Raw genomic sequence first — 57,671 nt, forward strand, 5'->3', positions numbered from 1 at the left:
ACGCGCGTTGAGGGACGACGGCCGCCCGCACGTCTACACAAACAGTTCGTCGTCACGTTTGCGCGTCTACTCGCTTTCGCTGGATCGACTATCTTATCGTAAAAGTGTAACCAAGTCGCGCGCGTGGAGGGCCGTGGGTCGCCCATCGGCTCCGCCGGCCGCGCTCAGCGGGAATTGCTGAGTCCCGAGCAAGCGCGGGGCGAGGCACACCGCGTCGACGGTCGCAGCGACATCTTCAGCCTGGGTGTCGTGTTCTACCAATTATTGACCGGACGCAGGCCGTTTCGCGCGGAGAACAGCCAGGGCCTCCGCGAGCAAATCATCCGCCTGGAGCCCAAGCCGCCTCGTCAAATCAACGACGACGTTCCCAAAGAGCTGGAACGGATCTGCCTTCGCGCGTTGGCCAAGCGGGCTAGCGACCGCTACACCACGGCCAAAGACCTGGCTGACGACTTAGGGCACTTTCTGGCCCTCTCGCCCCAAACGGCGCTGACGTACGATCGGGGCGACTTGCCCGCCAGCGCCGCCGCCGTGCTCGACCGCACCTCCACCAAAGTGGGCCCGCTGGCGTCCACGCCGCCCTCGGTGAGCCAGCCGATGCGGGTCGTCCCCAAAGGGCTTCGCTCGTTCGATGCGCACGACGCCGATTTCTTCCTCGATCTGCTTCCCGGCCCGCGCGACCGGAATGGGTTGCCCGGAAGTATCCGCTTCTGGAAAGACCGCATCGAAGACGCCGATGCCGAAAACTCATTTGCGGTCGGCTTGATCTACGGCCCGTCTGGCTGCGGCAAGTCGTCGTTGGTCAAGGCGGGGCTGCTGCCCCGCCTATCGGACGGCATCGCGCGGATTTACGTGGAGGCGGCGCCCGACGAGACCGAGGCGAGACTGTTGAGCGCGCTGCAAAAAAAGTTTCCCATTCTTTCCTCCTGCGCGAATCTGAAACTGGCGATTGCGGCTTTGCGGCGCGGCCAATGCGTTCCCGCCGGCCAAAAAGTGCTGCTGATCCTCGATCAGTTTGAGCAATGGCTGCACGCCGAGAATGACGCCGGCGAACTCGTGCCCGCCCTGCGACAATGCGACGGCGCTCACGTGCAGTGTCTGGTGCTCGTGCGGGACGACTTCTACGTCGCCGTAAACCGTTTTTTCCAACAGTTGGAAATTCCGATCGCGGAAGGCCACAACTACGCCTTGGTTGATCTGTTCGACCTGGACCACGCGGCCAAGGTCCTCGCGGCCTTCGGACGGGCGTACGGCAAGCTACCCCTCGACGGCAAACTCACCGCGCCACAGCAAGCCTTCCTGCGCAAAGCGGTCGGCGGTCTGGCGGAGGAAGGAAAGGTGATCAGCATTCGGCTGGCGCTATTTGCCGAGATGATGAAAGGACGGCCGTGGAGTCCAGAGAGCTTGCGCGACGTGGGCGGTACTCAAGGCGTCGGCCTGACGTTCCTGGAGGAGACGTTCAGCGTCAAGAGCGCGCCGCCGACGCACCGAGTACACGAGCAAGCCGCACGAGCGGTGTTGCAGGCACTTTTGCCGCACTCGGGGACCGACATCAAGGGACAAATGCAGCATTACGACAAGCTGTTGGAGGTCTCTGGTTACGCGGGCCGGCCGGAGGCGTTTCGGGCGTTGCTCGACGTGCTGGTGAAAGACGTTCGATTGATCGCGCCGGCGGAACGGGAAAGCAGCGGGGAGACGAGCGCCGCCGCCACGGATTCTTCGGGCGCCAAGTACTACCAGTTGACGCACGACTTCCTGGTGCCTGCGCTGCGCGATTGGCTGACGCGCAGGAAAAAAGAGACCCGCCGCGGGCGCGCGGAACTTTGCCTCGCCGAGCGAACAGAGATCTGGAATGCCCGGAAAGAGGTCCGACATCTCCCATCGCTCTGGGAGTATTTCACGATCCGTCTCCTCACGCGTAAAAAGACTTGGACGGGGCCCCAGCGGCGCTTGATCGCGGCCGCGACTCGACATTACCTGTTTGTCGGGACGGCTGCGGCCGTGCTGGCTGCGATCGCGCTGGCGGGCGGTTGGCAAGCGTGGCAGTGGAACCTCGACCAACAACAATCGCTCCAGGCCAGAGCACTTCTGGAGCGTGTGCTTGGCGCCGAGACTTCGCAAGTGCCTGAATTGCTCGTCGAGCTTGAGCCGTTTCGCAACCGCGTCACCTCCGATCTGCAAACGATCGTCGCCACCGCGTCGCCGGCCAGCAAGCAACGCTTGCACGCGAGCCTGGCGCTGCTGTCGAGCGATCCCGCCCAGGCCGCCTTGCTCCAGGAGCGATTGCTTCGTTCTTCGCCTCAGGAGGTCATGGTCATTGGAAGCGCTCTGGGCAAGCCGGCCAGCGAGTTCTTCTGGCAAGCCCTGGAAGGCGACCGCGATTCAGCCGACGAACGGTTTCGCGCAGCGGCCGCGCTGGCCCACCTCGCCGGTAACGACGCGCGGTGGACCAAGATGGCTTCATTCGTAACCGACAACCTGACCAGGCAAGACGCGCTGTTTCTGAACGGCTGGATTGACGCACTGCGGCCCGCCGGCGGAAAACTGGTCGAACCGTTGTGCGCGGTGTTTAGCGACACGAACCGCAGCTCTTTGGAGCGGACCCACGCGGCCCTCGCGTTGGCGGAGTTTGCCGCCGACGATCTGCCGAACCTGACGCAGTTGCTCGTCGAGGCCGACGCGGCGCAGTTCGCGGCGATTCTCCCAAAGCTTGAGCAACACCGTGAGGAAGCGATCCAACTGTTGAAGCCGATGGCTACGATGCCGCCCCAGGCCGTGCAGAAGCCCTTCCGCTCCGAGGTGCAGAAAGACGCCGCCGCAGCCAGACAGGCGAACGCCGCGATTGCCGTGGCCCTTTTGGACCGGGCCGATGGCCTTTGGCCCCTCCTTGGATACGAAGCCGATCACCGCTTGCGGACCTATCTCATCCACCGTATGGGACCGCTCGGTGTTGATGCGCGTCAGCTCGTGGAACGATTGGGTGTCGAGCCTGATTCGTCTGCGCGGCTCGCTTTGCTGCTGGCGATGAGTCGCCTTGCTCCTGACTCGCTGGCGGCCGGGCCGCGAACGACGGTGATCGAGACGGCCGCGGCACTTTACGAGGGCGATCCCGATCCGGGCGTTCACGCCGCCGCCGATTTCCTCTCGCGCCGCTGGAACGACGTCGATCGCCTCGGCGACTTGACCGCAAACCACGCTGACCCGCCGCAATCCTCCAAGCCCGCTTGGTACGTCGATCATCACGGCCACACGATGGTGGTGATACCGGGGCCCGTCACGTTCGAGATGGGCCCGCAGCCGGATGAGAGCGGGCACTACGAGCACAATGAAAAGCTGCACCTCGAACGGATTGGACGCCGCTTCGCAGTCGCATCCAAGGAGGTCGCCGTCGAGCAGTTTTTGCGCTATGATCCGAACCACCAGTGGGACGTCAATTACACCGTCAAGCCTTACGGCCCCGTCAACAACGCGAGTTGGTACGACGCGGCTAAGTACTGCCGCTGGCTGAGCGAACAAGAAGGCATTCCTGAGGACGAGATGTGCTACCCGCCGTTGCCGGAAATCAAGCCCGGCATGCGTCTCGCGGAAGGCCACGTGAGCCGCGCTGGCTACCGCCTTCCCACCGAGGCCGAATGGGAATACGTCTGTCGAGCAGGCGCCGCCACGTGCCGCTTCTTCGGAGAGTCGGAGGAATTGTTGAACGAGTACGCTTGGACTTTCCCCAACTCTCAGTTCCGTGGCCCCGATCGAATCGACTCGCGGTATCGCGCCCGCCCTGTCGGCATCCTCATGCCAAACGATTTGGGAATGTTCGACATTCTTGGCAACGTCTGGGAATGGTGCCAGGAGAGCTATCATGACTATATTGTTTACGACGATGGCCGACCGACCGACGACATGGAAGACCTGGCGGTGCTCGGCGAGGGCCAACAGGCGCGTGTCATGCGAGGGGGTTCGTTCCTTTACCAACCCAGGGATGCGAAGGCGGCTTACCGCGATTACCATCGGCCCGAGAGGCAGGCGCCCTACCTGGGTTTCCGCGTAGCGAGGACAATAAGACCGTAAATGAAGTATATGAACCGGCCGCAAGTGAATCGCGCATGAGGGCGCCGGTAAAAAAGAGGCATCGCGGAATTCACAAGAATTCCGGCGATCGGTCGTTTTTGTGCAACCCACTTTTGACATCTCTGTGAAAGGACCCTTCTATGGCTTCTCCGTTGTCACCCATTCAGATTCAGCATCTGCATCTTGCCGGCACGGTGTCCATTCCTCGGCACTTCCCCGAGCTGGGCCGAATCTGGTATTTACCGGAAGGCGCTGAGGACGACGATGAGAATCGCAAGACGCCGGTACTACGTGTAGAGCACGCACTGACCCACACTGCGAGTGTCACGCGCACCTGCTTGCTTGAGGAGGTGCGGGCGGTTTTCGTCCCCAAGAAGCCTTCCAAGGTCGATCTTAAGAAGGGTCGCTTCCTCTTGGGAGCGGAAATCGCAAATGCCTGGCCGCACCTCAAAAAGGACGCAGACGGCGCGGTGCTCGGCATCGTCCACGTCTTTGAAACGGCACGCACGCACACGGAAGTATCCATGGGCCTGACGGCAATTCAAAGCGTCGAATTTTCGCCCCCACAGGGCAAGCTTTGGTGTGAGTAAACGGGAGCGTGGCGGATGACCCACCCCACAGTCGACGTGATCGTGCTCAGCCGCGACGCCGGGCCGTTGCCGCCGGACCTTGAGTCCGCGCTACGGCGCCAGCAAGGGGTGCGCCTGATCGTCCACCGCGTCATCGGAGCGGCGGCGCCGACGGAGGCGAACCGCTGGCAAACGATCGCCCGCGCCAGAAACAACGGAAAATCAGCCGGCACTTCACCTTGGGTGATGTTCTTGGACGATGACGTGGTGCCCGACGCGTACTGCGTGCGCCGGCTACTTGAGGGCCTCCAGGCCCGCCCGGCCTATGGCGCGTTGGCGGCCGACTATCTGGGAGAATCAGGCGGCAACGTGCGCGGCCACGTTGGCATGGGCGCGACGCTTTTCCGCCGCGGCGTGCTGGCGCGGCTGCGCTTCCGCTGGCGCGCCGATCGTTGCGAATGTCAATGTTGTTGCGACGACTTGCGTGCCATGGGCATTGGCATCGCCTATTTGCCGGCGGCCAGAGCGCGGCACCTCGCGGCGCCTGGCAAACATTCTGCGGCGGGCATCGCACCTGCCGAAGAGCAACGGGTCGAACTGCACAAGCAAGAGGCGGGCTCAGTGTCTCTCGAGCGGCCCGAGCCATCGGCCGGCGACGCGCCTGCTGCGGGACACACGACTACCGCGGCGCCCCGCATACTCGCCGCGTTCGACCGCGCCCATTACGGTCTATTCCGCGGCCAGTTTCTCGGCTCGTTACGTGCTCGCGGCAATCATGAGCAGGTCACCGCGGTTGCCTACGGCCTGGATCCCGGCGAGCTGCACGTGTTGGCGTCGCAGCCGAACGTCGAGGTCTGTCCGATCGCGGCCAACGGCGTCGTGCCGGCCGTGCGGCGGCTCCACGATTTTCAGACCGTTTTGGAGCGGTTGCCGCGCGAAACTCCGGTTGCCTATTGGGACGCGGGCGACGTGGTCTTCCAGGACTCGCTGGCCCTGCTTTGGCAAGAAGTCGCGGCGCATCCGGATAAACTGCTTGCCGTGCGCGAGCCGCAGGGCCATCCGCGGAACCCGGTCGTCGCGGCTTGGACGCTTTCGATCCGCGACGCCCAAGCCCGCCGCCGCGCCTTTGACCTGCTTTCCACCAGGCCGTTTCTGAACTCCGGATTCGCGGCGGGCACGGCGGCGACCTTGCTGCGCTATCTGCGCGGGGCCGAGCGGCTGCGCGCTGGCCGCGAATTGGCCGGATCGGCCGATTGGGGCGACCAGACCGCATTGAACCTTTTTTGCCACCTGAATCCCCAAAGCTGGCGCGAAACTGAAGAGGGATGGAATTATTGCCTCTGCGGGCGACGGCGCGGCGAAGTCGCCCTCCACGACGACGGACGCTTCTTCAGTCGTCGCGGCACGTCCGTGCGCGTCGTTCACGGCAATGCGCACTCGATGGCCCAATACCTGCTTGCGCCTCAACTTCTCGGGCCACGCGAGTCGAGTACGGAGAAACAGCATGAACGCCCCATTTCAGGAGTGCCACAAGCCTCCCTGGCCGGCACCTCGGTGGAGCAGTGGTTATCGCTCTTTCGCGACGACGTGCCACGCGGGCTGCCGGACGGATGGGAGCGTTGCCGCGCCGTTTGGGAAGCCCATCGCCGATTGGCCCGTGAGTGCCTCAACTCCTTGCCCCGTTATCCGGAACAGTTTGACGGTCGCGGCATCGTGATCTGCGCCGGCGGCATTCGCTACTTTGTCTGCGCCTATGTCGCGGCCAAGATGCTCCGCCACCTCGGCTGCTCGTTGCCCATCCAGTTCTGGCACCTGGCCGATGAGATCGACGATGAGATGCGATCGCTGGTGGCGCCGCTCGGCGTGGCCTGCATTGATGCCGACGCCCTTAACCGGCGGCGCAGCCGACCTTACCGCATCCTGAAAGGGTGGGAGCTGAAATCTTTTGCCATCTTGCAATCTCCCTACCGGGAGGTGTTACTGCTCGACGCCGACAATGTACCGGTCGTCGACCCCAGCTTTTTGCTGGAGACTCGCGAGTTTCGCGAGCGCGGCGCGATCTTCTGGCCCGACGACGTGTTCCCGTTTGCGCCGAATTCGCCGGTCTGGGAAATCTTCGAGGTGCCGCCGCGCCATGAGCCGCAGTTCGAGAGCGGTCAATTGGTGATTGATAAGCGGCGCACCTGGCGGGCGCTGAACCTGGCCATGCACTACAACGAGCACTCTGACTTTTACTACCGCCACGTTCACGGCGACAAGGAAACGTTCCACCTCGCGTTCCTGCGAACCAACACGCCGTTCGCGATGCCTTCGAGGCCGGTCCACGGGCTGGCGATTCACGGTGTGCGTACCGCCTTCTGCCAGCATGATTTTGCCGGGCGGCGCGTATTTCAGCATCGCATCGGCGACAAGTGGCGCTTGGACGGCAAGAACCGCCACCTCGCCGACTTCTGGTTCGAGGATCTTTGCCGCTATTTTATCGACGAGCTTGCCGCGCGCTGGTCCGGGCGGCGCTCTGGTCGCCGCCGACTCGCGAGCACCGGCGCTGATCGCGGCCATACGATTGGTAATGCTCAGTTACCTTGAAAAACTCACGGCCCGTGCCGCTGTCGGCGGAGTCTGTGGAGGGAAGGGGGGTGACCAAGGAGAACGCCGAGCGGCTGCTCCTGGACCGGACACAGCGCCGGACTTCCAGGTTGCGCGGGCTGCTGGGTGTATGACAAGCGGCGACGTGCGGTGTAACAGTTTAGTTCCCTGACCGTGGCTTCGCGGCGGTGGGCAGCCCCTGGCCGCCCGGCAGAACCCGCCGTCCCCAGAAAACTGGGCTTGGGCGACTTCGCCCGGACAGGCTACGTTAGCGGCACCCGAGGAATGGATGCCCGATGAAGTTCTGCTTCTATCCAAAGCACGAGTACGCCTGTCGCAACGTAAGTCACGGCCCGCATGTGGGTGGAGCCTCGCTCGGTACGCTCGTCTTGGCCGCCAGTGATCACGACGATCACTTTAAAATGGTCTATGGCCAGTTGGATTTCGAGCGTGCGCGGAACACGGAGCTCGTCGCGGAAAACGAGCAACTCCGAAAGGAACGTGACCAACTCCGCCTGGAACTGAAGCTCGAAAGGCAAAATAAATTTGCCTGTGGCCACGATGACAAAAGCGAAGGCCAAAACGCGGACGCCCGTCAGACTGCCGCAACCCCCGATGCCAAGTCGGCACGCAAGCGCGGGGCGCCGGTCGGGCATCCGGGCTGGTTCCGCCCGACACCCACCGTCTACGATCAACTCGTTCTCGTCCCTCCGCCCGAGGCCTGCCCGCACTGCCAAGGCGCGGTGCGGCTTTATGAAAACGCCGCCCCACACGATCACTTCCAAGAAGACATCGTGGACCATCGACACCAGACGACGTGCTTCCGTCACGCGAGCGGACGTTGCCTTGGCTGCCGCCGGTTTGTCCAACAAGCCGGCCCCGGCGAAGTTCTGGGCAGCCGCATCGGGCCGCGCATGCGGGCCTTGGCCATCTATCTGAGAAATGACATTGGCATCAGCTACCGCAAGGTTCCGCAGGCGCTCGAGGAAATGTTGGGGTTTTCCTTCGTGCCGGCTTCGCTGATCGCTTTCGAAAAAGTGCTGGCCGAGCTGGTAGAACCCATCTCGGAAGACATTGCTAAAAAGATCGGCAGGCCCGGCTTCTACGGCATCACGGCGAGTGGCTGGTGTTCGTGGACGATCCGCGCGTTCCTCCGACGAACAACTTGGCTGAGCGGAAACTGCGGCCGTTGGTGGTGCTGCGCAAGATCACGTTCGGCCATCGCCAGGAGGCGGGCGGCAAGCGGATGGCCAAGATCATGACGGTCAAAGAGACGGCGAAAGCGCACGGGCACAAGGCCAGCGACTATTTCTACTATCTGCAGACGCATTCCGCGGAGCAGTCTTTACGGCGACTTTACAGCGGCCCTTGGTAAAGCTTCGCCGAACCGGTACGCGGGCCCCGTACACCAACCCGAAGCGCCAGCGAGGAACGTGAAAAGGCGGCAAAACCTCGCTTGCGCTTCGGGTTAGTGTGAAAATGGGAACGGGTTCGGCGAAGCTTGACGGCCCTTGAGGGCTCAGTGTGGCATTGGGCGCGGCGATTGAAAAGAAGTCGCCGCGTTGGCGTGCTGTTCCTTTGCAGCCGCCGGTGGTGCATGAGTAACGGCGCCGCGCCGATTCTGTCGGGACACCTCGCATCGCGAAGCGATTGCCGAGGCGTCGTCTGCTGCGCGTTTGCATCGAGTTTCTCTGGTGTGTTGTCGCGAGCGCGGCGGTTGACCGTGGCAGCGAGGCGTTCGATTGCCTGGCGCCGTGTCGCAATCTCTTTACACCGCCTCCCCCGGTGCCGATGCGCGGCCCGACCGCGCATCGCGGCCCGGCCACGGTCAGGAGGCTAAACTGTTACTTTCTGGCCTGCAGCCTAAGTGGCGGCAAACGCCCGAACAAGCCCAAGCGGGCCGCCGAATGGACGCCGCATACCGGGTCGTGTGTACCGTGTACCGGGCGCGGCGAAGGGCCGGGCGGAGGTCGTTCCGCCCGGCCCGGAATCGCCGGCTCTTATTGGCAAGACCGCTGGTTGCCAGCAACCGCGTCAGGGGCCAACGTTGTCGTCGCTGGTGGAGGCGTGGTTGCCCTTGATGACGGTTGAGGCATCGCGGCTGAACGTCCCCAGGGTGTAGACTCCTCCGCCGATGCCCGTCGCGCCCTCGGCCTCGTTCAGGGTCACCAGGTCCTTCGTCATCGCCAGGCTCGACGTGGCGTCGTTGTAGGCGCCGCCGCCCAGGCCGGCGCCGCGGTCGCCGCCGTCCGCCTCGTTCAGAATCAGGATGCTGCGGTCCACGGTGGTCGAGGCGTTGAGCAGGTTGGCGATGCCGCCGCCTTCGCCATTGCCGCCGCCGCCCCCCTGGGCCAGGTTGTCTTCGATCTCGCTGTGGCTGACGCTCACGGTGCTGATCGTGAAGTCGCCGTAGTTGGGGGAGTTGAACGTGCCCAGATAGTTGAAGATGCCTCCCCCCGCGCCGAGGCCGGCGAAGACCGCCCCGGCGCCGGCGGCCGTATTGTGGCTGCCGCCGCGTGCCCGATTGTGGTCCAATTCGCTGCCGCTGACGGTGGCCGTGCCGCCCGCGTAGTTGGCGATGCCCGCGCCGGCGCCGGCGCCGACCAGGCCCGCTACGCTGGCAGTGCCGCTGTTGTTGTCGCCGCCCTCAGCCTCGTTTTGGGTGAGGGTGCTGCCAGTCACCGTGAGCGTGTTCGGGCCGTAGAGGTTGCCGCCGTAGCCCGTGGCGATCGCGCCTCCCAGGCCCTCGCCGGCCAAAACCACGGCGCCGGCGCCGGCGTTGCCGCGGCCGCCCTGGACCTCGTTGTGGTCGAACGTGCTGTTGGCGATGGTCGCGGTCGTTCCCACCTCACTGTAGAAGCCGCCCCCCTCGGCGCCTCCGACGCCGACAATGTCCGTCGGATCGTTGACGATCGAGTTGTTTCCCCCGATCGCCTGGTTGTGGCTGAAGGTGCTGCCCGTGACGTTCATGCTAAAGCTGTTGGCAATCGCGCCGCCGAAGCCATAGTCGACGAACGGAGCCGCGTTGCTTACGCCGCTGTTGCCGTTGCTGCCGCCAAGGGCTTGGTTGTGGTCGAACGTGCTGCCGGAGATGGAAGTGGTGCTATCGTTCTGAATGGCGCCTCCTTGTGCGACCCCGACGAACGGCCCGGTCCCGCCGTTGCCGCCAATGGCCTGATTTCCGCTGAAGGTGCTTCCCGTGATCGTGGCCGACGCTGTTATGTAGATGATAAGACCGCCGCCCACGCTTGTGTTGCTGGGCGTGTTGTCGCCTCCGCGGGCGACATTGCCGTTGAAGGTGCTATCGGTGATGCTCGTAGGCACCGCGGTAAAAACGCCCCCGCCCCCGCCTGCACCGTCGCCGCTGTTGTCGCCGCCCCGCGCCACGTTGTCGCTGAACGTGCTGTCGCTGATCGTGGCACTACCCGCCAGGATGTAGACGCCGCCGCCGATCGCGTCGCCAAAAGCCGACGCGCCGCTGCCGCCCAGCGCCTGGTTGCCACTGATCTGACTGTCGGTGATCGTCAGGTCGCCGCCCAAGCTCCGCAGGGCACCGCCCCGCGCACCGTTGGTGGCACTTTCGTAGGCCACGTTATTGCCTTATAGCGGGAGAGAAAGCGGTTACTGAGGATATAGCCTCTGAGCGTGCTGAAGAATTGAGCACTACGGCCAACTGGTGGTCTACTCGAACCTCGCCGCGCACGGCTGCCGCAAATTTGCGCCAGCCGATGAAACACGAGGTTTTTGCCCTCGATTGACCTGATAGAGGGTTTTTTGGCGGCTGCTCAAATGATGTGCATAGTGGTCATCTGGCTGCCTGTTCTTTGAGCACTTCTATTGTTCGTGCGGCGAACCAGCCCGCCGGCGTTCGTCGAGCTGGTGTGACAAACCGAAAAGATCCGGTCCCAAACCAACGGCGCGGTAGAACAACGGAAACGATGCGGGGCAGCGCCCGCCGCAGATCCATGCCAAGCCAGCCGCGCGGTAGAACGAGAAGAATGACAGAAAGATTACAGACAAAAAAATGAACGCGACGGTCGTGAATCCAAAATCGAAAATCGAAAATCCAAAATCCAAAATCACCCACCCCCCCAGATTTACCGTTGCGGCCACGGTTTCAAAGGCGGAGTTGGCATTGCCGCAACCTGTTTGAGGCAATGGCTTTAGAACAAGGATTCAACCTGATGCGAGTTTTATTTTGACAACGGTAATTGTTTTTCCGCAACGGTAATTCCGCGGGCGGCAATTCCGCCGAACCGCCGGCCGTTCGGCTGCTGAAAACGCACGGCCGGGCGGAGATGAGAAAACGAAAACGGCGGTCCGCCGCCGTTCGTGACGAGTCGGGCAGCACGACGCTCAAGCGTCGCGCCGGGTCTTTGACAACTTGATAACGACGCGTTCCGCATGGATCGGCGCGGTTTCGAGGTCCAAAATCGCAACGGCCAACTTGCCGCTACCAACCGAACAAAGCGAATCGGGCTGGCTAAATTGCTCGTTCTGCGGCGAGCTTGCCGATAAGCGAAAGCAGACCAGCGCACCGCTTGAACTCGAACAGCACAGGACGCCTATTCGACATGAGCATTCCAGCACCGCATTTCCTCCTCTTCAGCGAGGCGAGGGGGAAAAAAAGGCAGGGCCAATGGAGGTTTGTCCTGCAAGCGGCCGACGGATCGGCGACCTTCGAAGCTGAGGATTTAGAGCCTGAGATCGGCGGCGAACGGCTGGAACTGTTGGCCGTCATCCGCGGTCTCGAGGCCCTCGATCAACCCTCACGAGTCACCCTGTTCACGCCCAGCAAATACGTCAGCCGCGGCATCGCCTACGGTCTCGAAGAGTGGCGCCGCAACGGCTGGAACTGGGAGTGCTTCGGCGAAATGGTGCCGGTGAAGAACCGCGACCTCTGGCAGCGGCTCGACCAAGCACTGAATTATCACAGCATCGAGTTCCGCACTCAGAGGGCCGGCGAAGCTGAAGCCGCCGAGGCCTCCGTAGTGAGCGCCCTCGGTGACGCCACGGGCGACCTGGCGCCGCTTCCCAAAGCCCTCACCGCCCAAGGCAACGGCATCGCCGACAAATCGGCTGTCACCGTCAAAAGCCGCTCGCCAGTGAGCGGTCGCTGGCTCGCCGCCCGACTCGGCCGCTCACTGCGCGAACGTGCGGAAAGCTGGAAGCTACGTTGCGGCCAGCTTGGAACCGCCTTGTTTCCCACGCCTTGGCTCGAGTAGCCGACGCAAAAATGGCCGGCACAGCCTGCCTCACTAGACGAAACTGCCCCAATTACCCACAATCGCTGCTATCGCAAGGAGGTTCTCGTGCGAACGAGCGTACCATTGGACAAGGTCAGCCGGCTTGTTGAAGGCCGGTATGAAAATCCGTTTGAACTATTGGGACCGCACGAGGTCGTGGAGGCGGGACGCCGCGCGTTGGCCGTGCGGGCCTTTTTGCCCGACAGCGCCCAAGCGTGGGTGCTGGATCACGACAATGGCGGCGCGCGGCCGATGCGGCGCATCCATCCGGCCGGTTTTTATGAAGCGATTTGCCCCATGAACGACACCACCAAAAAACAGTACCTGCTGCAAGTCGCCGATCAGCGCGGCAACCGGTCCACCCTGCACGACCCCTACGCCTTTCCGCAACTGCTCTCCGACTACGACCTTTACCTGCTGGGCGAAGGCCGCCACTGGCGGAGCTACGACAAGCTGGGCGCCCAGCTTCGCACGATCGACGGCGTCGACGGCGTGAATTTCGCCGTCTGGGCGCCCAACGCCACCGCGGTCAGCATCATCGGCGACTTCAACAGTTGGGACCCCCGCCGCCATACCCTGCGCAAGCACATTCCCAGCGGCTTCTGGGAGCTCTTCGTGCCGGGCCTGAGCGAAGGCACGCTCTACAAGTACAGCATTCGCCATCACGACGAGGTTTTCGAGAAGGCCGATCCCTACGGCTTCGCCGCCGAGGTGCCGCCGCGCACGGCCTCGAAGGTGGTCGACCTGAATCGCTACCATTGGCACGACGACAAGTGGCTCGCCCAGCGGCCGCAGCACAACGCCTTCGACAAGCCGATGTCCTTCTACGAGGTCCATCTGGGAAGCTGGAAGCGGCCGGGCGACGACCATCAGCGCTGGCTCACCTACCGCGAGTTGGCCCACGACCTGGTCGATTACGCCAAGAACATGGGCTTCACGCACCTCGAACTGTTGCCCATCAGCGAGCATCCCTTTTCCGGAAGCTGGGGCTATCAAACGATCGGCCATTACGCGCCGACCTCGCGCTACGGCACGCCGCAAGATTTCATGTACTTTGTCGATCATTGCCATCAGAACGACCTGGGCGTGATTCTCGACTGGGTGCCGGCCCACTTCCCCCGCGACGCCCACGGACTGCGGATGTTCGACGGATCGAGCCTCTATGAGCACTCCGATCCGCGGCAGGGCGAGCACAAAGATTGGGGCACGCTGATCTTCAACTACGGCCGCCACGAGGTGAGCAACTTCCTGCTCTCCAACGCGCTGTTCTGGCTCGACAAGTATCACCTCGACGGGCTGCGCGTCGACGCGGTGGCCTCGATGATCTATCTCGACTACAGCCGCAACGAGGGCGAATGGGTTCCCAACAAGTACGGCGGCCGCGAGAACATCGAGGCCATCGACTTCCTCAAGGAACTGAACATCCAGACGCACCTGCAATATCCCGGCGTGCTGACCGTGGCCGAAGAATCGACGGCCTGGACCGGCGTCTCGCGGCCGACCTACGTGGGCGGCCTCGGCTTCAGCCTGAAATGGAACATGGGTTGGATGAACGATACGCTCCGCTATATCCATCACGAGGCGATCCACCGCAAGTACCACCACGACGAGCTGACGTTCAGCCTGATCTACGCCTTCCACGAAAACTTCGTGCTGCCGCTCTCGCACGACGAGGTGGTGCATGGCAAAGGCTCGCTGTTGGACCAGGTGCCCGGCGACTTGTGGCAGAAGTTCGCCAACCTGCGATTGCTGTTCAGCTACATGTGGACGCATCCGGGCAAGAAGCTGCTGTTCATGGGCGGCGAGTTCGGCCAGTGGAACGAGTGGAACTACGACACCAGCCTGCAATGGGACCTGCTGCAATGGCAGTCGCACCAGGGCCTGCAGAAGTGCGTGTCGGACCTGAACCAGCTTTATCGCCGCGAGCCGGCCTTGCACGAGATCGACTTCGAGTATCAGGGCTTCGAGTGGGTCGATTGCCACAACGCCGACGACAGCGTGCTGAGCTATATCCGCAGGGCCAAGAACCCGGCCGACTACCTGCTCGTGGTCTGCAACTTCACGCCGGTGGTGCGGCAGGGACATCGCTTGGGCGTGCCGGAGCGCTGCTGGTATGAAGAGATCTTCTCCAGCGACTCGTCGTTCTACACGGGCAGCAACGTCGGGAACTTTCCCGGCCTGATGGCCGACGAGCAGCCGAGCCACGGGCGCCCGGCTTCGATCAGCCTGACGCTGCCGCCCTTGTCCACGGTCGTGCTGAAGCCGCGGCGGTAGGGCTCGTCCGTTCAACCCAAACACGTCCTGCGAGAGGCCGGAAAACGCGGCCAGGCGTGCGATATGCTCGCAGCGCAGCTTGCGTTTTCCGTGCTCTCCTAAAACTCGCGGCCGCGCCGCTGGCGGGGCGGAGGTTTGGGAGCGGGTCGGGGCCCGTCTTCGAGCTCCTCGTCCGGGGCGGGAGCGGGCGCTTCGCCGGCCGCGGCAAAATGCCGGCGCAACTTGTCGGCCTCGACGTTCGCCTTCACCAGCGCCAGCTCCGCCACCGCACGGTCGGTCTTGCCGAGGCTGCCGTATTGATAGGCCAACAGTAGGTGGCCCTCGAAGCGATCGGGGTGCAACTCGACGAACCGCTCCAAACTCCGCAGATGCATGGCAAAGCGCAGCGGCGACGCAAAGTATTTTGAATAGTCGCGGACGAATTTTCCCCATTCGTATTCGGGCGCCGTCGCCAACGCCGCCGCCAGCGCCTCGGTGGCGGCTTCGTAGTTCGAAAGAGCAAAATAGGTCTGCACCAAGAGCGGCAGCGCCCGGCCCTCGCCGGGCTGCCGATCGAGCATGCGGTTCAGGCGGTCGATGGCCGCCTCATAGCGACCGCTCTTGAAGAGCAGCAATGCGGCGTCGAACAGCGCGTCGGACGACGCCGGGCCGACAGGGGGGCCCCCGCCGGCGGCAGGGACGCCTATGCTCTCCCGCGAGTTGTCAAAGGCGATGCTCGAGGCGGTCGGATCGTCGGCATAGACGGGCCGGTACACGTAGCCGTTGCGGCCGGTGGCGATCGTCTGATGGCCGATCGGTTGCCGGGCCAATACGGGGTTCGGCCAGTTTCCCCAATACGCCGCCACCGACAGCGGATCGAGCGGACCCGGTCCTGGCGGCGGCAGCACCACCGTCGTGCCGCGCCGGCCCGAATAGAGCACGCGCGACGGGCCAAACTGTGCCGCCGCAGGCTGGCTCAGCAAACAAGACGCGATCGCCATTGCGGCGCCGGCTGCCAGGCGATGATCGGATTGGCGAATCGACGGCATGCGAGGTTCCTTTCACGAGTCGGACACCTGCATCGTAGCAGTTGGGACGCCTTCGCCACAATGTTTCTTGCTCGTGCCCCGACTGCCGTCTACTGCCTACCGTCTACCTGTGGCGCATAGAATAACGTCATGCCCATCCGCCTCTCCAACCTCCGTCTCGGTATCGACGAGCCAGAAGCCGCTTTGGCCGACCGGCTGGCCACGACGCTCGATGTGGCCCCCAACGACATCCGGCGGTGGCGGATCTTGCGCAAGAGCCTCGACACCCGCGACAAACACGACCTCAAGTTCGTTTATACGGCCGAAGTCGCTCTGGCCGGCGATGAACCGGGCCTGGTGGCACGGGCGTCGCGCCGTGCCCGACACGTTAGCGTCGAGCTTTACGACGAGCCGAGGTTCGAAATGCCGGCGCCGGGCGAACGGCGGCTCGACCAGCGGCCGGTGGTCGTCGGTTCGGGGCCGGCCGGGCTGGCGGCGGCCTATTTCTTGGCCGAGCAGGGCTATCGGCCGCTGGTCGTCGAGCGCGGCCGGGCCGTGCGAGAACGCATCGGCGACGTGCAGGCCTTCGACGCGGGCGGGCCGCACAATCCCGAAAGCAACTACCTGTTCGGCGAAGGCGGCGCCGGCACGTTCAGCGACGGCAAGCTCACCTGCCGCGCGTCCGGCCCCGACGTCCGCCGCGTGCTGGAACTGTTTGCCGAGTGCAAGGGAAAGCCCTCGATTCTCTACGATTATCGGCCGCATCTGGGGAGCAACCGCCTGCCGGCCGTCGTCAAAGCCTTCCGGCGAAAGATCGCGGCCATGGGCGGCGAATACCGCTTCGATTGCCGCGTGGAAGACATCGACGTGGCCGATGGCCGCGTCCGTGGGCTGATGACCTCGTCGGGCTACCTCGCCGCCGCGGTCGTCATTCTGGCCATCGGCCATAGTGCCCGTGACACCTATCAGATGCTCTTCGACCGCGGCGTGCCGATGGTCCCCAAGCCGTTTCAGCTCGGCGTGCGGATCGAGCAGCCGCAGGATCAGGTGAACCGGGCACAATATGGGCCCACGCGGCTGGAAGAAAAGCTGGGGGCGGCCGATTACGCTCTCGTCGCGCGTGGCCGGACGAATCTTTTCAGCTTCTGCATGTGCGCGGGCGGGCAGATCATTCCCAGCGTCTCGGAGCCGGGCCATTTTTGCACCAACGGCATGAGCCTGTCGCGGCGGGCCAGTCCCTTCGCCAACAGCGGCCTGATGGTCACGCTGGAGCCGGCAGCGTTCGGCGGCGACCATCCGCTGGCCGGCATGATGTTGCAGCGGCGCTACGAGAGCCGGGCCTACTCGTTAAGCGGCGAGGCCTATCTTTGCCCGATTCAAACGGCCGGCGATTTTCTCAACCGGCGGCGCACGGACCGGCCGCCGGAGTGCAGTTATCCGCGCGGCGCGGTATCGGCGGATATCCGCGAGTTGGTGCCGCCGCAGGTGGTGGCCGCGCTGGAAGAGGGTCTGCCGATGCTCGACCGGCGATGGCGCGGCAAGTTCCTCGACCACGCGGTGCTGGTGGCCCCGGAAGCGCGCGGCAGCTCGCCGGTGCGTTTTCTGCGCGACGCCACGCTGGAGAGCACGGGCCTGGCGGGCCTTTATCCCATCGGTGAGGGCGCGGGCTACGCCGGCGGCATCGTCAGCGCCGCGCTCGACGGCCTGCGCGCCGCCAAGGCAATCATCAATCGCTACGCGCCGTTGGAAGGAACCGCGCACGCATTCGCTGAAGGAGATCAGGCTTCTTGAGCAACCGATGGAGCCTCCATTCATCACAAGGCAATCTAGGTTGCGGCGCTTTGCCTCGCGTCCAAGGTTCTTCGGCAATGTTCGCCCGCGTTCCGCAAAGTCCCGCACCAGTTCGTCATAGTTGTTGGCTGGAATTGTTGTGATGGACTCATTGAAAAGGTCAAAGCAGCGCCCAAGCTGAATTACCGCTCCGATCACGGCCGGTCGGCCCCGGCGACCGTACTTCTCTTGCGCCCAACGCAAGGCCCGCGCCGGTGAATGCTCCCAGAAATAAATGCCGTGGCCCATTTCCAAACCCCATCGGCCATTGCCTTATCGCACGCGGCAGCGGAAGCGGACGATGCCGCCTTCGCCGGGCTGGACCGCCTGGTCGATCTCCCAACGCAAGACCAGCGATTCGCCCTCGTTCGGCTCGACCGTGAAAACGGCCTTCAGGCTCGATTGAGCGCTTTGCGGCACGTATTCCAGCCGCGTGGTCAGATTGTCGACCAGCACGATGTTGCCCAGCGGCTGGTCGCCCAGGTTGTCGAACCGGAGCGTGAAGTCGACGAATTCGCCCGGCTTCGCCGACTGCGTCGAGGCCACTTTCACCACCCGCAACTTCGGCGAGTTGCGCAGGTCTTTGACGGTGAACACCTCCTCGGTCCGCTCGTTTTGAGTGAGGCCGATCGCCACGCGGCCGTTGAGCACCGCCTGCACCGCCAGATCCTTCGACCAGACGATGGCCGCTTGCGTACTCTCGCTCAAGCGGGCCTTCTCGCGCTGGTCCATGATGCCGTTGCGGATGGCCGACAGGTCTTCGAACGGCAAAAAGGCGTCCTGGAAGCCGCTGGCCACCAGCGCGCTCGACAGCGCGCCGCGGCCCTGACGCCCGCGATAGGCGCTGGCGATCTTGGTGCCCACGCCGCCACGGGCCTGATAGCGTTGCAAACTGCTGATCGGCACGGCCACGCGACCAGCCTTCTGCAAGCGTTGCGGCAAGTCGACGCCGCCGGCCTGAGCGACCATTTCGTTCTCGACGACGCCGTTCACGACCCGCACCGCCCCGAACCGCGGGGCGTAGATGCAGACCCTATTCGACGGCGCGACCAGCGTCCGCCCGTCATGCGAATCGTAGTGGGCCACCGTGTCTTCCAGACCCAGGCCATACAGCTCCCAGTTGGGCGAGACCGCCACCGGCGAACCTTTGTCGCCGCCGTCGCAGAGGTATTCTTCCGGCGGCCAGGGTCTGGCAATGGCCGGCGGCGACCATTCGCCGTGGGCCTGGAACGGCAAAGGCGGACCCACCGGCGCCGGAGGCAACATCTCTTGCCCGGTGGGCGGCGCGCCGGTCGTGGCCGTGGCGGGCAAACCGCCGATCATCGGCCCGGCCGGCACCGCCGGCGCAATCGGCTTCGAGCGGCACGACGCAAGCAAAAGCGTCGCCAGCGCGACGACCGCGCAGCCTCGCCAATTTACAATTCGCAATTTGCAATTCGCAATTTGCAATTTCCCCTTCATCGGCGGGCCCGTCCTCCCGGCATGATCCGCGGCCGGGGCGCGTTGGCCATCGGTCCCGGTGCTTCCTCCTCTTGCCGTTCGTGGGGCAGCCGCTCGATGTATGGCCGAAAAACCGTGAACGGGGCGCCGCCGCCGACAAAGTAGACGTCCGGCCCGCGCTCTTCGTCGGGCACGCGGCCGCCCATCCGCACGATGGCCAGCGGTCGGCCCCAACGGTCGGCCTCTTGCACGGCATTCACGCCCGGCCCGGCGTCGAACCAGTGCTGATCTTGCCAGCCTTCGGCGACCGGCAAAGCCATCCGCGGATCTTCCAAATAAACGACCCGCGTGACGAACTTGCCGTCGAGGGCCAGCTCGATGTCGTCGGCGTTGAACTCGATGGGAACGGGAAACCGCCGCTCCTGCCCGCGGGGTGGATAGAGGCGGTCGATCACTTCGATGGTGGGAAACACTTCCTGCCCTTCGTGCCCCGCGATGTTCGACACCTTAAAGCGATAGACCGGGGCGATCAACAGCCCGATTTCGAGCGGCGTGGCACGCGCCACGCCGAACTGGCCGCGGCTGGCGATCGACACTTTGGCCCCTTCCGGCGCCCGGATTTCGACCGGCTGAAAGTAGCCTGGCAATGGTCCGCCCCGCTGGAGTTGCACGCTTCCAATCGCTCCCGGTGGCACCTGGCCGGCGTGGCGATAGTGCATCGGCGGCTGCTGGCCGGTCGCGGCGACCGCGGTGGCCAGCACGACGAGCATACTCGCCGCGGCACGGGCAACTCGTACCCGAAGCCGCCCTTGCCGGGCCTCGGGACAGCGGAGCTGTGGGACCATTGTCATGCTTCATCGCTCATCAAATTCCGACATCCATGATGGTGGGCCGGCGCTCGCAAGCTCGCTGGTCCCACCCTACGGTGCTTATTCCGGCGGCATCGTATAATCGGGCGCCGCCGGCGTAGGAGCCACCGGGCCTGACACTTGCTGCGTGTAGGCCGGTTCGCCTTCGTATTCGCCGTCGAGGCATTCTTCGCATTCTCCGTCGGTGTTGACCGGCTGATGCTTCTTCTTCCACGGCGGGTGGAAGTTCAACCAGGGGGCGCGGGCCTTCTCGTGGATGTAGACGTGGCGGACCGGCTTGGGATAGCTCATGCCCGGCGACTGCTTCACGTGAATGCCCACTTTTTGCGTCGGCGGAGGCATGTGAACGTGCGTGTGGTTGTGGATGCTGTGGCGTCGCAGGCCGGCCGGAATTCCCAGCGGCACGTGCGGCGGGCCGGGCAAGCCGATCGGCGTGCCGCTCATCGGCATGCCATATTCCGGTGCCGTGACGCCCGCCATGAACGGCGGCGGAGCCGAACCGGTGGGAGCACCGTTGGGACCACAATAGCCCGGCGGCATCATCATGCCCCCTTGCTCCATGCCCCCTCCGCCCATCACCTGCTCCTGGCCGCCCACTTGCAAATCCTTGTTGCCGACGCGAATGATGGCCAAGATGGCGCCGCGGCGGTCGGCTTCGACGATCGGATCGAGACCCGGGTCGAGCCGTGTGCTGACCAACGTCTCCACGCCGGCCAGGGCCAGCTCTTGGAAGTCGGGATCGGGCAAGTAGATCACCTTGGTGACGAAGTTGCCCGACAGAACCTGGTCGAAGTCCTCTTCGGTGAACTCGATCGGCACGCTGTTGTGGGCCAGGTAAGCGTCGGTGCGGGGCAGCGACGGGGCGATCTCAATCGTCGGATAGAGTTCGACGCCTTCCCTGCCGGGAATGTTGGTCAGCTTCAAGCGATAAATGGCCCCTTGCGGAAAGTTGTATCTGCCCGGCGCGACCAGCGGCTCGCTGTCGAAGGCGCCCGGCGCGCTGACGTCCCAGGTGAGGATCATTCCTTCCGGTCCGACGAAGATCAACTGCGTGGCCGGGGCCATGGCGGTGGGGCCGGGATCGCCCAGCATCATAACTCCGGGACCGGGGCCATCGACTCCGGGGCCGGGGTGCATGAGCTGTTCGGCGGGCGGCAGATTCTTAGTGAACGGTGCCTTGCAGCCGGCCAGGGCCGCAACGGCGCAGAAAAGGGCCATTCGATATCTCATTCCAATCCCCCTCGTGTTTGCCCGCTGGCTCGCTCGCGGCGGAAGCATCGGGCATGGGCTAGGTGCAGGCTTTTCCCCGCCGGCCGTGCGGGACGGTCGTCTGGGGCGATAGTGGCGTGGCCCTGTTGCGGCCGCCCGTCTATAATCCCCCGCCTGCGAAGAGCGTCGGCCGGGCCGGCCCTCGAAGCGGCTACGAACATAGCGGCGGCTACCGCATGGCGCGGGCCTTCTGTAATAAATGGTCGGTTTGTCATAACGCGATTCTTTGGCAAATCCCGCAGAACCCTAAGATGGCGCCTTCCCCAGTCCGCTCGATCGCTCCATCGTACCGCGTGAGGTACGTTTTGTTTTGCGGTATTGCCCTAGGGTGGGGCATGCCGGTCTTGCGGGCCGAACAAGCCGCCCAGCCGCAAAGTCAGCCCAATCAGGGGCAGTTGCTGCTGCGACGGGCGCGTGCCGCCCTGGCCGGGCACAGAACGATCAGCGCCAAGATTCACCAGCGGATTCGGCTGTACGACCAGGAGTTGGTCGGCAGCGGCACGTTCGTGCAGGGTCCGCCGGAGCAGAACCTGCTGTATCTCGATCTCACGGTGAAGGTCGATGGCCAAGACTGCTATGTACAGCAACGTTGCGACGGCAAGTATTTCTGGGATCAAAGACTGATCGACGGAGTTCCGAGATTGACGCGCATCGACGTCGAGCGCGTGGCGGCAGCGCGGCGGGCGTCGGCAAGCCGAGCAACCCGGCCCGATTTGGCAGGCGGGACGCCGGCGCGGAGAGCAGTCACGCCTACACCCCAACTGCCCGTGCTGGGCTTGGGTGGCGTGGCCCAGATCCTCGACCAGTTCGAGGCCTGGTGCGTGTTTCAACGGGTGCGCGAGGCGAAACTGACGGGGCCGGAAGAATTGCCCGTCTATCTTCTGGAAGCAACCTGGCGGCCGGAGCGGCTTGTGCAATGGCTGCCCGACCAGCGAGGAGCAGTCGAAAAGGGGCTGCCGATCGATCTCGACAAGCTGCCAGCGGTATTGCCCGATCGAATGATCGTCTCGTTGGGCCGCGACGATCTGTTTCCGCGCCGCATCGACTACGGCGTCAGCCCGTCGCGACGAATCGACTCGCAGCAGTTACCGCTGGTGCAAATCTATTTCGAAGACGTGCAGTTCGACGAGGCGGTCGCCCCGCAACAATTCACCTTCGAGGGCGGCGTGGCGGCGCCCGTCGACGGCACCGACGCCTACTTGCTTCGCGAGGGGTTGTTGGGGAGGTAGCAGACTTGGGGTTCCTTGGCCATACTGGAGCTTGGCTATTTTGGATTCTCGATTTTGGATTTTGGATTGCATGCTGTTAATTGATCACGAAAACACAGCGGCCACGCACTGGCATCGCCTGGCCGAGCAGGCGCTGGCCGGGCACCGCTTGACCCGCGACGAAGCGCTGTCGGTGCTCGATGCGCCCGACGAAGCGTTGCCCGACCTGTTGGCCGCGAGCTATCGGGTGCGGCGGCACTATTTCGGCAACACCGTGCAGCTCTATTTTTTGATGAACGCCAAGAGCGGCCTTTGTCCGGAAGATTGTTCGTATTGCTCGCAGTCGAAAGTCTCGCAGGCCGAAATCCCGCGGTACAACATTCTCAACCGCGAAAAACTGCTCGACGGCGCCCGCCTGGCGGCCGAGCGGCAGTCGAAGACGTATTGCATCGTGATCTCGGCCCGCGGGCCGAACGAGCGCGAGATGGACGCGGTGGCGTCGATCGTGCCCGAAATCAAGCGGCGTTACGGCATGGAAATCTGCGCTTGCCTCGGCCTGCTCACGCCCGAACAAGCCGTGCGGCTGAAGGACTGTGGCGTCGACAAGGTAAACCACAATCTCAACACCAGCGAAGGTTTTTACGGCGACATCTGCTCGACGCACACTTTTCAGGACCGCATCGGCACTTTGCGGGCGGTGCGCGCGGCCGGCATGCAGCTTTGCTCAGGCGGCATCGTGGGTATGGGCGAAGGGCCGGGCGACGTGGTCGACATGGCCTTTGTCCTGCGCGATCTGGCGGTCGAGTCGATCCCCGTGAACTTTTTGAATCCGATCGAGGGAACGCCGCTGGCCGGTGCGAAGCAGCTCGATCCGCGTTACTGCCTGAAAGTGCTCTGCATGTTCCGGCTGGCAAATCCGGGGAGCGAAATCCGCATCGCCGGCGGACGCGAAATGCATCTTCGCAGCCTGCAGCCGCTGGGGCTCTATCCCGCCAACTCGATCTTCGTGGGCGACTACTTGACGACGAAAGGCCAGCCGCCGGAGGACGATTATCGGATGATCGAGGATCTGGGGTTTGTGGTGACGCGGAATGAGGAGGGGGAAATTGCAAATTGCAAATTGCAAATTGCAAATTGACAATTGGTGTTGGTGGCTGGCGCAGAGCTTGGCCGCCAGCGACATGGCGCCGCGACGAAGGCGTTGCCGGCCAAGCGATACCCCGGTGGCGAGGCACGCTAGCGGCTTGGATTTTTCAGCCTAGGCGCGATAGAATAACAACATGACCGCGGAACATTTTGACGGACTTTTAATTGCGGTGCGCGGGCGATCACCCTTTCAACCCTTCACCGTCGAACTCATCGGCGGGCATCGGTTCGAGGTGGATCATCGCGATGCGCTGATTGTGCGCGATGGTGTGGCCGTCTTTCTGCGCCCCGGCATACCCGTTTGGTTCGACCACGAAAGCGTCACGCAAATTGCCGAGGACATCATCGACGCGCCTGAATAACTGCCGAGCTGGGACTCGAAAAGCAAGATGACCGCAGACCACTTTGACCAGCTATTGGACGCTTTGCTGGACCGATCTCAGTTCCAACCATTTACGGTCGAACTGGCCGATGCGCATCGGTTCGAGGTCGACCATCCGCGTGCGATGGTGGTGCGGGATGGGGTGGCAGTTTACTTGCGCCCCGGCGGCGTGCCCGTTTGGTTCGATCACGAAAGTGTCACGCGGATTGACGGCGACATTATCGGCGCAGCCGAGGCATAGGATGCGGCAATGACAATGGGAGGGCCGATGAACGCGCTGAGCCCGCTCGATGAAATCGTCGTTCCGCCGCCGATGCCCGACGAGGTCTATCGCACGAGCTTCCTCGGCGACGAATTCGCGTTTCATGGCCTCAAGCGCCTCCTTGGCGCGGCCGATGTAAGCAAGGCGGGCGACCGAGGAGCCGGGCTCGCCGCGCGGTCCGAAGTCGAACGCGAAGCGGCCCGGTCAATTCTCTCGTCGCTCACGCTGGAACATCTCTACGAGCATCCGCTGACCGACGACCGCGGCCAGGTCGATGCGGTGATGCGCGTCAATTACGACATCGACCGCCCGATGTTCGAGCGCATCGCCCCTTGGACCGTCGGGCAGTTGAAAGACCACCTGCTGCAGGCCCCGGCCGCCGACGTGCAGCAGATCGGCTTCGCCCTGACTGGCGTAATGGCCGCCGCCGTCGCCAAGCTGATGGACACGCACGAGCTGGTTTATGCCGCGCGAAAGTTCCAACGGCCAAGCCGGGCACGCACGCGGCTCGGTCTGCCGGGCACGCTTTCCTCGCGCTTGCAGCCCAACCATCCCAGCGACGACCTGCGGAGCATCACCTGGCTGATCTACGCCGGCTTTTCGCTGGGCGGTGGCGACGCCTTGATCGGAGTCAATCCGGCCATCGACACGGTGGCCAATGTGTCGGCCATCCTGCGGCGAATCGACCAGGTCCGCCGCGATTGCGGCGCGCCCACGCAGGTGTGCGTGCTGGCCCACGTCAAGACGCAGCTCGCCTGCCTCGATCGAGGCGCTCCGGTCGAAATCATGTTTCAAAGCCTGGCCGGCACCGAGGCCACACTCACCAGCGAGTTCGACGTCACCGTCGAGTTATTAGACCACGCCTGGCAAACGATGCGCGATCGCGGCCCGCTGGCCGGGCAAGCCGAAAACTTCATGTACTTCGAGACCGGCCAGGGAAGCGAATACACCTACGGCAAACACCAGGGCATCGACATGACGACCACCGAGGCCCTGTGCCACGGCCTTGCCCGGCGGTATCGGCCGTTCATGGTCAACAACGTCACCGGCTTTATCGGCCCCGAGACGCACGTCGACAACTTCGAGATGATCGCCGCCAATTTGCAGGACCACTTCATGGGCAAACTGCTCGGGCTGCCGATGGGCATGGCGCCCTGCTACACGCTGCACTCGCAGATCACGCTCGACGGGCAGCAGATGGCCACGCAGCTTGTGGCCGCGGCCGGGGCCAATTACTACATGGACGTTTGCCTCAACACCGACCGCATGCTGGCCTACTTCGACACCAGCGCCCACGACAGCCAGACGCTGCGCGAGTTGCACGGCCGCACGACCACGCCGGAATTCTTAGCGTGGGCCGTCGAGCGCGGCATCTTCCAGCGCACGGCCGGCGACATCGTGCGCGGCCCGAACTGGGGCAATCCGCGCATTTTTTGCCGTAGCGAAGCCGAATATCAGTCGCTGCTGCGGGCCACGCCGGCGGTGCCCGGCTTCGCCCACGCCGGTCCGCGGCCCGCCAACGACGTCAGCCGGCAGCTTCGGCTGCACCAGGCCAAGGCGCGCGAGGCGATCCACAGCGAGCTCGATCTCGACCTGCTGCGCCGCCTGGCGCCTTTTCAGGTGCTCCACAGCGAGGCCGCGAACAAGGAACAGCACCTCCATGATCCGGGCCTGGGCGCACGGCTGACGCCGGCCAGCGCGGCGGAGTTGTCGCGCAGCGATTGCGACGTGCAGATTGTGGTCTCCGACGGCTTGAGCGCCGAAGCCGTACACGCCAATCTCGAGGAGTTGCTGCCGGTGATGCTGGATGGGTTGGAGAGCCGGCAAGTGGCGCTCGGCGGGCTGTTCGCCGTTCGTTATGGCCGCGTCAAGTTGGCCGAGGCGATTGCCGAGCGGACGGTGGCGCGGCTGACGGTGCTGCTTATCGGCGAGCGTCCCGGCGGTGATGCCTTGGCGGCCCGGAGCCTGTCGGCCTATCTGCTGTACCAGTTGAGCGAGGCCGGCGAGCGGCAAGCGGCGGCCCGCTTTAGTAACCACCCCGGCATCCGCTTCGAGTACACGGTGGTTTCCAACATATATTCGGGCGGCTTGCCCGCCATCGAGGCCGGCGCCATGCTGGTCGAGCGGGCCTGCCAGATACTGCAGCATCGTGCCGCCGGCAATCGGCTGGAAACGCTCATAGCCGGCGTTGGCGACGAAAACCCCCACCTTTCGAGAAGGAGAAAACGAAGCAAGTCCAAGCCTACCTGAATTTTGACGGTCGTTGTGATGAGGCGATCGAGTTTTACCGCCGCGCGGTCGGCGCCGAAGTGGAATGCCTGACGCGCTACACGGACAGCCCGGAACCGTGCGCGCCCGGCATGGTTCCGCCCGGCTGCGAAAACAAAGTGATGCACTCCCACGCCGCCGCTGAACCTGTATTTGGCCACGCTCACAAAGAACTGACGCGGCAGCCATTGACATTTCCCGAACGGGCCGTCTATTCTAAATGGCCTAACTAGACCGTTATTGGCTTCTTCGATGCGATTCGTCCGCTCTCGCCCGACCGTCTGCACCGCCGCGCTGGCCTATCTCTTGGCCAGCGCGCTGAGCGGCTTGCTGCACAACCACGCGCATGGTCCGGCGTGCGTCGAGCACGGGCCCTCTGATCGTATGCATGGCCATTTGGCCGGCGTCGAGCTGGATTGCGATCACGTGAGCCATGCGGAACACGACGGTTCGTCGCTGCCCGGACCGGCATCCGACGACGACTGTCTGGCCTGCCGGTTTGTCGCGCAAAGCGCGCTGATCCTGCTTCCCCCTCCACAAACGGCCATCACCCCGCTGGTCGTCGAGCTGCGAAGCTCAGTCCCGACCTTCTTTATCGAGCCGGTCCACAAGAGCGGACTGGCCCGCGCCCCTCCGATCTGCTGAAAGCAAGCACCCGTGGTCCTGCGCAAGCGCGCCGCAACGCTCGAGGGCGTTGCTCAAAACCGCGACCGGGTTGCGCCCCTGTCCGTCGCTTTCGTATTTACGTTTACGCTTTCATCCCATTGCGGTTGCGCCGACCGTGCGACCGCGGTACTTCATCGGAGCACTTTCTATGTCTCAAAAACGCCATGCGTTTACCTTGGTCGAGCTGCTGGTTGTGGTTGCCATCATCGGCATCTTGGTGGCGCTGCTTTTGCCCGCCGTTCAGGCCGCGCGCGAATCGTCGCGCCGCAGCTCGTGCGTCAACAATCTGAAACAGATCGGCATCGGACTGCACCACTATCACGACGCCTTCCAGAAGTTTCCTCCCTGCTACGTGGTCTCTCCCCTCAGCAACACGCCGATGGGTCCGGCCGACCCGAACACGGGCGACACGGGTCCGGGCTGGGGCTTCTTGTCGTTGCTCCTGCCGTATGTGGAGCAAGCACCGCTGGCCCAAGCGCTGAACTATAATCTCACCTGTTGGTCGCCGGCCAATGCCCTTCCGGTCAAGACGGTCCTGCCGCAATACATCTGCCCGTCGGCGGTGAACATGGGCAGCCCGCCGATTTACAACGTGATCGACGCCTCGGGCAACACGCTGGCCACGTTCGCACGGGCAAACTACGTCGGCGTCGCCGGGCGGTTCTCGCCTTGGCAACAGTATTTTGATCCGGGGTTGGATCTGTCGACGGTCAATGTCGGTGGATTCTCGGTCGACGGCGTACTTTATCGCAACAGCCACACCCGCATCGCCGACATTCTCGACGGCACCAGCAACACGCTGATGGTCTCGGAAAAAACTCCCTATCACAGCGACTCGACGTGGGTCGGCGTGGTGCCTGGGGGCGTCACCAACCCGACGCCGCTATTCGCCGTCGTCGGGCCCGATCCCTCGTCTTCGCAGGTCAACGTACACACCGGCCCGACGCCGGGCGAGGTTCCGCCCATCATCAAGCCGCCCAGCCAACCTTTGGCGAACACCGACGAGGTCTGGTCGAACCATCCCAACGGAGCGAACGCACTTTTCTCCGACGGCAGCGTAAGGTTCGTCGTCGATACGATCGACAACCTGACGTGGTCCTACTGGGGCACACGCGCCGCGGGCGACAGTCCTCGGTTCGGCCTGTAGTGGTGAAAGGTGAGGTAGACATAATGAAGCACGATTTTGTGATCGCGTGCGCGCTCGTCGCGCTCGTCATTGCCGGTTGCAGTCGGCCGCCCCAGGTGGCCCCCGCCAATCGCAATTTAATCAGCGGGCTGCGGACCGCCGTCTCTTCGCAGCAGAGCCAATGGCTGGATGAAAGCGCGAAGCAGCTCGAAGAGGGCAAGAGCAAGGGAACCATTTCCGAGCAGGAATATGCCGAGTTCGCGGGCATCATCAAGCTGGCGCGGGACGGGAAATGGAAAGAGGCCGAAGCGGAAACGATCCGGCTCGGTCAGGCCCAAAAGCCGACCGCCGAAGAGATTGAGCGAGTGAAGGCGGCGCGGAAAGAGGCCGACTGAAGGCATCTCCCCTGTGGCTTTGCGATTGACTTTCCTATAATGCCGGCATTTCATATCGAGGAAAGCTGAAATGCCGAACGACCGTGGACCCTTGCGTGAAGTCGCCTGGCGGGAAATCTTCCCCTGGTTGCTGCTGGTGCGGGCGTTCCGCGTCTCCATCCAAGCGTGGCAGCTTTTGCTGGCCGCGGCCGGCGTGCTGGCCACCATTTTCGGCTTCTGGGCGCTGGCGCAGGTCTTTGGCGGCACGGATGAAGAACCGCTGAAAGGCTGGCTGGCGGCACCGTTTTATTCCAACTGCCCGTGGCAGGAAGCCGGCGACGGCTGGCCCTGGAAATCGATGGGGCCGTGGCCCGATCTGGAGGGCGTGCGGCTCGTGCCCGACCAGGCCGTCGATCCGACGCACCGTCTTTGGCAACCGGGACCGCCGCAACTCGGCCGTTATCCGAGCAATCCGTTTTTGGGCGTGTGGCGGCAGCTCCGGGCGCCTTTCCGGCAGCTCTTTGAGCGGCGGCTGGGCGTGACGGGACTGGCGTTTCTCTTGTGCTGTTGCATCTGGGCGGCCGCCGTGTGGGCGCTCTTCGGCGGGGCGATCACGCGGCGTGCCGCCCTTCAGCTCGGCCGCGAAGAGAATCTCGGACTGCGAGGATCGTTGCGCTATGCCGCAGGCAAGTGGCGCAGTTATTTCGCCGCGCCGCTCCTGCCGCTGGTGGGCATCTTGATCTTCTCCTGCCCGCTCTTGGTGCTCGGTTTATTGATGAGTTTCGACCTGGGCGTGTTGTTGGCCGGCCTCGTGTGGCCGTTGGCGCTGCTGACGTCGTTGATCATGGCGATGCTCTTGTTGGCGTTGCTCTTCGGCTGGCCCTTGATGTGGCCGACCATCAGCACGGAGTCGACCGACAGTTTCGATGCCTTGAGCCGTTCATGGTCCTACGTCTATCACCGGCCGCTGCACTATTTGTTCTATGCCGCCGTGGTGACGGTGCTGGGCGGCCTGGGATGGCTGTTCGTGGCCTACTTTGCCGACTGGGTGGCCTATCTGCCGGCCTGGGCCGCGAGTTGGACCGCCGGCAGCCAGCGTATGGACGACATATTTGGTAGCGGTACTGACTTGGGAACCATCGGGCGCTGGGGCGCGAAGCTGCTCCATTTCTGGGGTGGTTGCGTGCGGCTGCTGGCGCTCGGTTTCGTCTACAGCTATTTCTGGACCGCTTCGACCGCCATTTACTTGTTGCTGCGGCGCGACGATGACGGCACCGATCTGGACGACGTTTACATCGAGCCGGGCGAGCAGGCTTACGGGCTTCCGCCGCTGGAGAAAGACGAGGCCGGCGTGACGGTTGCACCCGCGTCGGAAGCGGCCCCGACGGAAGCGGCCGTGCCTGGGGCGGGCGTGCCGGGCACCGAAACGGGTCCCGCGCCGCCATCCCATGAGCCTGCGTGAGCCGAGGATGCCCAAACGAATTCTCTGCATCACGGGCCAGCGGCCTGGTATAAAATGGAAGAGAAACGTGGGGAGAAAGAAACGCACGATTGAAGAAGCTATCGCGATTGCCGGACAATGGGGGGTTGAGATCCCGGACTACGTTGAATTCGTGCTGGATGACGCTGGCGTGTTGCGGGGAAGCTTGAACGAGCTTCTTTCCGGTGGGCAAATGGAAACGGCCAAATGTTCCGAAGTTCAGGAACACGAAGACGGGTATGTCTACTGGCGGGACCATGTCCCGACTAAGAGCAAAACTGGCAGGATCGCAATTCGAATTCATCCGGATGTGTTGACAAGCGACGAGGCGATCGTGGCGGTTCTGCAACACGAGGTTTTTGAACTATCGGCGATCTATGACGTGTGTTTGAGTAATCCGCACGAACGAATGAGCGCGAGCGACTATCACAGTCAGGTCCGTACACATAATCCGGGCAACTTTCACTGTCAGGCATGGGAAGTCTCGGATAAAAGAGTCTTGTGGATGAGAGCGGTCAAACATGGTAAATCCGCATAAATTGCTGGAAGCCTACGAACGGGGGCACCTCACCGACATCGGTCTGATACTAGACCTGCTGCGGTTAACCAACATGTCGTCGGTTAAAGACGTTCTGCCAGACGTTCCTGTCCCAGTGCTACGCAAACTCGAGAGATTTGTGAACGAGTATGATGGCAACACGAGAGTACTTGGAGGAGCGCCTCCGGCCGCCCCGACCGTGGCGTTCGTGAGAGACCAATTGCGGGACATGTGTAAAAACGGCAAGCTCGTTCCCGCGCGCGCTCGAGATGAATGCGCGAGTCCGGACGCGCGGCGGGCCGGCCCGACTGGGGACAGGGGCAGCAAAGCGCACGTCCTTGACCTGGTGTCCTCGCCGGCCTTCAGACACAAAGTGGACAACCTTTTCGGCGACCAGGGAATTCGCTTGGCGGAGCACGGTTACCCGCGTCCGCTCGGTCGTAGAACCCCCGCTGACTGGAGGGAATACGAGCTCGAAGAATATATGCGGGCGCTTCCGGTGCCCGGCCACAAGCCGCTGGACCTCAAGTGGTGGATCCCGCATAAGACCGGCATGAACCGGCGACCGACTTGGGACTTGCTCTGTCACATCCTGGTAAAAGGGAAACCGGGCCTATTGTTGGTTGAAGCAAAGGCACATGTGGGAGAAATGTCGGAGCAGGACAAGAAGAGCCGGCCGACCGGCAGTAACGAGTCTCAATGTAACGACCGGCGCATTCGCCATAACATCAGCGAGACGAACACGCTGCTGAGCGGCTTAGGATACGGGCAATTCTCGCTTTCTGTCGATCACCACTATCAGCTTGCCAATCGCATAGCCTACCTAAGCAAGCTTGCCCGTGATGGCATTCCGGTAGTGCTTAGCTACTTGGGTTGGCTGAAATCCCCGGCATGGCCAAGGGACTTTTTCCGAGACCGTTCCGACTGGGAAGAAGTGATGCGAAGGTATACGAGCGGCGTGTTGCCCGGCGATTTTCCCGGCAAGGTGGTCCAGTTCGAAAACGGCGGGTCGATGCAAATGTTGGTGCGCAGCCTTGAGGTGGAAGCATGAATTGACTTGAGAAGAATAAGTCGGACCAAGAGTAATCGCCAGCCCTCCCAATCCAAAATCCAGAATTCCCATGATCGACTGGGCCCGTTTCGCATCGCTCATCCACTTCCACCAGCGGTTTCTGCTGACGAGCCACATTCGGCCCGACTGCGACGCACTGGGCAGCGAGTTGGGCATGGCCGGTCTGCTCGACGCGCTGGGCAAGGACGTGCTCATCGTCAACGCCCAGAAGACGCCGCCCAACCTGGCTTGGATCGACACCGCGCGGCGCATCAAAACGCTGGGCGTCGACGTGCAGCTGCCGGACCTGGCGGACCGCGAAGTGATGTTGGTGCTCGACACCAGCGCCTGGCAGCAGCTCGGCGACATGGCGATCGTCTTGCGGCAAACGACCGCCAAGAAAGCCGTGCTCGACCACCACGTGAGCGAAGACGACCTGGGCGCCGAGGCGTTCAAAAACGTCCAGGCCGAGGCCACCGGCCGGCTGGTGCTGGAAGCCGCCGGATGGCTCGGCGTGCCGCTGACGCCCGAAATCGCCACGCCGCTGTTCGCGGCCATCGCCACCGACACCGGCTGGTTCCGCTTCTCGTCGACCACCGGCGACACCTACCGCTTCGCCGGAAAATTGATCGATGGCGGCGCCAAGCCAACCGAGATTTACCGGTCGCTTTATGAGCAAGACACGCTGGCCCGCTTGCAGCTTATCGGCCGCACCCTGGCCCGCGCCCAGTCGGAGATGGTCGGCAGGCTGATCCATACCACCGTCTTTCAAGACGACTTCAAAGCCACCGCTGCCCTCCCCTCGGACACGGAGGACGTGGTCAACCTGACGCTCACGGTGGCGGGCACGGAAGTCGCCGTGATCTTCGTCGAACAGCCGAACGGCAAGTTCAAGATCAGCTTTCGCAGCCGCTCGTCGTTCGATTGCAGCCGGTTGGCCGAACAATTCGACGGCGGCGGGCACAAGGCCGCGGCCGGGGCGATGGTCGATGGCCCGTTCGACGCCGCCCAGCGCCGCGTGCTTGACGCTGTCCGCGCGGCGATGCGATAATCGACCGCCAATTTGGATTTTGGATTCGGCGTAAGGTGGGGCAAGCGAGCTTGCGAGCGCCGGCCCACCGAGTTGAAGGCGTTAGGCATTGGGCGTTAGGCGGTGCTATTTCAAGCTTTCCCTAAAGGCCCAACGCCTATCGCCCAACGCCTTCGCAAACGGTGGGCCGGCGCTCGCAAGCTCGCTTGTCCCACCTTACGAGTTGCCACGCCGCACAGGCGGTAATCCACAATCCAAAATCGAGAATCCAAAATCGGTTCAGTCCCGCCCCACCATCCCGCCTCAAACTACGCATGTCCGAACCCATTCAGCACACTGAGGCCCCGGCCGGCGCCGGCCGGCGCGGCTTTCTCGCCGGGCTTATCGGTGGAATTGTGGCGATCTTCCCTTTTGCGGCGGGATTGTTCACCTTTTTCAATCCTCTCCGCTCGCGCAAGGGGGCGGGCGCGGCGGACGACCAGCCGGGCAAGCTGGTCCGCATCGCTCCGCTGACGGCCCTGCCCGACGACGGCGTGCCGCGGCAATTCCCGGTGATTGCCGACCGCCAGGACGCCTGGACGCGGTTGCCCAGCGAAGCGATCGGCGTGGTCTACCTTCGCCGGCAGCCGGGCAGCGAAGAGGTGGAGGCGTTCAATGCCACCTGTCCGCACGCCGGGTGCTTCGTGGCCTTCGATCGCTCGCGAGACGTGTATCAATGTCCCTGCCACGACAGCGCGTTCGGCGTTGACGGGCAGCGCGTGTTCGGCCCCAGCCCGCGCGATCTCGATAAACTCGAGGCCGAGGTCCGTCCGTCCGACGATCAGAAAGAACTCTGGGTGCGGTACGTCGATTACTACACCGGCATGGAGGAGAAAATACCCAAGTCATGAGCGGCTTTCTCGATTGGCTCGACGACCGTACCGGCTACCGCGAGCTGACGCGGGCCGCGCTCTATGAGCACATTCCCGGCGGCTCGCGCTGGCGTTATGTGTGGGGCAGCACGCTGGTGTTTGCCTTCACCGCCCAGGTCATCACCGGCATCTTTCTGTGGATGTGCTACAGCCCCAGCAGCCAAACAGCCTGGGAGAGCGTCTTTTACATCCAGCATGAGATGCAGGGCGGTTGGCTGCTGCGCGGGCTACACCACTTCATGGCCCAGGCGATGGTCATCTTGTTGGCCTTGCACCTGCTGCAGGTGGTGGTCGACGGCGCCTATCGTGCCCCGCGGGAAGTGAACTTCTGGCTCGGCCTGATCTTGATGCAGATTGTGCTCGGCCTGTCGCTCACCGGCTATCTGCTGCCGTGGGACCAGAAGGGCTATTGGGCCACGCGCGTGGCCACCAACCTGATGGGCATCGTGCCGGGCGTCGGGCCTTCGTTACAGAAGCTGGTGGTGGGCGGCGCCGACTACGGGCATCAGACGCTCACGCGGTTCTTCGCCCTGCACGCCGGCGTGTTGCCGGGCCTGCTGGTCGTCTTCCTGGTGCTGCACGTGGCCCTGTTTCGCCGGCACGGCATTCACACGCGACAACCCCATCGTCAGCCCGACACGACCTTCTGGCCCGATCAGGTGCTGAAAGACGCGGTGGCCTGTCTGGCGGTGCTGCTGTTCGTGTTGGCTTTCGTGATGCGGCCCGCCTTGACCGGGAACGTTACCGGCGAGAGCTATGGCGATGTTCTGGGCGCGGAGCTGGGCGCCCCGGCCGATCCGGCCAACGAATACTCGGCGGCCCGGCCGGAATGGTATTTCCTGTTCCTGTTCCAGTTCTTGAAGCTGTTCGAAGGTCAGGGTGCGACAGGCGAGTTGCTGGGCGCGATCGTCGTGCCCGGCCTGATCATGACCGTGTTGGCCCTCATGCCGCTCGTTGGCCGATGGCAAGTGGGGCACGTCTTCAATCTGGGCTTTCTGGTGATCTTGCTGGCGGGCGTGGGCGTGCTGACGGCTCAGGCGCTCTATGCCGACCGCATGGCACAGTACGTCGCCAGACCCGGCGACGGAGCCGACGAGCATCACCTGCAGCGGTTCCAAGCGTCGGAAGGCTACTTGCAGGCGGTCGAGCGCGCCGAGCAAGACGCGCATCGGGCGATCGAGTTGGCGAAATCGCCCGACGGCATTCCGCCGGCGGGCATGCTCTCGGTGCTCCGCACCGATCCCAAGACGCAAGGGCCGCGGCTCTTCGACCGCTATTGTGCGAGCTGCCATACGCACGCCGACGCGACTGAAGTGCCCGAAAAAGCGTCCGCGCCCGACCTGACGCAGTTTGCCACTCGGCAGTGGATTACGGGCCTGCTCGACCCCGACCAGATTGCCGGGCCGCACTATTTCGGCGGCACGGAGAAGCACCGCACCGGCGAGATGGTCAAATTCGTGTTCGAGAATTTCGAAAAACCCGAGGCGGCGGACAAGCAGCGGGAACTGCAAACCAAGATCGAACAGCTCGCCGCCGCCGTATCGGCCGAAGCCGCATTGCACGCGCAGGAGTCTTTGGACAAGAGCGATACCGATCTGATCGAGGCGGGACGCGAGCAGATCGCCTCGATCGGCTGCACCGACTGTCACAAGTTCCACGACGAAGGCGATCTCGGCGAGGCGCCCGATTTGACGGGTTATGGCTCATACGACTGGCTGAAAGGCATGATCGGCAATCCGACGCACAAGCGGTTTTACGGCGACCTCAACGACCGCATGCCGGCCTTCGCCGAGCACGAGCACAAGCCGGAGAGCAACATCATCGGCCCCGCGAATCTCGACCTGCTCGTCCGCTGGCTGCGCGGCGACTGGTACGAGCCGAATTAGTGGACGCGGCGTGGCGAGGCCGGCACGGCGGCCATAAAATAGACACGGTGCATTCTGAAGGAGGCTTTCGCATGGCGACCGTCGAACGAATAGTGCTGAGAGGCGAACGCCGGATCGTGCTTTCGCGCATTTCGTGGGAGCTGTATGAGCAGTTGTGCGGAAACGAGGAGAACTGGCACGTCCACATGGCCTACGACAAATGATGATAACTGCTCGTGTCACGCACGGTCCATCGCCCGCCCGGCAAAGACAAGCCTCTTGCCGTCCGGGGTAACCGCAAGCATCAGAATTTCTCCGGGATGCTCAAAAGCCGCTTGCTCTCGACCTGTCGCCGAGAACCTGTTCAATTCCAGGGCCAACGGGCCTGACGCACGCTTTCGCCCCTGTCTCGACAAGCAAGGCGTAACCGAAGTCGCGTGAGATGAGGAGCGTGGCCGTTTTGGCGTCGTCGCGAAAGCGGATGAGATAGCCCCAGTCGTGCTCGCCGCTCGCCGCGTCGGCCCAGTCGAAGCTGTAATCGTTCAGCAGGCTGTGCCGCAGGTGTAAGAAGCCCGGCATCCGGCCGGCGTCGACGCAGTCCAATGGCTCATAGGCGTGCCCGTCTGCCTTGATCGCGTTCGATAGCGCGCCATTGGTTGTGGCCTCCAAGCGGCAGAGCTCAACGTTGGGGGCCCGAACCATGAGGCTCGCTGCCTCACGCCCCCATAGTTCCAGCGGGCGCCGCTGCAAACTTTGCCGATACCACCAGCCACCAGCGGCACCCGCCAGGCCTATCGCGACCACGGCCAGCAAGGCGTATTTACCTGAGATCAGCTTAGGCGAGGGGCCGGCCGTTTGCGCCCTATCCATCGTTCTACTCGCCCCCCATCCCGCCTGTTTTGTGCAGCTCGGCAATGCGTTGCGGCGAATAACCGAGCCAATCAGCCAACACTTCGTCGGTGTGCTCGCCAAGGTCGGGCACGGCTGGGGCCCGAGGCACCGGCTCGTCTTGCCAATGGACCGCTCCGCCCAGCAGGCGATAACCGCGTCCCGCGGAATCGACCGTGTCGAGCACCATCCGGCGAGCGGCCACCTGGGGCGACTGGAAAATTTCGTCCAGCGCCAGCACCGGCGAATGGGGCACTTCGGCCGCGCTCAGCAGCGTCTGCCACTCGGCGGTTGTCCGCTGGGCAAAGAGTTGCTGCAACTGCGGGATGAGGACGTCGCGGTTCTCGACGCGCGCGGGATTCGTGGCGAAACGGGCGTCGGCCGCCAATTCACCGCGGCCAACCGCCTGGCAGAACCGTTTCCATTGCCGGTCGGCGCCCACGGCCAGCACCAGGTGCCCGTCGGCCGTGGCGAAGGCTTCGTAAGGCACGATCTGCGGATGGGCGTTTCCCCAACGCCGCGGCCGCTGGCCCGCGAGCAACGATCCTTGGGCGACGTTCACCAGGCTGGCCAGCGTGCAGTCGGCCAAAGCGAGGTCGAACATCGTGCCCGGCCCGCCCTGGCCACGCCCGTAAAGTCCAGCCAACACGCTGGCCGCGGCGTAGAGGCCGGTGATCACGTCGGTGATGGCCACGCCGACCTTCATGGGCATGCCGTCCGGCTCGCCGGTGATCGACATGATGCCGCCGCTGGCCTGCATCATCAGGTCGTAGCCCGGAACCCCAGCCATTTCCCCCGTGCGGCCGTAACCAGAGATCGAACAGGCGACCAGGTTGGGGTTGAGCTGCTTCAGCCGCTCGGGCTGAAGGCCCAACCGTTGGAGCGAATCGGGCAAAAAATTCTCGACCAGCACATCGGCCTTGCGGATCAGCTCGTCGACCACTTCGCGGCCGGCCGGATGAGCCAGATCGAGTGCCAGCGACCGCTTGCCGCGGTTGCAGGAAACAAAATAGCCGCTTGGCCCGCCGCCGGGCACGAAGGGCGGACCCCACTGGCGCGTGTCGTCGCCCGCACCTGGCCGTTCGACCTTGACGACGTCGGCCCCCAGATCGGCCAGAAGCTGCGTGCAGACCGGTCCGGCGAGCACGCGCGACAGGTCGAGCACTTTCAGGCCTTGTAACGGATAACTCATACCGTAATCTATAACCTACAGCCTAATACCTGTAACCTCGACTTGAAAACCTACGCCATGCCGAATGCCTTTGATCCTTACCGCGAAGCCTTGGTCGTCGAGACGCAAACCATCTGGCCCGACGACTACGACGACTGGGAAGAGGCCGATCGCCAGCGCGTCGCCGCCCGGCTGCACGCCGAGCCGCAAGCGGCCGCCGAAATGGACTATTTGCGGCTGCACACCGGCTTTTGCCGGCAGATTACCGTCACGCCCGCCGATCTTGAGCGCGTCGGCAAATAGGCATCAGGCGTCAGGCAATTTGCAATTTGCAATTTGCTCCGGCGCGCCGGGATGCAATTTCCACCAACCTCCAGCCCCCAGCCCCCAAACCCCCAATCCCTTGCCCGCTCCTTCCCGCGTCTTCGTTCCTCTCGGCGAGCGCAGCTATACCATCGAAATCGGCACCGGCAACCTGACGCAGGCTGCCACGCTGCTGGTCCAACGCGGTGCGACGCACGTCGTCGTGATCACCGACGAACACGTCGAAGAGCCTCAGGCCGCCGCCGTCGCCGCGGCGTTGGCCGAACAGCGCGTGGCCGTCGATCTGGTCGTCATCGAGTCGGGCGAAACGAGCAAGTCGGTCGAAACCGCCCAGGAGCTTTGGGAGAAGCTTCTCGATCTCGACGCCGACCGCAAGACCGTGGTCGCAGCCGTGGGTGGTGGAGTCATCGGCGATCTGGCCGGGTTTGTGGCCGCCACTTATGCCCGCGGGCTGCCGCTGGTGCAGGTTCCCACCACGCTGCTGGCCCAGGTCGATAGCTCGGTCGGCGGCAAGGTGGGCGTCAATTTGCCGGGAGCCAAGAACATGGTCGGCTCCTTTTGGCAGCCGATCGCGGTACTGATCGACACGGAAGTGCTCGCCACGCTGCCCATGCGCGAGTATCGCGCCGGTCTGGCCGAGGTGGTCAAGTACGGCGTCATTCTCGACGCCGAGTTCTTCGGCTGGCTCGAAGCACACGTGGCCCAATTGAACGCCCGCGACGACGATTGCCTGCGGCACCTGATTGCCCGCTGCTGCCAGTTGAAGGCCTGGGTCGTCGGCCAGGACGAGCGGGAACAGACGGGGCTGCGGGCGGTGCTCAATTACGGCCACACGTTTTGCCACGCCTTCGAGACGCTGACAGGCTATTCGCAGCTTCTGCACGGCGAGGCGGTGTCGATCGGCATGCTCTGTGCCTCGCGGCTGGCCGAGCGGCTGGGCCGGGTTGGCACGGATGTCACCGAGCGGCAGCGGCGGTTGCTGGAGTCGCTTGGTTTGCCGATCGAGGCGCCGAGGCAACTCGATCCGGAACGAGTGCTGCGGGCCATGTCGCACGACAAGAAGGTGGAGCATGGCCGATTGCGGTTCGTGCTTCCCTCGCGGCTCGGTCATGTCGAGCTGGTCGGCGACGTGCCGGCGGACGCAGTTCGTGCCGTTCTTGAATGATGCTGGTCCCACCCCACATCGTAAGCGACGCAGTGATACAATGGGGGAAACGCAGATTTCCGAGGGACCTTTGCCATGTCGATTTCGCTTCGCCCGCTGCCGGGCACGACCCGCGACCCGCTCTATCCCGACTCCGACGGCAAACCGATGGCCGAAACCGAGTATCACCTCCTGGCCATCACTCACCTCTACGGCGTCTTGCGACAGTGGTTTCTCCCGAAGGGCGTTCACGTGGCGGCCGATATGCTGCTCTACTATGAGGAAGGCAATCCCTCGGCGGTCCGCGGGCCGGATGTGATGGTGAGCAAAGGCGTGCGGGGAACGCACCTGCGCCGTTCGTTCCGCACGTGGGAAGAAGGCGTCGTTCCCGCCGTGATTATCGAGGTCACCTCGGCCTCGACCAAGGGCGAAGATCAATTCGAAAAGCCGGCGATTTATGCCAGCCTGGGTGTGAAAGAGTATCTGCTGTTCGATCCCGTGGGCGAGTATCTGCGGCCGCGGTTGCAAGGTTTTCAACTCAAAGGCGGGCAATATGTCCCCATGCCGCAGGAGCAAACCGACCGGCTTTCGAGCGCCGAGCTGGGCCTCGATCTGGTGATCGATGCCCACCTGCTGCGGGTCGTAGATCCAGCGACCGGCACTCGCTTGCCGACCAGGGAGGAATACCAGGAACAAGTCAAACGTTTGCGACGCGAGGCCGCGGAGGCGAAACGTGCGACCGCCAAAGCCGGACGCGCGGCGGCCAAAGCCGAACAGGCGGCGGCCAAAGCCGAACAGGACGCTGAGATCGAACGGCATCGCTCGGCCGCTCTGGAAGCCGAAAATGCCCGCCTCCGCGCCTTGCTCCCGCCAGATCAAAGGCAGGGCCAAGAGTAACGCTACTCCGTCTTCAATTCGATGTTCTTCGGCGCCGAGACCGCCAGCGCCACGCCACCGGGGCCTTGGTGGTTTTCGACCTTGATGACAATCGTGTTGCGGCCGGCAATCAAGGGCACTGAGAACTGGTCGTCGGCCTGGCCGAGGGCCCGGTCGCCCCGATATTCGTGGACCAGCTCGCCGTTGACCCACACCTTGCTGCTGTCGTCGCTGCCCAAAAGCAGCCTCGCCGGCTGGTCCGCATCGCTGTCGGCGAAGATCAGAAAATAATTCGTCACGCCTTCCGCCGGCACGCCCAGCCGGTGTGCCAGCTTCACTTGGTCGACGCCCACGAAGCCCAGAGAGTTGTCGGCTTCGACCGCGTCCCAATGGCACGTCTTGTTCGCGGCGCCGGTGTAGGCGGCGTTCAAATCCGGTTTGGCAAGCGTCTTTTCGGGGCCGAAGTCGCGGTCGATCCCGCGCTTGTCCGGGCTGGCGAACGGCCCCAGCAGCCGAAACCGCGTCACCGGTTGCACGCCGCTGGTCAGCGAGGTGAGATACGCCAGCAAGTCGGCCGCGTCCTTCGCCGTCACGTCGCGCAGCACGAGTTCGGGCATGAGCGATTTCCGCTGCGCTTCGAGTGCCTCCACGTCGCCGGCGGCCACCGCAATCAGCTTGCCCGTCGCGTCTTTGAGCACGACCCGCTTGTCGTCCTTTTCGACCAGAAAGCCGGCATACACCTGGCCCCGCGTCGTTTCCAGCAGGTAGGCCGTGTATTCGGGCGCGATCGCCTTGGAGGGATCGAGAATCGTTTCCAGCAGCGTGGCCCGTTCGTATTTCTTGCCGATCATGCTCAAGTCGGGACCGATGGCCGCGCCGACGTTATGAACCCGGTGGCAGTTTTTGCACTGGGCCGCCGAGCTATGAAAAAAGATCTCTCGCCCGCGTGCGGCATCGCCGGGCATCGCCAGAATCTCTTCGGGCTTGATCGCGGCCCCCAATCGCTTCGGCCGCTGGCTTTCAGGAATGAACCGCTCGTACAGCACGCGCACATTCGAATCAGGATGGTTGGCGGCCTTGGCAATGGCCGCTTTGCGCAACGGCGCCGAGAGCGACTGGGCGTCGATCCAGCGCAGAACGACCAGCGCGCCGCCGACCGACGACACCAATTGATCGACCGCCTTGGTCTTCACGTCATCGGCCACGCCTCGGTCGCTCAGCACCCGTTTGACGGCACTCCAGTCTTGCAACTCGACGAGCGCCGAGAGCGCCGCCTGACGCACCACCGCGTCGGAATCGGCCAGCAGCTTTTCGAGCGCCTGCCCGGTGCCGCGAGCATGAAGCCGGGCAGCCGTTTCGATCGCCTTCTGCCGCACTTCTTGGTCGGCCTTCACGTCGGCGGCGAGAGCCAGCACTTCGCCGCCGACCTGCCCAAGCTGGTTGTCGCCGATCAATCGCAGCGCGGCGAGCCGCCGGTCGTTTTTGGCCAGCAGTTCTCGCAAAATGGCGGCCAGTTCCGGCTTCTCTTTGAGGTCTTTCCAGATGCCCGACAGGTTTGAACCGAGCAGGCTCAGAGCCAGGTTTCGCAGATCGGCGCTCGCCTTCTCGTCAACCACGAGCTTGAGCACGGCCGCGCCCGCTTCCGCCGATGCGCTGCCGCCAAGCTGCTTGAGCAAGGCCGTTCGGGCGGCCTCATCGAGATTCGAGGCGGCCAGGCTCCGGGTGGCAAAGTCGGCCGCCTTCTTCGGATCGAGCACCTGTAATAGCGCCAGATTATTCAGCGAGACCTTACCGGCCGATTCCAAGGCGGCATACAGCTCGGCCTTTCGATCGCCGACCGCAATGTTGATCGCTTCAAGCTGATATCGGTCGCTGCCGGCGTAAGCCGACGCCAGTTCGATGAGCACGTGCTGGGCCTTCGTTCCCGAAAGTTTCGGCAGCGCCAAGAGCACTTCGCGTCGCACTTCGGGCGAGGCATCGCCGGCCATCGCCAAGATCGCATCGGCTTGCTCGGCACCGTGCCGGCGGAGAATTCTGACCGCCAGGGCCCGCATGGCAGCGTCGATGCTCTTGAGTTCGTCCACGACCGCGCGCCGGCCATCGCCGCCCATGCGATCGAGCACCCACATCGCCCGAGCGCGATGATTCGGCCCGGCGTCTTTGAGCAGCGCCTTGAGCGCCGCAATGCTTTCGCCGCCGCCCTTCAGCAACCGCTCGCGGGCCAGATACTGCGTGGCCAGATTCGGATTCTGCAGTCCTTCGATGGCGTCGGCCACGGTCTGATACGGCCCCGGCTTGCCGGTGCGAGACAGTTTCTTGCCGTGGGGCCGCAGCAAAAAGATGCGGCCGCGGTCGGGGTCGTTGTAGGCGTGCCCGCCCACGCCGCCGTCGTACCAGTCGGAAACGTAAAGGCTACCGTCGGGCGCGGTGCATACATCGTCGGGCCGGAAGTAATTGTCGCCCTGGTTCGAGACGAACACGCGGCTGGCGCCTTTCATGCCGTACCCGGACTTCTCGTGACGATAAATGCGGACCTCGCGCGGGCCGGGATCGGTGTGCAACGGGGCGTTCTTGTAGTCGGGGCCAAAGGCATCGCCTTCGTAATAGCAGATGCCGCTGGGCGAGCCGAAGCCGGTGACGATCGTGGCCGGCACGAAGCCGGGAATGTGTCCGCGGAAGTGCCAATGTTCGCCGAAAGGCGTGCCCGGCGGCACCTTGGCGGGCGGACCGCCAAACCAGCCGTAATTGCCCCCTTCCATGATCCAGCAAATTCGGGCGCTGAAGTTGCCGTCGTTGTCGTTGTCGCTGCAATACGGCTCACCGAACGAGCTGACGCAAATCTCGTAAGGGTTGCGGAAGTTGACGGCCACCGTTTCAAGCCGGCTGCCGTCGAGTTCGCCGCGGAGCATCGCTCCCCAGCGAAACTCGATGTGCGAGCCGTCGCTGCCGGTGACCTTGAAGCCGGTGTCGCCGTGGCTCATCCACCATTTGTGGTCGGGGCCGAGCACGAGGCTGTGGGCGCCGTGGTCGCTGTTCTTGCCGCCGAAGCCGGTCAGCAGTTTTTGGGGCGCGCCGTCGGCCAGCAGGTCGCCGTTCTTGTCTTCATAGACCCACAGGTCCGGGCTGGTGGCCACATACACCTTATCGCCGGCCACGCAGATGCTCATGGGGGCAAACACGCCTTCGGCGAACACGGTCATTTTGTCTGCTCGGCCGTCGCCGTCGGTGTCTTCGAGCACCTTGATCTTGTCGGCCGGCGGCTCTTTGGCCTTCGACCGATACCACTGGATCTCGGCCACCCACACGCGGCCCTGCGTATCGACGTCGATGGCCGAGGGGTTCGTGATCATCGGCTCGCAGGCGAAGAGCGATACGTCGAAACCGTCCGGCACGACGAGTGTCTTCCGTTCTTGTTCGGCCGGTAGTTGAGCGAAGGCTTGAGCAGCGAAGCCGAGCAGCCAGGAAACGAGGAGGGCGATGCGCGGTAGGCTCATGCGGTGGCGGGGGATGGGGGGTTGGAAGATGACTAACCACTAACAACGGACCACGGACGAACGAGAATTATACCTTCCCCTAGAATCGCTCCGCAAATCGTGTCCAGCGGGCGTCAGTCGGAATTGCTAGACGATGATCTTGTTGCCGAACAGAAGCCGATCGACGTCGGCCAGGCGGAACTCGCGCCGCTTGCCAATACTTTCGTTGACCAGCCGCATCAGTGCCTCGGCTTCGATGAACACCACGCCGCGAATCGGCGTGCCGGTCATGAACCGGGCGAGTTTTTCGAGATCGTCCTGGCGAAAGCCGCGTTCTCCCGGGTTCGGGGGTGTTGGGGGCTGGGCGCTGATTTGCTTGTGAAAAACAAAAATCAATCGCGCCGCCTGGGCCATCTAAGTTGGCAGGGGCCAGCGGCTTAGGCCGACGCGCGAAAACGTCGATGCCGGCTTGTACAAGCGCGGAACCATCTGGCGGCTCTGTATGCAACGCCCTCCGTGGCGTTCCGAGGTCGTGCGAGCTTGGCGCCGACCCCGCTCCGCGGAACGCCACGGAGGGCGTTCCCCACAGAGCGATCCTCGTTTGTGCAAATTTGCACAAACGAGAAAAACCCGAGGGATTTCATCATCTCATAGCTCCGACGAGGGGATGCGGGATGAGGGATGAGGGATGGCCTAAATAAAGTCGCGAGTTCCGCGTTGAGGGGCGTTCCGCGGTGGTCCGGTCCTGCCTTCTCGCACTTTACTCGCCGACTGGCTTGGGCACGTATCGTAGGCATCACGCTCCGCCGTGATGGAACCTTTCGGCCGCGGATCCTGAGTAGAGTAGGCGGGGAGGCCAGCCTCCCCGCCTACTCTACTCATCCGTCCTTTGAGCGCGGTTCATCCCTGATGGCTCATCACTCATCTTGCACGGCCATTGGCTTGCATCGCTCTCGCGATGCGCTCGTCCACCGCTTGGCTGATTCCGGTCCCCCGTCTCTCATCCCTCATCTTTATCCACGGTTGCCTAACCCGGATTATTCATGGCCCCACACTAACCCGAAGCGCAAGCGAGGAAGGGCAACCGACTTACCTCGCTTGCGCTTCGGGTTGGTATGCGCCCAGTCTGCGCTGGAATTCGTGGGGCCATGAATAATCCGGGCTAATATATATGCACAAAATTAGCCGCATGCGTACAGATTAGGCAGTCGCGCGGATTGCCCCCTCCAATTAGGTACGAGATGCTAAAAAACGCCGTGTTTGACCGGCTATTGCAAATTTGCAAAAGCCGTGCGCCGAGGTGCCGCGTTGGACCCCGCGCGGCCCGACTGCTCAATTCTTAGGCACGCCAGCATGGCCGTAAAAGGTGGCAGGAGAAAATCGCCGAAACGATCACCCGCGACCAGCGCCAAGCCGAGCTGCTAAAGCGCGGCGGCTGGAAGGTCTTAAGGTTTTGGGAGCACGAACTGGGTACCGGTGACATGCCCTCCGTCGTCGCCAAAATCACCGGCGCCGTGCGACTGCCAGCGTGATGGCTGCTTTCATCCGCGTTGTAACGGGTTCCGTTCCATGCCCGCCATCATAGCGTAGGCGGGGCGGCATAAAACAAGCCGACGCGCTGGCGGCGAGCCGTCGTGCCCCTGCTTCCCACGCTGCCATGCCCGCCATCATATGACGGCAGCCGGGACGCTCACGCGCCACCCAGATACTTTCCCCATGCTTGCATGAGCCGATCGTGGTTTGCCACAAGGATCCGCTCGATCTGTTGCAGTTCTGGCACCTCAAAACCGTAGTTGCTGGCTAGGCCGATGGGATCGAGCCAGTATTTCGCCTCTCCTGGCTCGCCCGTGATGTGAACGTGCGCTGGCTCCGCGCCTTCGTTGCAGCAGAGGAGGAACCGCAGGCGGTCGATCCGTAGCACCATGAACATGCCCCCATCATAGCGCCGGCAGGGCGGCATACAACAGGCTGGCTCGCAGGCGGCGGCCACGCGACGGCCCGCCGTCAGCCCTGCTGCTCCTGCACTCGCCTGTCTGGCGAACTCGCCAGTTCGCAGCCGAAGGGGTGTCGCCGGCAGCCGTCGCCGGCCAGCGTGTCTTCAGTTCCGGCTTCGGCCTCATGCTCGCATGGCCGGCCAGGTGCCGGCGCGCGAGCGCGCGGCCGAAGAAGGCTCCTGTACGTAACCGGCCGCTTCCTTTAGCTATCAGTGATACAGCGATAGCAAACCACCCAGCAAACCCGTATCAGCCAAAACCAATGCTGGTACTCCAGCAAGGGCGAAAGAGGCTCGCTTTCAAGCCGCGATCGACGGTGGCGGGTATTACGCAGGGGCGACGTCATTTCTGGCGACGGTCTAGTCGTCGCTCGGCCAAAATGGCCAGCGGTTTCGGATGACCGTAGTCTTGATTTCGGCGAAAGGAGTCGCCATGCCCGCCACGATTCTACGCCCGCCCAGGAAGGGCCGCAAGCATTTGTCCGCAGACCCGTTGTACAAGTTGTTGCGTGGAAGTTTTGAGCGCGTGCCTGACCCGCGCCGGGAGGGCTCTAAAGGCGGGTGTCTTGCTTCGCTTCAGGTCAAACGACCGCTTGCGCGCCACTGGCAAAAGGCTGGGTGGCAACGTCGATCAGGGTTTCATCGATTTCGTGCGAGTTTAGAACCGTTTCTCGAAGTCGGCAATGTCACCGGCAGCGGCCGACGAGATGGTTCTCGCTGTCCGGCGAGGAGCGAACCCGCCGACGACGTATCGACGCGGAGTTGAAAGAAGCCGTGAGTACCAACTTGGCGATCAGCAACTCGCAAGAGCCATTTCCCCCATCGCTCTCGACCTTTCCGCCCAAGCCGCTCGCGCAGCGGCGGGCCACCCGCGTTCTCCGTCGTCGTACCAGAAGTGATCGCCGATCGCTTCCGGAGATCCCTGGTCCGCCAGCTCCAGGCAGCATTGTGCGGCCAGCCGCCCACAGTACAACGCCATCGCGGTTTCGACTTCCTGGCGATTCACTTTGTCGGCGCAACGAGAGTTCACGTAACAGCGGTATCGCAGCAGCTTGAACTCACTGCTGACAGCAATCAGTTGCCGGGCAACGACGCGTCTTCGACCCGCATCGTCGTCGGTGAACATGAAGACCACCTGCTTGTTGGCATCGTAGGCATTGGCGAGCACCGACATTTCATTGCAATCGCCGAGACTCAAACACGTCTGGAAATAGGCTCCCATCAGGAAAACGTGGCGCAGGTCGCTGATCAACGCGATCTCCATCGTTCGACCACCAATCACAACCCAATCCGGCTCGGCCGCCAGCCACTGACCGAGATCGACGCCGCGAACAAGCGCCTGGCCCAGCCAGTCGTGGTTTTCGGCGAGATGGCGCTTGTAGTCGCGGCCATGGCAGTCGTGGGCCGCAATCACCTCGCGCAGGCGATCGCGCTCCGCCTCGCTCATGGCGTCAATCCAAAGAGCGAAGTCCCAGTAATGATCGGGCGAGATGAGCGCGACCAGGCCGCCCAGATGCGTCCGGCATGTGGCGAGAGCGAGTTTGCGCATCACGGCGCTCAGGCTCTCGATTCCCAACAACAAGAATGCCTCTTCGGCAGCCCGGCGGATCTTGGCGGCATCCGGCGATGCGCCGGGATCGTTTTCAAGGTGCTGCAATCGTGCTTGCCCGGCGGCGTCGAGTGCGCCGGCTGCCCGGCGGGCGCGCAAGACCTCGCGTTCGCGCTGCCAGCGTTCGTGAACGCCCAGCAGTTTGCGAAGCGACTTGGGGAGCGCGTCTTTTCGCCCGGCGAGCTGTTGATACACGGCGATTCGGTCGAGCAAAGGCCGGAAATCGTCGGGACCTTTCGGGCGGCGGGCGGCTGCCAGGCAGGGAGCAAGCTGCTCGAACCAACCATGCTGCTGGACGCTCGGCAGATACCGGTCGTAAAACGTGGCGCTGAGGACTTTTCGCATCCTGGGCGTGAGCGCGCGCGCCGATACGGAACCCAGCCATGCCAGCCAGGCATGCACAGGCTCAAGGTCTTTCTTGCTTTGAATGCGACCCACCAGCGGTGTCAGTTCATCGCTGCTCAACGGCCAGCCGCGCTGCGTAAAGGCCTCACTGAGACGCCGGACAGCGGGAATGTTCAGACACGAATACACGAGGCTGTACAGTAATCGCTGCTCGCAGGCCCAGGCAGAGTCGGCCAGTGAGTTGCCTCGTGCCAGCAACTGGCGAAGTTGACCGAAGTCAATTTCGTCGGGCGACCCAGGCAATTGATCGACGGCGGCGAGCAGCGCGTCGTATCCGCGCTCGCCAATCTGGTCGGCGAGTTCTTGGGCGGTCCGCAAGAGCAGCGCGAAATCTTCTTTTTCGACCGCTCTGCTAAAGCATCGGTGGGGCAGTGCGGTCGCGCTGCCGTCGGCGGCGGCTAATGCCGCCAAGGCGGCGGGGACGATCTGCCAGCGCTGTCGCTGCGTCTCAGCCAACAGTTGCGAGCAGCGCCTCAGCAACAGGTCGCAGTGCTCCTGGAAGGTGCGGCCGCGGAGGCGTGCGGAGAAGTTACCTTTGCGGACGGTATCGGGAGGAAGTCGCTGGATGTGCAGGGAGACCTCCTTGAGGAGGTTGGGGATTCGCTCCTGCTCGCTGCGCCGTTTCCATACCATCACCGCCTGCTGAAAGCCGCGGACCTGCCCTTGGCAGGAAGCGTTGGGATATGCGGCCAGCAGGCGTGTCGACGCCGACAAAAAGCGTCGCGTGGCACAATCCCCCGAGAGCCAGCAAACCACTCGCGCCTGCCAGGCGATGAGCGGCGTCAGCGGGTGCTCGCGTTCTGCGTTTGCCAAGGCGGCCTCCAGCGACGCTTCGGCAACGGAATCGAGAAAGAAGGGCGCTGCCGCCGGCTCCCCTGCCGCCGGCAAGCTCCGCAAGCCAGTGCCGTAGGGTCTTCAGCCGAGAAGCAAGCCTTTCGATTTCTGTTTGCTCCCGGGCCAGCGTCGTGGCGGGGCGCCGTTTCGCCGGCTTTCGCCGCGTTTCTGCCGAGAGGTCCTTATGCCAGCGGTTCAGTGCGCGGCCAATACAATGCAGCAGATGCTGGCTTAACTCGCCGTCGCAGCCGGGGACGCCGAGATCGCGCGGGGTCGGCGTTTTGGCGAGGGCCGGGCAGCGGTCGAGGCGCGCAAGCGCCTGTTTCAGCTTGTCGTGCGCAACGCGTCCGCGAACGGCGAAGACACGGCCTTCGCCGTTCACGTAGAGCCGCGCATGAAGCACGCGCGCAAGCGAAACGTGCCGCGTATCGCGGGTGGAGGAACGAAACATAGAAGCAACCGTGCGCAGGAGATTGCACGTGGTGCCGGCCGCGCGTGCCAAGGCAGCATGCGGCGCAGAGAAGCGCAACCTCGGGCAAGAAATAGGGACCTACCACCGCCGTCGCCGGATATGCCGCAACCATGCAGCTCCAGCTTTCGCAACGGCGATGACGTTACCGCGTTGCCGAGCGAGTCGCGGCTAACCCACGCGCGGTGGCATGGTCAGCGCGATTCGCTGCGGCAATCGGCGCGATGTGGCGAGCACGTTTTTTCCTTTGCAGCGATGGTGAATGAAAGCGTCACGAGGCCCTGGCTCGGGCTTCGGTCGCATGCGATGGGTGACACGGAGACAGAAGAAAGGTTCGCAGTCGTTGCGGAAATCGCTTTGTCGTGCCCTGCCGGCGACTTGCCCGGCGAGCGCGCAAGACCAGCCGCTCGCCCAGGCGAGCGGCACGCGTAGCGTGCCGGTAGGTGCTGTTGCTGAACAGGCCGGTGGTCCGCCAACGCGTCAACAATCAATGGTACTACCGGGAGGCTCACGCCTCCCGCTCGCCAAGGCGAGCGGCTCTCAACGAAGCGCCAGGTTGGCGACGCGGCTCGTTTCTTGGTCGTCGTTGTCCCACAAGTCGGCCAGGTTGCGGCGAATGCGACGCGCGGCAGTGCGAAGATAATAGCGCCCAATCTGCAGGTCGTGGCTCGGCTCGGCCGCGTGCGTGTCGCCGAGCAGACGGTCCAGCCGGTTCAAGACGCAGCTCGAAACGTACAACTCGATGGCCGCGTCGGCGATGCGGCCAAGCTGGTACTGCCGATCGAACACCGATTCCTGGTGGCGCCGCAGCAGCCGCTCGACGTTCGAGCCGAATACGCCGATCAGCTTGGCCAGGTTCGCCGCGTCGTCCTCCAAAAGGCCCGCTCTCACCTCCACCCTGGGCGGGCCGAACAGGGCGCCCAGCCGACGCGAGGCAAAGCCGCCAATTCTGCTCAGGTTGCCGAACTGGCCAAAGGGGTTCATCACCGCGTCGAGCACGCCCTTCAGCTCCAGACCCACGTCGCGCATGCCGAACAGCCCGACGATGAATGCCCGCAGCACGTCGTTGGCCCCTTCGCCGATCATGTTGATGCGATGATCGCGCAGCAGCCGCTCGTAAGGCTCGTCGGTGAAGTAGGCTTTGCCGCCGAAAATCTGGAAAGTGTCGTTGACGATCTTCCACAGCACTTCGGTGGCGAAGACCTTGAGCATGGCCGTTTCGAGCATGTAGTCTTCGGCGCCGGAGTCGATCAAGGCGGCCGTCTGATAAGTTGCCGCTTCCATGGCGAAGGCGCCGGCCCGCATGTAGGCCAGCTTCTCCTTGACCATCTCGAAGCTGCCGATCGTTTCGCCGAACTGCACGCGGGTGGAGGCGTGCTGGGCGGCGCGGGCCAGGCAGAACTTGGCCGCTCCCGTGCAGCTTGCCCCGAACGTCGTGCGGCCGAAGTCGAGCACCGTCAACGCCACGCGCAGGCCCTTGCCAAGCTGCCCCAAAACGTTTTCCCGCGGCACAAACATGTCGTGGAAGGCCAATCGCGAGGTGGCGGTGCCGCGCACCCCGCACTTTGACATGCGGGCCTCGACCACTTCGAAGCCCGGCATGTCGGGCGTGACGATGAAGGCGGTGATCTTCGTCTCGCTGCTGCCGGCGACCGGCGTGCGGGCCATCAACGTCAGCACCTTGGCCAGCGAGCCGTTGGTGATCCAGCGTTTTTGCCCGTTGATGAGGTAGCCTTTGCCGTCGGGCGCGGGCGTGGCCTTGGTCTGCACGTTGGCCGCATCGCTGCCGGCCTCCGGTTCGGTGAGCGCGAAGGCGCTGAGCCATTCGCCGGAGGCCAGCTTCGGCAGCCACCGCTCTTGCTGCTCGGCCGTGCCGAACAGCACCAGCGCCCGAGGTCCAATCGAGTGGTGGGCATTGACGAACAGCGCGGTGCTGGCGCAGTGGCCGCCCAGCACTTCCAGCACGCGGCAATAGGAAGTCTGACTCAGCTCAAGTCCGCCGCAGCGTTTGGGCAGGCAGGCACCCAGCACGCCCAGCTTGCCGAGTCCGCTCACGACCGAGTCGGGGATCTTGGCGTCGCGGTCGATGGCCACCGGATCGATCTCCGCCAGGCAGAACTGCCGCACGCGCTCGACCAGCTCGTTGGTCTCGCGGTGGGCCGTCAGATCGGGATAGGGCAGAAGCTTGCGGCCGAGATGCCGGCCGAAGTACAGCCCTTTGGCGAAACCAGTCCGTTCGGCGCCGTCGCCGAGCAACTCCTCGGCGTCCTTGATCTGCTGTTCCCGATTCACCGCCATCCTTTGGTGCTCCTGATTCATCGCTCGCTTGCCTGCCAGGGAATCTGACCGCCACGCTGGATCTGCCGCCGCAACTCGGCCGACAACTCGGCCAGCATCTTCCGCTCGGTCTTGGCGACGTTCGTCGTCTCGCGCGGATCCCTGACCAGATTATACAGTTCCAGCGGCGCGAAGGGGCTGTCTTGCAGCAGCTTCCAATCACCGTGCCGATAGGCTTCGATCGTCTTGCCGCCGTAAGCCAACCCTCCTTCGCGGCGCACGAAGTAATAGTCGCGAGGACCGGCCGCGGCCGGCTTGCCCAGCAGCTCCGATAAGAAGCTCGCGCCGTCGATGCCCGCCGGCGGCGAAGCGCCCGCGGCTTCGAGCACGGTTGGAAAGACGTCCATCGTCAAATACGTGCGGTTGGTGTTCGTGCCCGGCGCGATGCGGCCGGGCCAGCGAGCGGCGCAGGGCACGCGCAGGCCGCCTTCGTACATGTGCGTCTTGCCGCTGCGCCAAGGGCCGTTGTTGGCCCCCTCTTCCAACAGGCCGCCGTTGTCGGACGTGAACAGCACGAGCGTGTTCTTGGCCTGCCCGGTCTTTTCGAGCGTGTCGAGCACGCGGCCAATGCCGGCGTCGAGATGCTCGATCAAGGCCACCAGCCGTTGCCGTTTCTCAGGCATCTGCGGTTCGCGAAGCTTGACTTTCTGCAGCCATTCGTCGGGCGGCTGGATGGGACCGTGCGGCGCGTTGAAGGCCAGATAGAGGAAGAACGGCTGCTTCGCTTCGGCCCGCTCCGCCAGATACTCGCAGGCCCACCGGGTGAACAGATCGGTGGCGTGTCCTGCGGGCGAGATGGTCTCGTCGTTGCGGCGCATGAAGTTGTGGCCGTGACGCAGGTGCGTGCGATAGTCGTCCATCATGTCGCCCAGGAAGCCGTGAAAGAAATCGAAGCCGTGGTCGTTGGGACGGTCGGGCCGCTCATAGCCCAGGTGCCACTTGCCCACGATGGCCGTTTGGTATCCCCGCGGTTTCAGCAGCCGCGGCAGCAGGACGGCGTGCGGACTGAGCCGCCCCCACGAGTCGGCGGGCACGTCGCGAATGACGCCCGGCACGCCGACGCGATCGGGATAGCAGCCGCTGAGCAGCGCCGCTCGGGTGGGCGAACAGACGCAGCTATTGGCATAAAAGCTGTCGCAGGTCATCCCCTCGCGAAAGATGCGGTCGATGTTCGGCGTGCGGATGTCTTTGGTGCCGAAGGCCGAGGTATCGCCCAGGCCGAGATCGTCGGCCAGAATGACGAGCACGTTGGGACGGTCGTCGCCCTGGGCCTCGATAGGGAGGCAAAGCTGGCAGACGGTGAGAAGCAACAGGAGGGGGCGGTAGATCACGGTGTCGTCCTTTCTTGGCGAGGGGCATTTGCTGAGGGCCACAGTAATCGGAAGCGGCAGGGGCGGCCAGGGGCCGGGGCGTACCCTGGACCCTCGCGGATTCGGAAAACTTCAGCGGAGATGCTTGCATCCAGGCCGCCGCCGTTATAGGGTGGCGGAAATTTCAAGACAGCGCGTTCTGGGGGATGCACGCCATGCGGATTGCCCTCGTTCTGATCTCCGCGGTTCTCATCGTCAGCCCGGCCTGGGCCAAGAAGCCGCTGCCCGAAAAAACGAAGCTCGACGCCGCCAAGATCGCCGCCCGCGATCGTTACTATAGCGAGCTGAAGGCGGCCCACGTTCCTGCGCTGAAAACCTTTCTCGACGCCGCCGACGCCATCCGCGACGACGACGTGCGACAGGCGGGTCTGCTGTTGGTGATCGCCGAGGCGGCGACGGAAGGCGGCCACGTCAAACTGGCTCTGGAAGCGCAGGACCGGCTTGGGCGGCATTTCGACTATGATGCGCTGGCCGGAAAAGTGAAAGTCATCGAGGCGGCCAGCAAGACGGCCAAGAACACCGATGCGCGAACGACGCTCGTCAACCGCGTGTTGGAATTGATCGACCAGGCGGTTGACGCCGAGCGGTTCGACATCGTCGAGCAGGCGGCCAAGGCGGGCGAAGCGATCGCCGTCAAACTGCGCGACGCGAAGCTGCGCAAAGAGCTGACGGCCAAGCGGACGAAGGCCGAGGCGCGGCGCCGCGAAAACAAAGCCCAAACCGCTGATTTGGCCAAAGCCGAAGCGATTCTCAAGAGCGACCCCGCCGACGGCGAGGCCCATCGCATCGTCGGCGTACAGCTTGCCTGCGGAGACAAGTGGAGCGAGGCGCTGGTTCACCTGGCCCAAGCCGACGATCCCGAGCTGCGCGCCGCGGCCGCCGCCGATGCCGAGCGTCCCGGCGGTCCCGAAAAGGAGGTCGCCATCGCCGACGCCTGGTGGCAACTGGCCGATAGCTTTGAGAACGAAAAGCACCGCGCGGCGTTTCGCGCACGCGCGATTTATTGGTATAGCCGGTCGGCCGCGGGTCTGAGCGGTCTGCGGCGGACGCGGGCCGCACGACGCCCGAAGCTTTCCGGCGAAGAACCGGCCGTCGCCGCCGCCGCTCGCGGCGCCGGCGACGACAATCTGGCCGAGCTGCTGTTGGCGCCAGGCGTGACGTTGCGGCTGGCAAAGATACCCGGCACGAGCGACGAGACGATCAAGCCGTTTTGGTTGGCCCAGACCGAGCTGACCGAACCTCAATGGGCGGTGACGATGGGCGACAAGGCCGAATCGCGCGATTTGCCGAAAGTGCGGATCTCGTTCACCGGCTGCCGGACGCTGTGCCAGCGGCTGAACGGGTCGCCGGCCGGCCGTCGCTATCAGTTCCGGCTGCCGACGCGGGAAGAATTCGTGCATGCCTGCGGAAAGCCCAACACCTACGCGGGCGATTTGGAGGATTATTGCTGGTGTCTCGAGAACTCGCCGGAGAAGCTTCAGCCGGTGGGCATCAAAAAGCCGAACCTGTTCGGATTGTTTGATTCCCTGGGCAACGTTTGGGAATGGTGTGACGACGGCAAGTTTTACGGCTTATCGGCATGGGACACGATCAAGAATCCGCAGCCGGCCTATACTTCGGTGGAATTGCCGAACGACTATCAGGGTCCGCGTGCCGACTACCTCGGCGGGAACGTGGGCGTGCGGTTGGCGGCGGATCTGCGGTAGAAAATGGCCAGCAGACCGGCGACAGGGAGGCCGTGGCTTGCTATACTGCGAGAGTGGTCCAAGTCTGCGCGAGCCTGCTTGAACCGATCGTAAAATCCAGTAGGCTAAAGTCCTTACGGCATTTCAGCCCACCTCGCCCTGTGCGGAGCCAGTGGTCATGGCAACCGATTCGTCGCCTGGCAGCAAGATCGATCTTCCATCGGCCGAGCCGGCCCCCAAGGCCAGGCCCGCCGCCGGCGTGCCGCCGAAAAAGCCGGCGACCAACGGCAAGGGTCTCAATACCGACACGGGCGACAAACCCGCCGCAAAAACGAGCACTACCGCCGGGGCAAACAAGGCCGCCGCAAAACCGGCCGCCAAATCGCCTGCTGCCGACACGAAATCGCCGGGCTTGAAGAAGGCAGCCGCGCCAAGCAAGCCCGCGGGCAAGGTGCCCGCGGCAGGCGACAAGGTGCCCGCGGCAGGCGACAAGGTGCCCGCGGCAAAACAAGCCGCCGGCAAGGCCAAAGTGGCCGGCAAGGCGCCGCGTGACGCGAAAACCGCCAGTTCGACCCGCGAGGAGCTGGAAGAACTCGAAAGAGTCGGCACGCTGAAAATGATCACGCTCGTGCCGGCCTGGATGATCAGCGCCATCGTACACATGGTCATCCTGTTGATTTTCGGGCTGATGCTGATGCCCGAAAAAAAGAAAGAGACCCTGCAAGCGCTGGTCGCCAAGGTCTCGGAATCGAGCGACTCCGTGGAGGAGGTCGCCGACATCAGCCAGCCGGAGTCGCTCGACACCGACGTCAACGACCTGGCGACGACCGTCGACGTGGTGACCACCTCGGAGATTGTGCCCACCGAAGTGGCCGACACTCCGGCGCCGACCGAGGTGGCGATCTCGCCGGTGGGCATTCCCACCGCGCCGGCGGGCGACCTGCTGAAAGACCTTTCGGTGGGTTCCGGCGGCACGGGCAAAGGCGCCTTGGCCGGCCGTGGCGGCACGGCGGACTCGAAGCGGGCCAGCGGTGCCACCGACGCCAGCGAGGCCGCCGTGGCCCGCGCGCTCAAGTGGCTGGCAGAGCATCAACTGCCCGACGGAAGCTGGAGTTTCGACCATACCGTCGGCAAGTGCCAGGGGCAGTGTACGCATCCGGGCACCAAGGCCGACGCCCGATTCGCGGCCACCGGGCTGGCGCTGTTGCCGTTTCTGGGCGCGGGACACACGCACAAACAGGGCAAGTTCAAGGACAACGTCCGCCTTGGCCTTTATTGGTTGGCCAGCAACATGAAGGTCACGGCCAACGGCGGCGCCATGGTCGACTCGGGAGCGATGTATGGTCATGGCATCGCCAGCATCGCGCTGTGCGAAGCCTACGCCATGACGCAAGACAAGCAGCTTGCCCCCCCGGCGCAGGCCTCGTTGAACTTCATCATGTATGCCCAGGATCCGGTCGGGGGCGGCTGGCGCTATCAGCCGCGCGAGGCGGGCGACACGTCGGTCGCGGGCTGGCAAATCATGGCCCTGAAGAGCGGCTATCTCGGCTTCCTGGAAGTCGATAAACGCAAGTGTATCCCGGGCGCCATGAAGTTTCTCGATTCGGTGCAGGCCGACGGGGGCACGTTTTATGGCTACAACAAGCCCGGCAACGGGCCGGCGACCACGGCCATCGGCTTGCTCTGCCGGATGTACATGGGCTGGCCGCACGAAAAGCCGGAGCTGGAAAAGGGCGTGAAATACCTCGCCGGTATCGGTCCCCAAACCGGCAACATGTACTTCAGCTATTACGCCACGCAGGTGCTCCATCAGTACGATGGCCCCGACGGCGATATCTGGACCGGCTGGAACACCAAGATGCGCGATTCTTTGGTGGCTTCGCAGGCGATGGCGAAGCACGAGACCGGAAGTTGGATGTTCACCGGCGCCGATCACGGCTTCGAGCAGGGCGGGCGGCTTTATTGCACCGCCCTGGCCACCATGACGCTGGAAATCTACTATCGTTACATGCCGATCTATACGCAGAAGAGCTCGGAAGACGACTTCGAATAAGATTTGAGGCGTCAGGTTTCAGGCGTCAGGCGTCAGGACAAACAACCTGACGCCTGACGCCTGATGCCTGACGCCTACCGATGGTGGGCCGGCGCTCGCAAGCTCGCTGGTCCCACCCTACAGGACCAAACCTCATGCCGCCCCCATCCACCTTTGCGGCCGGACAGTCGGTCGTGGCGAACAGCCTGAGCAAAATCGGGGGCCAGCCTACAGCCACATCTCCACCACCCTTGTCCGTTCAGCCGCAGCCGCTGCCCGGCATGTCGTCGCCCGATGGTCCGGAAACGGTCGTCCCCCTGTGGGCCACCGAGCAGGTCCATCGCTTCTGGCGGCAGGCATCGAGTAGCCTGATCAGCCTGGTGTTGCACGCGCTGCTGGTCATCCTGCTCGGACTCTGGTTCATTCCACGAAACGCCGGAACGTCGATGGCGCTCACCGCCTCGCTCGCCGACCTGGCCTCCAACGAGGAGGCGTTGAGCGCCAACGAGTTTGTGGCTGAAACCGGCCAGGACGAACCGGTGAGCGAGGCCGCGGCGAGCACGCTGGAGCAAACGGCCGGCGATCTGGATCGAAGCATCGCGGCCGACGCCCAAACCACCGACGTGACGCCGCTGGAAACCTCGACCGAGCGCCGCGCGGTGCGGGTCGATGCCACTCAGGCCCTGGTGCCTTATTCGGCCGGCGTGCTCGGCAGCGGCGAAGACTATGGAGGCGACGCCGACGTCAGCGGCGCGTTGGCCGGCCGGGGCAAAGCCGCCCGTGCTCGTCTGACCCGCGAGGGTGGCGGCAGCCCGGAGAGCGAAGACGCCGTCTCGCGCGGCCTGCGGTGGTTGCAGGCCCATCAGCTTCCCAGCGGCGGTTGGTGTTTCGACCTCAAACAAGGTCCGTGCCAGGGCCACTGCCGCGATCCGGGCAGCGAAGTCTCGACCACCGGCGCCACGGGGCTGGCCCTGTTGGCCTTTTTGGGCCGGGGCGAAACGCACTTCGAAGGCGAATATCAGGAGACCGTCAAGCGGGGCATCTACTATCTGACCGGCCAAATGCGCATCGGCGAGCTGGGCGGCGACCTGCGGGGCGAAAGCGGCGGCACGATGTACTCGCACGGCATCGCCGCGATCGCCCTGTGCGAAGCCTACGCCATGACGCGCGACCCGACGCTGCAGCCGTTCGCCCAAAAGGCGATCGACTTCATCGTCGGCGCGCAAGACCCACGCACCGGCGGTTGGCGCTACGAGCCGCGCATGCCCGGCGACACCACGGTGAGCGGCTGGCAGATCATGGCGCTGAAGAGCGGGCAGATGGCCTATCTGCGGGTGCCCTATGAAACGATCGAGCGGGCCAGCCATTTTCTCGACACGGTGCAGGTGGAGAACGGCGCCCGTTACAGCTATCTGCCGCGGTTGAAGGAAGGCAAAGAGTTGACCATCAGCGCGGTGGGCCTGCTCTGCCGGATGTACACCGGTTGGCCGGTGGAGCGCCCGGCCTTGCAAAAGGGGACCGGCTATCTGGCGCAAGAAGGTCCGTCGCTGCTGGGTGAGCACGCCAACATTTATTACAACTATTACGCCACGCAGGTCA

At 63.8% G+C, this 57,671-nt stretch carries 41 protein-coding genes and 1 pseudogene (1 of these 42 running past the window's edge); 28 read left to right on the plus strand and 14 right to left on the minus strand.

The annotated features are described in order from the left end of the window. The first annotated feature begins 123 nt into the window (after window positions 1-123). The 4 genes and pseudogenes from VNH11_21885 to VNH11_21900 all read left to right on the plus strand — a co-directional run bounded on the left by VNH11_21885 (window position 124) and on the right by VNH11_21900 (window position 8,430). Entirely contained in the window at window positions 124-4,065 is a 3,942-nt protein-coding gene (locus VNH11_21885) for an SUMF1/EgtB/PvdO family nonheme iron enzyme (protein ID HVA49029.1), read from the plus strand. 140 nt (window positions 4,066-4,205) lie between these two features. Next, a complete protein-coding gene (locus VNH11_21890) occupies window positions 4,206-4,655 on the plus strand; it encodes a hypothetical protein (protein HVA49030.1) in 450 nt (149 codons plus the stop codon). A gap of 15 nt (window positions 4,656-4,670) precedes the next feature. Beyond that, on the plus strand, window positions 4,671-7,220 hold the full coding sequence (locus VNH11_21895) for a glycosyltransferase (protein ID HVA49031.1): 2,550 nt from the start codon (window positions 4,671-4,673) through the stop codon (window positions 7,218-7,220). A gap of 1,120 nt (window positions 7,221-8,340) precedes the next feature. Next, a pseudogene (locus VNH11_21900) lies at window positions 8,341-8,430 on the plus strand (transposase). A gap of 824 nt (window positions 8,431-9,254) precedes the next feature. Here the strand turns inward: VNH11_21900 and VNH11_21905 are convergent. Beyond that, window positions 9,255-10,811, minus strand: a complete 1,557-nt coding sequence (locus VNH11_21905) for a hypothetical protein (GenBank protein ID HVA49032.1) — start codon at window positions 10,809-10,811, stop codon at window positions 9,255-9,257. Window positions 10,812-11,054: 243 nt separating this feature from the next. After that, entirely contained in the window at window positions 11,055-11,333 is a 279-nt protein-coding gene (locus VNH11_21910) for a hypothetical protein (protein ID HVA49033.1), read from the minus strand. Between the two features lie 461 nt (window positions 11,334-11,794). Here VNH11_21910 and VNH11_21915 point away from each other — a divergent pair, with 461 nt between their 5' ends. Beyond that, a complete protein-coding gene (locus VNH11_21915; GenBank protein HVA49034.1) occupies window positions 11,795-12,445 on the plus strand; it encodes an RNase H family protein in 651 nt (216 codons plus the stop codon). A gap of 87 nt (window positions 12,446-12,532) precedes the next feature. Further along, the gene (glgB, locus tag VNH11_21920; GenBank protein ID HVA49035.1) at window positions 12,533-14,740 is read left to right on the plus strand and encodes a 1,4-alpha-glucan branching protein GlgB; all 2,208 of its coding nucleotides are present in this window, start codon (window positions 12,533-12,535) and stop codon (window positions 14,738-14,740) included. A 98-nt stretch (window positions 14,741-14,838) separates the two neighbouring features. On the opposite strand, the gene VNH11_21925 is transcribed toward glgB, so the two are convergent. Continuing rightward, a complete protein-coding gene (locus VNH11_21925) occupies window positions 14,839-15,768 on the minus strand; it encodes a tetratricopeptide repeat protein (protein HVA49036.1) in 930 nt (309 codons plus the stop codon). Window positions 15,769-15,897: 129 nt separating this feature from the next. Here VNH11_21925 and VNH11_21930 point away from each other — a divergent pair, with 129 nt between their 5' ends. Further along, window positions 15,898-17,538, plus strand: a complete 1,641-nt coding sequence (locus VNH11_21930; protein ID HVA49037.1) for an FAD-dependent oxidoreductase — start codon at window positions 15,898-15,900, stop codon at window positions 17,536-17,538. A gap of 312 nt (window positions 17,539-17,850) precedes the next feature. On the opposite strand, the gene VNH11_21935 is transcribed toward VNH11_21930, so the two are convergent. The 3 genes from VNH11_21935 to VNH11_21945 all read right to left on the minus strand — a co-directional run bounded on the left by VNH11_21935 (window position 17,851) and on the right by VNH11_21945 (window position 21,104). Next, window positions 17,851-19,005 (minus strand): hypothetical protein, encoded by a 1,155-nt coding sequence (locus VNH11_21935; GenBank protein ID HVA49038.1) that lies wholly within the window; start codon window positions 19,003-19,005, stop codon window positions 17,851-17,853. Window positions 19,006-19,034: 29 nt separating this feature from the next. Then, window positions 19,035-19,868: a hypothetical protein gene (locus VNH11_21940; GenBank protein HVA49039.1), complete on the minus strand. Its 834-nt coding sequence runs from the start codon at window positions 19,866-19,868 to the stop codon at window positions 19,035-19,037. Window positions 19,869-19,946: 78 nt separating this feature from the next. Next, window positions 19,947-21,104, minus strand: a complete 1,158-nt coding sequence (locus VNH11_21945; protein HVA49040.1) for a hypothetical protein — start codon at window positions 21,102-21,104, stop codon at window positions 19,947-19,949. Between the two features lie 356 nt (window positions 21,105-21,460). On the opposite strand from VNH11_21945, the gene VNH11_21950 reads away from it, so the two are divergent. The 15 genes from VNH11_21950 (at window position 21,461) to VNH11_22020 (ending at window position 35,686) form a co-directional block, all read left to right on the plus strand. After that, complete coding sequence (locus VNH11_21950) at window positions 21,461-22,384, plus strand: hypothetical protein (GenBank protein HVA49041.1); 924 nt, start codon at window positions 21,461-21,463, stop codon at window positions 22,382-22,384. 70 nt (window positions 22,385-22,454) lie between these two features. Then, complete coding sequence (gene bioB, locus VNH11_21955) at window positions 22,455-23,501, plus strand: biotin synthase BioB (GenBank protein ID HVA49042.1); 1,047 nt, start codon at window positions 22,455-22,457, stop codon at window positions 23,499-23,501. Between the two features lie 142 nt (window positions 23,502-23,643). After that, window positions 23,644-23,871 carry a hypothetical protein gene (locus VNH11_21960; GenBank protein ID HVA49043.1) on the plus strand — a complete coding sequence of 76 codons (228 nt, stop codon included), beginning with the start codon at window positions 23,644-23,646 and terminating at the stop codon, window positions 23,869-23,871. Window positions 23,872-23,898: 27 nt separating this feature from the next. Continuing rightward, window positions 23,899-24,132: a hypothetical protein gene (locus VNH11_21965; protein HVA49044.1), complete on the plus strand. Its 234-nt coding sequence runs from the start codon at window positions 23,899-23,901 to the stop codon at window positions 24,130-24,132. A 27-nt stretch (window positions 24,133-24,159) separates the two neighbouring features. Then, window positions 24,160-26,403 (plus strand): ethanolamine ammonia-lyase subunit EutB, encoded by a 2,244-nt coding sequence (gene eutB, locus VNH11_21970; protein ID HVA49045.1) that lies wholly within the window; start codon window positions 24,160-24,162, stop codon window positions 26,401-26,403. A 270-nt stretch (window positions 26,404-26,673) separates the two neighbouring features. Then, window positions 26,674-27,066, plus strand: a complete 393-nt coding sequence (locus VNH11_21975) for a hypothetical protein (GenBank protein ID HVA49046.1) — start codon at window positions 26,674-26,676, stop codon at window positions 27,064-27,066. A gap of 169 nt (window positions 27,067-27,235) precedes the next feature. Further along, window positions 27,236-28,234 carry a DUF1559 domain-containing protein gene (locus tag VNH11_21980; protein HVA49047.1) on the plus strand — a complete coding sequence of 333 codons (999 nt, stop codon included), beginning with the start codon at window positions 27,236-27,238 and terminating at the stop codon, window positions 28,232-28,234. Window positions 28,235-28,257: 23 nt separating this feature from the next. Further along, window positions 28,258-28,608: a hypothetical protein gene (locus VNH11_21985; GenBank protein HVA49048.1), complete on the plus strand. Its 351-nt coding sequence runs from the start codon at window positions 28,258-28,260 to the stop codon at window positions 28,606-28,608. A 70-nt stretch (window positions 28,609-28,678) separates the two neighbouring features. After that, window positions 28,679-30,049 carry a hypothetical protein gene (locus tag VNH11_21990; protein HVA49049.1) on the plus strand — a complete coding sequence of 457 codons (1,371 nt, stop codon included), beginning with the start codon at window positions 28,679-28,681 and terminating at the stop codon, window positions 30,047-30,049. 7 nt (window positions 30,050-30,056) lie between these two features. Then, window positions 30,057-30,605 (plus strand): hypothetical protein, encoded by a 549-nt coding sequence (locus VNH11_21995; GenBank protein HVA49050.1) that lies wholly within the window; start codon window positions 30,057-30,059, stop codon window positions 30,603-30,605. Window positions 30,606-30,978: 373 nt separating this feature from the next. Next, window positions 30,979-31,656 (plus strand): hypothetical protein, encoded by a 678-nt coding sequence (locus VNH11_22000; GenBank protein HVA49051.1) that lies wholly within the window; start codon window positions 30,979-30,981, stop codon window positions 31,654-31,656. A 70-nt stretch (window positions 31,657-31,726) separates the two neighbouring features. Then, window positions 31,727-32,707 carry a DHHA1 domain-containing protein gene (locus VNH11_22005; protein HVA49052.1) on the plus strand — a complete coding sequence of 327 codons (981 nt, stop codon included), beginning with the start codon at window positions 31,727-31,729 and terminating at the stop codon, window positions 32,705-32,707. A gap of 293 nt (window positions 32,708-33,000) precedes the next feature. After that, window positions 33,001-33,576 carry a ubiquinol-cytochrome c reductase iron-sulfur subunit gene (locus VNH11_22010; protein HVA49053.1) on the plus strand — a complete coding sequence of 192 codons (576 nt, stop codon included), beginning with the start codon at window positions 33,001-33,003 and terminating at the stop codon, window positions 33,574-33,576. Next, window positions 33,573-35,483: a cytochrome b N-terminal domain-containing protein gene (locus VNH11_22015; protein ID HVA49054.1), complete on the plus strand. Its 1,911-nt coding sequence runs from the start codon at window positions 33,573-33,575 to the stop codon at window positions 35,481-35,483. Before VNH11_22010 ends, VNH11_22015 begins: the two co-directional genes overlap by 4 nt. A gap of 71 nt (window positions 35,484-35,554) precedes the next feature. After that, window positions 35,555-35,686 (plus strand): hypothetical protein, encoded by a 132-nt coding sequence (locus VNH11_22020; GenBank protein HVA49055.1) that lies wholly within the window; start codon window positions 35,555-35,557, stop codon window positions 35,684-35,686. Window positions 35,687-35,786: 100 nt separating this feature from the next. Here VNH11_22020 and VNH11_22025 read toward each other — a convergent pair whose 3' ends face one another. Beyond that, window positions 35,787-36,131, minus strand: a complete 345-nt coding sequence (locus tag VNH11_22025; protein ID HVA49056.1) for a hypothetical protein — start codon at window positions 36,129-36,131, stop codon at window positions 35,787-35,789. A gap of 205 nt (window positions 36,132-36,336) precedes the next feature. Beyond that, window positions 36,337-37,542 carry a CaiB/BaiF CoA-transferase family protein gene (locus tag VNH11_22030; protein ID HVA49057.1) on the minus strand — a complete coding sequence of 402 codons (1,206 nt, stop codon included), beginning with the start codon at window positions 37,540-37,542 and terminating at the stop codon, window positions 36,337-36,339. A gap of 42 nt (window positions 37,543-37,584) precedes the next feature. Here VNH11_22030 and VNH11_22035 point away from each other — a divergent pair, with 42 nt between their 5' ends. From VNH11_22035 to VNH11_22045, 3 genes are all read left to right on the plus strand, one after another. Further along, window positions 37,585-37,824, plus strand: coding sequence for a hypothetical protein (locus tag VNH11_22035; protein ID HVA49058.1), 240 nt, complete (start codon window positions 37,585-37,587; stop codon window positions 37,822-37,824). A gap of 100 nt (window positions 37,825-37,924) precedes the next feature. Further along, a complete protein-coding gene (gene aroB / locus VNH11_22040) occupies window positions 37,925-39,010 on the plus strand; it encodes a 3-dehydroquinate synthase (GenBank protein ID HVA49059.1) in 1,086 nt (361 codons plus the stop codon). Between the two features lie 75 nt (window positions 39,011-39,085). Beyond that, on the plus strand, window positions 39,086-39,886 hold the full coding sequence (locus tag VNH11_22045; GenBank protein ID HVA49060.1) for a Uma2 family endonuclease: 801 nt from the start codon (window positions 39,086-39,088) through the stop codon (window positions 39,884-39,886). A 2-nt stretch (window positions 39,887-39,888) separates the two neighbouring features. Here VNH11_22045 and VNH11_22050 read toward each other — a convergent pair whose 3' ends face one another. The 6 genes from VNH11_22050 to VNH11_22075 form a co-directional block, all read right to left on the minus strand. Further along, window positions 39,889-43,359, minus strand: a complete 3,471-nt coding sequence (locus VNH11_22050) for a PVC-type heme-binding CxxCH protein (protein ID HVA49061.1) — start codon at window positions 43,357-43,359, stop codon at window positions 39,889-39,891. A 126-nt stretch (window positions 43,360-43,485) separates the two neighbouring features. Beyond that, entirely contained in the window at window positions 43,486-43,734 is a 249-nt protein-coding gene (locus tag VNH11_22055; protein ID HVA49062.1) for a hypothetical protein, read from the minus strand. A 1,294-nt stretch (window positions 43,735-45,028) separates the two neighbouring features. Then, a complete protein-coding gene (locus tag VNH11_22060) occupies window positions 45,029-45,268 on the minus strand; it encodes a DUF4160 domain-containing protein (GenBank protein ID HVA49063.1) in 240 nt (79 codons plus the stop codon). An 856-nt stretch (window positions 45,269-46,124) separates the two neighbouring features. Then, entirely contained in the window at window positions 46,125-48,158 is a 2,034-nt protein-coding gene (locus VNH11_22065; protein HVA49064.1) for a hypothetical protein, read from the minus strand. 1,030 nt (window positions 48,159-49,188) lie between these two features. Next, a complete protein-coding gene (locus VNH11_22070) occupies window positions 49,189-50,946 on the minus strand; it encodes an acyl-CoA dehydrogenase family protein (protein HVA49065.1) in 1,758 nt (585 codons plus the stop codon). A gap of 17 nt (window positions 50,947-50,963) precedes the next feature. Beyond that, window positions 50,964-52,316, minus strand: coding sequence for a sulfatase-like hydrolase/transferase (locus VNH11_22075; GenBank protein HVA49066.1), 1,353 nt, complete (start codon window positions 52,314-52,316; stop codon window positions 50,964-50,966). Between the two features lie 194 nt (window positions 52,317-52,510). Here VNH11_22075 and VNH11_22080 point away from each other — a divergent pair, with 194 nt between their 5' ends. From VNH11_22080 to VNH11_22090, 3 genes are all read left to right on the plus strand, one after another. After that, on the plus strand, window positions 52,511-54,061 hold the full coding sequence (locus VNH11_22080; GenBank protein ID HVA49067.1) for an SUMF1/EgtB/PvdO family nonheme iron enzyme: 1,551 nt from the start codon (window positions 52,511-52,513) through the stop codon (window positions 54,059-54,061). A gap of 157 nt (window positions 54,062-54,218) precedes the next feature. Then, window positions 54,219-56,093 carry a prenyltransferase/squalene oxidase repeat-containing protein gene (locus tag VNH11_22085; GenBank protein HVA49068.1) on the plus strand — a complete coding sequence of 625 codons (1,875 nt, stop codon included), beginning with the start codon at window positions 54,219-54,221 and terminating at the stop codon, window positions 56,091-56,093. Between the two features lie 134 nt (window positions 56,094-56,227). After that, a protein-coding gene (locus tag VNH11_22090) for a prenyltransferase/squalene oxidase repeat-containing protein (GenBank protein HVA49069.1) crosses the window boundary here: on the plus strand, window positions 56,228-57,671 show its 5' portion. The gene runs 206 nt beyond the window's last position; 1,444 of the gene's 1,650 nt are visible here — the first part of the coding sequence; its start codon is at window positions 56,228-56,230; the stop codon falls past the right edge of the window.

The sequence above is a fragment of the Pirellulales bacterium genome (assembly GCA_035533075.1).
Classification (GTDB): Bacteria; Planctomycetota; Planctomycetia; order Pirellulales; family JAICIG01; genus DASSFG01.

Coding starts and splice junctions, on each gene's coding strand:
- VNH11_21890 (HVA49030.1), top strand. CDS start 4,206: ATGGCTTCTCCGTTGTCACCCATTCAGATTCAGCATCTGCATCTTGCC.
- VNH11_21895 (HVA49031.1), top strand. CDS start 4,671: ATGACCCACCCCACAGTCGACGTGATCGTGCTCAGCCGCGACGCCGGG.
- VNH11_21915 (HVA49034.1), top strand. CDS start 11,795: ATGAGCATTCCAGCACCGCATTTCCTCCTCTTCAGCGAGGCGAGGGGG.
- VNH11_21925 (HVA49036.1), bottom strand. CDS start 15,768: ATGCCGTCGATTCGCCAATCCGATCATCGCCTGGCAGCCGGCGCCGCA.
- VNH11_21930 (HVA49037.1), top strand. CDS start 15,898: ATGCCCATCCGCCTCTCCAACCTCCGTCTCGGTATCGACGAGCCAGAA.
- VNH11_21940 (HVA49039.1), bottom strand. CDS start 19,868: ATGACAATGGTCCCACAGCTCCGCTGTCCCGAGGCCCGGCAAGGGCGG.
- VNH11_21945 (HVA49040.1), bottom strand. CDS start 21,104: ATGGCCCTTTTCTGCGCCGTTGCGGCCCTGGCCGGCTGCAAGGCACCG.
- bioB (HVA49042.1), top strand. CDS start 22,455: ATGCTGTTAATTGATCACGAAAACACAGCGGCCACGCACTGGCATCGC.
- VNH11_21960 (HVA49043.1), top strand. CDS start 23,644: ATGACCGCGGAACATTTTGACGGACTTTTAATTGCGGTGCGCGGGCGA.
- VNH11_21965 (HVA49044.1), top strand. CDS start 23,899: ATGACCGCAGACCACTTTGACCAGCTATTGGACGCTTTGCTGGACCGA.
- eutB (HVA49045.1), top strand. CDS start 24,160: ATGAACGCGCTGAGCCCGCTCGATGAAATCGTCGTTCCGCCGCCGATG.
- VNH11_21975 (HVA49046.1), top strand. CDS start 26,674: ATGCGATTCGTCCGCTCTCGCCCGACCGTCTGCACCGCCGCGCTGGCC.
- VNH11_21980 (HVA49047.1), top strand. CDS start 27,236: ATGTCTCAAAAACGCCATGCGTTTACCTTGGTCGAGCTGCTGGTTGTG.
- VNH11_21985 (HVA49048.1), top strand. CDS start 28,258: ATGAAGCACGATTTTGTGATCGCGTGCGCGCTCGTCGCGCTCGTCATT.
- VNH11_21990 (HVA49049.1), top strand. CDS start 28,679: ATGCCGAACGACCGTGGACCCTTGCGTGAAGTCGCCTGGCGGGAAATC.
- VNH11_21995 (HVA49050.1), top strand. CDS start 30,057: ATGCCCAAACGAATTCTCTGCATCACGGGCCAGCGGCCTGGTATAAAA.
- VNH11_22005 (HVA49052.1), top strand. CDS start 31,727: ATGATCGACTGGGCCCGTTTCGCATCGCTCATCCACTTCCACCAGCGG.
- VNH11_22010 (HVA49053.1), top strand. CDS start 33,001: ATGTCCGAACCCATTCAGCACACTGAGGCCCCGGCCGGCGCCGGCCGG.
- VNH11_22015 (HVA49054.1), top strand. CDS start 33,573: ATGAGCGGCTTTCTCGATTGGCTCGACGACCGTACCGGCTACCGCGAG.
- VNH11_22020 (HVA49055.1), top strand. CDS start 35,555: ATGGCGACCGTCGAACGAATAGTGCTGAGAGGCGAACGCCGGATCGTG.
- VNH11_22030 (HVA49057.1), bottom strand. CDS start 37,542: ATGAGTTATCCGTTACAAGGCCTGAAAGTGCTCGACCTGTCGCGCGTG.
- VNH11_22045 (HVA49060.1), top strand. CDS start 39,086: ATGTCGATTTCGCTTCGCCCGCTGCCGGGCACGACCCGCGACCCGCTC.
- VNH11_22050 (HVA49061.1), bottom strand. CDS start 43,359: ATGAGCCTACCGCGCATCGCCCTCCTCGTTTCCTGGCTGCTCGGCTTC.
- VNH11_22060 (HVA49063.1), bottom strand. CDS start 45,268: ATGTTCATGGTGCTACGGATCGACCGCCTGCGGTTCCTCCTCTGCTGC.
- VNH11_22070 (HVA49065.1), bottom strand. CDS start 50,946: ATGGCGGTGAATCGGGAACAGCAGATCAAGGACGCCGAGGAGTTGCTC.
- VNH11_22080 (HVA49067.1), top strand. CDS start 52,511: ATGCGGATTGCCCTCGTTCTGATCTCCGCGGTTCTCATCGTCAGCCCG.
- VNH11_22085 (HVA49068.1), top strand. CDS start 54,219: ATGGCAACCGATTCGTCGCCTGGCAGCAAGATCGATCTTCCATCGGCC.